Raw genomic sequence first — 57,671 nt, 5'->3', positions numbered from 1 at the left:
AATTGCAGCTGCTGAAAACATGCCTTCTGGCCATGCCACACGTCCAGGCGACATTGTGACTACAATGAGTGGCCAAACAGTTGAAATTTTAAATACCGATGCCGAAGGTCGCTTGGTACTGTGCGATACCCTCACTTACGTTAAACGTTTTAACCCTGCCCTTGTGATTGATATTGCAACATTGACTGGTGCATGTGTAGTTGCACTTGGTTCAGTACTTACAGGTATGTTCAGTTCAGATGATGAATTGGCTGCTGACTTAGTGGCTGCAGGTCAAACATCATTTGACCGTGTATGGCGTATGCCAGTCATTGAAGACTATCAAGAACAACTCGACTCACCTTTTGCTGATATTGCCAACATTGGTGGTCCAAAAGCAGGTGCAGTGACGGCAGCATGTTTCTTGCAACGTTTTACGCGTGAATACCGCTGGGCACATCTAGACATTGCTGGCAGTGCATGGAACTCAGGTGCAAATAAAGGTGCAACAGGTCGCCCTGTACCATTATTGGTTCAATTCCTTGCAAATCGCGTTGCAACGAATGGCTAAAATTAGCTTTTATTTGTTTGAAAAAAGTCCTGAACGGCAAGTCGAAAGTGCTTGCCGTTTAAGTCGTAAAATCCTTCGTCAATCTGCACGTATTTGGTTTTACTGCAATGACTTAGGATTCAGACAACAGTTGGATGAACGCTTGTGGACCTTTGACGAAGCCAGCTTCATCCCTCACGGTATAGACCAGATCGATGCACCTGTGTGCATTTCAGAGCATTTGCCAGAACAAGATGACTGGATTGTATTTAATTTTAACAATCAAGCGCTTGAACAATGCTCTCATTTTAGTCACATTATTGAAATTATAGAAAATAATGAAGACGCCAAAACGATTGGCCGTGAAAAGTTTAAGCAATACCGTCGTTTAGGCATAGCTCCACAAACCTATAAGCTTTAACGCGACTTATAATTAATTAAATAAGGAGATGCTGTAGTGGCATTAAATGTTGGTCCAGATTTTAAACAGCGCTGGTTAAACGTGCCTGATGCTGTACGTCAGACCTTTATTGATGACCTCAGCCGTATTTGCGATGTGCTGAAGCCAGAAAGTCAGATTCAAGAATGGCTGATCATAGATCAAAAGCAACAGCAAATGTCTTTTGAAATTATTGAAGAAGCTTATGCCAAACGCAAAGCCGAATTGATTGAAGAAGCCCGTTTACGTAAGCAGCTGGCCCTAGAAAAAAAGCTGGAAAAAAAGCGTGCTGAACAATTGGCTTATGTAGAACGGCTAAAACAAGATGAAATTCGCCAATATGTCGAACAGAGCCAAACGCTTGCGCTGATTCGCCAAAATATTGACCGTGAAATTCAAACTTATACTGCGCGCTATCATAAAAACCCTGAAGGCATTGCGTTCAATTTTACACAAAAGCTGTCTGTACCCGACCATGCAATGTTGTCGGAACTAGAAAGCGTTCGGGTGCGTTTAGAACTTGAAGCAGATAGCTTAATTGAAAAATCAGTAAATGCTTTTCGTGCGGAACTGAAAGCTGCAGCCCAAGAAGAAATTGAGTATATTTTAAAAAATTCAAATTTTTCAAATGATAAATTTGAATCTTAAAATAAACTTAAAAAATTCTTTGGAATGGATAAGCTGTCATCAAACTGACATATAATTGCAACAAGATGTTCATAGGCCAGCCATAAGCATGGCCTCATCCTTTCATCAGGAGTCTAATATGGACATCTTAAGTGACATTACTCAAAAAATATCGGCATTACCGACTGGGGAAACATGGGAAATTTCGGCACGCTCACTGTGGTTGAGCCATTCCGACTTTCATTCCATCCGCATTTTTTTAACCCGTGAAGCTGAAAAAGGATTTTTTTCAATTCTAAACACGGAACATTTGGCCTCAAATGCCACGGCTACGCTTCAGCTCATCAAGCACTAAGTACAGAAAAAAAGCCTGCAACCTTTGCAGGCTTTAAACTTTTTGGGGTCATATATCGCTGAATTAAGGAATTAACTCAGCAACTGCGGATACGGTATGCCCCAAACCATAACCAATCCCCAACAATAACCCAATCCAGATTAAACCACCCACCACATTATAAAAGCTAAACATTGCAAAGTTCATGTGAGCCGAGCCTGCCGCAAAAGGTGCAAAGGAACGTACAAAAGGAACAAAGCGCGCGACTAAAATCGTTTTGCCACCATGCTTTATAAAATAACGATTCGTTTTTGCTAAATATTCGGGCTTAAAGTAACGGTTATGCTGATTGAAATATTTCAATCCCAATACACTGCCCGTGTAGTAGTTGACGCTATATCCCAAAACCGATGCAGTAAATAGCAGAAGAATCATATAATGCAAATGCACCACTTCCGTGGTCGAACACAATGCCCCTACCGCCAGAAGCAAACTATCTCCAGGCAAAAAGAACATAAATACTGAACCCGTTTCTGCAAAAATCACCAAAAACAAAATGGCATAAATCCACAAACCGTATTGTTCTAACAGCATGGGTAACCATTGTTCTAAATTCAGTAAAAAATCAATCATCAACCCAATCCAATTTATGCAATCACGTTCATCACGAGCGCATTATGACCTAAAATAAAAAAAACAGTCCAATCTTTCAATCAAACTGTTCATTTTTACCACATTATTTCTTTTATTTTAGGAAACCATTTTCAGCCAGAAAATCTAAACTGATTTTCGACTCGGCCTTCGTTTCAGCCGCTTTATCACCTAACAATAAACGTTCTATATAACGTGCGAGTACATCGACTTCTAAATTCACACGCGTACCTGCTTTCCACGTGCCAATATTAGTACGCTCAGCAGTATGCGGAATTAAATTCAAACTTAAGACATTACCATTAAGATGATTGATGGTCAGGCTAATGCCATCCACTGTAATCGAACCTTTTTCGGCTAAATATTTTGCTACTTCCGCAGGTGCAGTCACTTCAAAATACAAAGAGCGTGCATCTGAGCGTAGCAGTGTAATCTCACCGACTACATCCACATGACCAGACACAATATGTCCACCAAAACGCGTCGTTGGAAGCATCGCCTTTTCGACGTTTACAGGCTGGCCCACTTGCCATGTACCCAAGGTCGTACGATTTAAACTTTCACGTGATACATCTGCTGCATACCAATTGGAACCCCAATCAATCACTGTCAAACAGATGCCATTGGTTGCAATTGAATCACCTAAATGCACATCCGACATATCTAAATCAGTTTGAATGCGTACACGCACATCGCCTCCAACATTTTGGATGCTTTCGACCTGACCTAAACTCTCAATAATGCCTGTAAACATACGCTTCTCTAAACTGTATTTGTTTTACCACAATGCCAATTGTGTGCTGACATCGGTTGTATCTACACCACCAAGCTCTGCAAAATGATGCAACTGCCCAAGTAACTGGCGTATTGGTGGGCCTGATTTAGCATGTGTATCGGTAATCACAATAAATTCCAGTACACGTGCCCGCTCAGACTGACGCTGCTTACTCACACGATAACGCGGTACATCTTGCGTTAACAAAGTCACACGTCCACGTTTTAAATTGGCCTGTAACAAGTCCGTGGCACTAATATTTCCATCTGTAGAGTAACTGGTCAAAATATAACGTGCATTAATGGTTTCGACTAATTTTTCATAGGCTTCTTTAGCATGCTTTGACGAGTTATACGGACTTGGACGCTCTTTACGCCATGCACGATCAATACCGCTCTTAAAGCCTTTGGTATCAGGTGTTGGTAAATCGACTTGATCCCACAAAGTTAGCGCATTGAGTACATGATAGTTTGAACTATAAGCATGTTGGTTATACGGCGGATCTAAATAAGCCACATCCACTTCAAAACCACTCATTTGGTTCGCCAAATGCTGTGAATCTACACACCACATTTCAGCGGCTGGCTTTTTCGGATCACCAATTTCACAGAAGCGACTTGGCGTCAGCCAAAGTAATGATTCAATACGCTCTAAGGCTGTCTGTGTTTTACCACCCCAACCATGATGGAAACTCTTGAATACCCCAGAGGTATTACTAACAAAGCTTGCCGAATACAGTAAAGGCGCAAGCAATGCCGACATTTCAACATCGTTAATCGCACCTTGAGTTTGCCAAGTTGCAATTTGCTGACGAATCGCATCAAGACGCATACCATTACGGCGTTTGAAGAACAAACGGTCACGGCTTGGATCATAAATTTCGTCATTGCGTGGACATAAATTATGCGTTACCCAACCCTTAACTTCAGGTAAGCGATTAAGATAATCAATGGCTTTTTGATAACCACCTAATTCTTTAAATGCAGGTGCATCTACACAAGACAGTACAGCACTATTTAATGCATGACTATACGGTTCCCAGTCATTGGCAATGACACGATAACCATTTTGGCGTGCTAAACGTGACACCACACCCGAGCCTGCAAAAAAATCGGCAAAAATTGGTGCACGGCCATCTTCACGATTCAATGTGCCTGTTTGCTCAAGGGCTTCTAAAATCAAATGCAGTAAACGACGCTTGTTGCCTAAGTACGGCACCAATTGATGAAAAAGATATTCATCTGTGGTACGTGCTGCATGGCGACGTTTATGATAAACCGTAGACGTAGACTCTGTACTCATACTGACTCTGGAATAAGGCTTAAGCGAACATCTTGACCCAATTGGGCAACATGCTTGAGCTTGAAGCGAAGTTGTTCTGCCATCACACTAAATTCAGCATTAAACATGGCACGTGCTGACGCCCCTAGAAAGGTGGGTGCAACATAATTAATTAATTCATCTACCAGTTTTTCTTGTAAAAAGGCAGTGGATAAGGTTGCACCTGCTTCAATTAGGACATCATAAATTTGATACTGCTGCGCCAAAAGCGAGATTAAATCAGTTAAAGATTGAACTTCGATCTGTTCTACACCTAAATCTGCCAGTTCCTGACGATATGGCCCCATCACCATTAAAGTTTCAGGCTGTTCACATAGTTTAGCTGTTAACGGCAAGCGACCTTGTCGATCTAAGACTAAACGCTTGGGTTGCACAACTGTGCTGAGGTCTATATCTGCTGATAATTGGCGTACATTCAGCTGGCAGTCATCAGCCAAAACCGTTTCAATACCCGTAATGACCACACCTGAAATAGCACGCCAATGTTGTACATCCAAGCGTGCTTCTGAGCCTGTAATCCACTTCGACTCACCCGATGCCATGGCAGTACGACCATCTAAACTAGACGCCACTTTTAAGCGCACATAGGGCTGACCCGTGGCCATCGCTTTTAGAAAACCTAAATTAAGCTGGTGGGCTTCTGCTTCACATATACCCACTTCAACTTCAATACCTGCATCTTTTAAAATTTGAACACCTTTGCCTGCAACCAAAGGATTCGGGTCTGGGCAAGCCACAACGACTTTGGCCACACCTGCTTCAACTAAGCCTTTTGCGCAAGGCGGTGTACGTCCGAAATGTGCGCAAGGTTCTAAAGTGACATAGGCTGTCGCCCCTTGAGCTAGATCACCTGCCTCACGCATGGCAAACACTTCTGCATGAGGTTGTCCTGCTTTAGGATGAAAACCTGCACCCACCTGCTTGCCATCCTTTACCAATACACAACCTACATTTGGATTAGGACGCGTCGAGTATTGTCCAAGCTGTGCCAGCGCAATCGCACGTTGCATCCATATTTGGTCTTGGCTCAGCTCTGACATGTTGTGTGTATTCCTATATCTTTCACTTATTGATCGCGGTGTTGCATTTGTTCGATTTGACGACGAAATGCTTCCACATCTTGGAAATCTTGATAGACCGATGCAAATCGTACATAAGCCACATGATCTAAGGCAAATAAAGACTGCATTACAATTTCACCAATGGTCCGTGATTTCACATCTCTTTCACCTAAACGGCGAATTTGCAGTTGAATATCACTCAAGACTGTTTCGATTTGTTCTTGGGTCACTGGTCGTTTTTGTAAAGCGTGTAGCAATGAACGTCTTAATTTTGCCTCGTCAAATGGCTCATTTTTACCATCCGACTTAATGACACGTGGCATAACCACTTCATAACTTTCAAAAGTTGTAAAACGCTCGCCACAGCAAATACATTCGCGGCGTCGGCGAATTTGACAGCCTTCGGCAGCCAAGCGCGAATCGATCACTTTACTGTCTGCAGCGTTGCAAAATGGACAATGCATAGCGGGTTAATTGAACAATTTTGTATGGCCTCAGAGTGTAGCAAAAATTGTGAGCTTTGTAGAGCATTACGCAACATATAGAAAAAAAACAGCCCTTTCGGGCTGTTTTACACAATATATTGATATTAGATGATCAGCATAATGTTGAATTTTTATTCTACGCGTTCGCCATGTTGGCTTAAATCTAGACCCATGCGTTCGTCATCAGCTTCTACGCGAATACCAATCACAAGATCAATCACTTTAAGAATAATAAATGTTAATACTGCTGAATAAGCCACGGTAGCAAGTACACCTTCTACTTGTACCCATAATTGATGCATCACATCTGTTGGGGCTTTATCACCCATAATGAATGAGCTTGCAAAGAAAGCAGTTAAAATCGCACCCACAATACCACCCACGCCGTGTAAACCAAATGCATCGAGTGAATCGTCGGCTTTTAATACGCGTTTTAGTGCTGTAATACCCCAGAAGCACACTACACCACCAATAAGACCCATCGCTAGCGCGCCACCAACAGTGACAAAACCTGCAGCTGGTGTAATTACCACCAAACCTGCAACTGCGCCTGAAGCACCACCAAGGACAGATGATTTACCACGAACCACTTTTTCAGTAATTAACCATGCGATTGCTGCTGCTGCCGCTGCAACTTGTGTTACCACGAGTGCATAACCCGCAGAACCATTTGCACCCAATGCAGAACCGCCGTTGAAACCGAACCAACCCACCCATACAAGGCTTGCACCTACAACAGTCAGTGTAAGGTTATGTGGTGCCATAGATTCACGACCTAGGCCCATACGTTTACCAAGCATATAAGCCGCTACTAAGCCTGCAACACCCGAGTTAATATGAACAACCGTACCACCTGCAAAGTCAAGCGCACCATCGTTACCTAACCAACCACCACCCCAAACCCAATGCGTAATTGGGGCATACACAATCACGCTCCAAAGCGTAATGAATGCAACAAATGCACCAAACTTCATACGTTCTGCAATCGAACCTGTAATAATGGCTACAGTGATGATGGCAAAAGTCATTTGGAAAATAACAAAGAGAATTTCAGGAATTGTGCCTGTGAGCACTTCTGTAGTAATACCTGAAAGCATGACTTTATCTAAACTACCAATAAAAGCATTGCCTTCGCTAAATGCCAGCGAATAACCAACAATTACCCATGTTAAGCTCACAATACCTGCAGCCACAAAGCTATGCGCCATGGTGCTTAAAACGTTCTTTTTACGGACCATACCGCCGTAGAATAATGCAAGACCAGGAATAGTCATTAATAAAACAAGTGCAGTAGACACTAAAATCCACGCCGTATCACCTGTGTCCAGTTTTACTTCTTCTTCTGCTGGTGCTGGTGCAACTTCCACTGGTGCAACGGTCTCAGCGACTGGCGCCGCTGAGGTAGCCTCAGTTTCTACAACTGAAATTTCTTCTGTAGGTGTCGGTGCTGTTGCAGCTTCTTCAGCCCATGCAACAGAACCGCCTAAGAGTGCGCCAGATAGACTGAGCGCAAGCAACATCTTTTTCATTCGTATCCCCCAACCTAGTTTTTGTGAGTTATTAGGTACTCAGCAAACTTCGTGCCAATTAATTAGACAGCGTCAGCACCTGTTTCGCCGGTACGAATACGGATAACTTGTTCTAAGTTAGTCACGAATATTTTACCGTCGCCAATTTTACCTGTGCTTGCAACACGGGTAATTGATTCAATGACTGAATCAACCATTTCATCACTAATCGCAATTTCAATTTTTACTTTTGGTAAAAAATCAACTACATACTCAGCACCACGATACAATTCAGTATGACCTTTTTGACGGCCAAAACCTTTTACTTCTGTGACCGTGATACCTTGAACACCAATTTCAGACAATGCTTCACGCACGTCATCTAATTTGAATGGTTTTACAATAGCAGTTACAAGTTTCATGTTTGTTTTCCTTCGGCTTATTTCACCTGTAAGGTTTTATGTTCAATTTTCATGCCAAAGTGACTAAGGTCGGGGGAAAATAGAAACTTTGAGCATGAAGCTTATGTATAACCTATTTTATACGTTTAATTTAGTCTTGAACGCGAAAATTAGACGTTTTTACCATAAGAATTACGATTTTAAGTATCGATTCATACGATATAATCGGCCAAAGGCTATAGCCGAACCTGTGTGAATGCTACACTCGCTATTTTATGATTGGATTAGACATAAAATGATTGAAACCTTATTACAAGCTATTCTTGAGCAAGTCGAACAACCCAAAAAAGACCTCGAACACAATATACGAGCGCTATTAAATGAAGCGGTCAGCAAAATGGATTTGGTCTCGCAAGCAGAGATTGAACGTCAACGAACAGCTTTAAATCATGCTAATTCACGCTTAGATGCACTCTTAGGACAAGTTGCACAACTCGAAAAAGAATTACAGAATAAAAAATAAGCACCAAATAAGTGCAAAAATAGACGCATAATGATTAAAAAAAACGCACTATAATGGAACAATAATATGTCTTTTGCCAAAATTTATACCCGAGGGCTCTTGGGCTTGCATGCACCTTTAATTGAAGTGGAAGTGCATTTGAGTCAAGGCTTGCCCTCTTTAACTATTGTGGGCCTACCTGAAGCTGCTGTTCGCGAGAGTAAAGACCGTGTTCGTTCGGCCATTATCAATAGTGGTTTTCAATTTCCAAATAAACGACTAACTATTAATTTAGCCCCAGCAGACCTACCTAAAGATGGTTCACGCTTAGATCTTCCCATTGCTTTGGGTATTTTGATTGCCTCTGGGCAATTGTCTGAGCATGCGGCTGAAGGTTTAGAATTTGTTGGGGAATTAGCACTTGATGGTCATTTGCGCCCAATTACAGGCATATTAAGTATAGCCATTGCTTGCCAACAACTGGGACACCCACTTATTGTGCCCCAGCAAAATGCCGCGGAAGCCGCCCAATTACCCAATTTTGAGGTCTTTGCAGCAGGGCATTTAAATGAAGTCTGCGCACATTTGGCTCAACAAACACCGATTACAGCCTACACTGCTCCCATAAGCTCTAGTATAGGCCAATACAATTTTGATTTAGCCGATGTCAAAGGCCAACTTCGCCCACGACGCGCCCTCGAAATTGCAGCGGCGGGTGGCCACTCTTTATTGTTCAAAGGCCCGCCCGGTACCGGTAAAACTTTATTGGCTTCGCGCTTGGCAAGCATATTGCCACCACTCAATATGCAGGAAAATATTGAAGTCGCCAGTATTTATTCTATTGCCAATAGCCAGCATCATTTTGGACAACGCCCCTTTCGAGCCCCACACCATACGGCATCTGCAATTGCTTTAGTCGGAGGGGGTTGTCACTTACAAAAATAAAAGCTAGTTTACAAAAATAGAAGCTAGTCAAATATATAAAAATAGACTATTAATAACTCATAATTTCTTTTTTATAATAACCTTTATTAGAGTATATTCTGATATGACCTCTATTGACTCATTTCCTGATGATGAAATCGAACGAGTTGTCTACCTATATAGTTGTTTAAAGTTAAATTCGAGTTCTGAATCTGACAATATATTAATTGAAGTTCTACTTGTTGAGCTTGATGCGGCAAACCCTAATCGTTTAAATGTATCTGAAAATTCTTACAACAAATATGATGTCACTTTTCGAGATTTGGATACAGTACAAATTGGCACAATATGGAAAGGCCAAACACGAATAGAGGGAAGAAAATTCTCTTTTAATAACTGTCTGAGAACAGTTAATTTTGAGTTTGATTTTTCCATTAACGAACCAAAGATCATTAGATTTGATGCTAAGATTCCTGATTCAGACGAATACTACTTATATAATGAAAAAATATTCATTCCTAAAAATGAATACAGTGCAAATGTGCCTTTTAGATATTACCCATTTTTAATGAGTAAATATTGTATTTTAAAATCAAATGATAATATCGAAGTACTTACAAGTTGTATTCATTCACTCCATGCTTTTTATATCCCTGCAAGAAAGGACATTAGAGGCCATATCATCAATGAAAATTACAGTATTTCACATATAGTTGATTTATTTTTAGAAAAATATGAAATTCAAAATGTTGAAAATGTTGAAAATGTTGAAAAAATATCTGTTGTACTGAAAAAAAATATGGTTAAAACCATAGGAAAAGAAGCGATCACATTTTTGGCAAATCTAGCACTAAACAAAAACACCCAAGAAAAAGTGCTAAATATACGAAATTCGTTAAATGACATAAAACTCGATAAAACTGGAAAGCCATATCCATCTAGATTTCCTAGTGTAATTCCTCCGCATTCAACAACAATGAGCTTAACTGCCGAAGGTATTTGGCTTGAAAATGGAAAACGATTTTTAATTACACACGTATCTAAAGTTTCTCCTATTGCTGATTTTCCTATAGTAGCTTATGCACCTGTAACAGAATCAGAGGAACAGATAGAAACCATTGATAAAGATAAAGTTCATAGACAAGGTCGAAACAAAAAAAACGCAATAACACTCGTATCAACACCCAAGAAGACCCATCTCACAACAGAGGTGAAAATAAAAAACAGACTGATATTTCAGTAGATTTTACTGACTTCGATATTGAGATTATTGAAGAAGTAATTGAAACTGAATCAAATATACAATATATTGAAAGTAAAGAAAAAAATGAAAATAAAGATGAAGAATCATCAGGCAACCGTTATGGCAATAGAAAGAATAAACCTACAAAATCTGAAAATTCAGAAAAAAAACCGAATAAACTAGATGTAGATGATCTTGCTCTTATATTTAGTAGTTTAAAAAACATTGAAGCTAAAAAAGATTCTACTAAATTAACTAAAGTATCTTGCATTGATCAAAGTGGAAATCTTTCAGACACCTTTTCACTTTTACAGATAAAGCCCATCGTTAAATTCCCTATTCATAATACTTGGATTAACGATGACGTTGGAAGATTACTTTTGTTTTTAAAGTTAGAGTTAGCCGAATTTCATGATCATCTTTACCTTATTGATATTAAGAAAAATAACAAAAATAATGAAGCATTTTGTTTTTTTCTATTTATTACCAAAGAGATGCTTAATGAAAAAAATATAACCATGATTTGTGAAGCAATTGAGGGGAAAAAAGGAACAAAAAAATGGTTCGATATTTGCAAGACTAACTTCAATCAAAAAAGAGCCATGAAGCACATGCATACTGACCAAGCTGATTGGGTTGCAAGTTTTAATAAAATTTTCAAAATATTAATAAAAAAGAAAAAATTATAAATAGAGAATTAAATTTACTAAAATATGCTTCGTATTTATTGAAGAATTACGAAGCAGCTTGTTTTAAAACTTCTACTTCAAAATGATCCATTAGCTTCTTTATTACTTCTTTTTAAATAGATAACTCATATAAAGAATAGTATGAAATATATCTAAAACTTCCAACAGGTTTCTCAATCAACCAATATTAATAAAGTTATTATAAAACAATAATTTAGCTTAACAAAATCAAGTGTTTATTATTAATAATAGTTTCAGCCAAATTAAAATTACTTCCCATTTAACAGTTTTCTCCACACAATCTCCACATAACATTAGCAATTCATAAACACTGCTATTTCAAAATAGTAGCATCTAAAACTCTCTCTGAAAAAACATGCAAACATGTCATCATTTAATAAGTTCAATACTTATTACAACTGTACTTTTGATCGGCTGTACACAATCCAAAGATGCTGAACAGTCCGCAGCAGAAATGCCGCCGGTGGTGGTCAGTACCATCACTGTATTACCGCAATCTATGAATGTAATTGAAAATCTTCCCGGCCGTGTTACAGCTTACCGGATTGCTGAAATTCGTCCGCAAGTAGGTGGAATTGTTGATAAAGTGCTTTTTAAACAAGGCTCTTATGTGCAAGCAGGTCAACCACTTTTTAAATTAAATTCTGAAATCTTTCAGGCAGATGTAAAAAGCAATCAAGCTACTTTAAACCGTGCACAAGCTGAGGTGACACGTTTGCAGGTGCTGTTAAAACGCTACACTGAATTGGTAAAAGTAAATGCGGTTAGTCAGCAGGAATACAACAATACGGAAGCAGATTATAAAAAAGCAAAAGCCGATGTGGCGCAAATGCAAGCTATGTTAAGTAGACAGCAGCTCAATCTTAAATATGCCACTGTCACAGCACCCATCTCAGGAACGATTGGTGAAATCTTAGTGACTGAAGGTGCATTGGTTGGTCAAGGCGATAGCAATGCGATGGCCGTAATACAACAGATTAATAAAGTCTACGTCGATGTAAAGCAATCAATTAGTGATTATGAAAAGCTACAGGAAGCTTTGCAGCAAGGTGACGTGTCAAACATCAAACATACGGTTGAAATCCTGAATAGTCAGGGTAAACCTTATAATGTCACAGGTGAAATCCTATTTTCAGATACTAAAGTTGATCCTGACACGGGTGATGTCACGATTCGTATTCTAGTCAATAATCAAAATCAAAAACTTTTGCCAGGCATGTATGTTCGAGTCAATATGAGCCGAGCTCAAGTTGAAAATGCGCTGTTAGTACCTGAACAAGCGATTCAACATGATATTAATGGTAAAGCCAATGTTACGATTGTTAATCAAAAAGGTTTAGCGCAAAGCAAGCCTATTCAGCTTGGTCAACGTTATCAAAATAGCTATGTAGTAACACAAGGATTACAAGCAGGCGAAAAAGTTATTGTTGAAGGCGCTGATCGTATACAGCCTGAGCAAAAACTAAAAATTAAGCAGTGGCAACCTACAAATACTCAGGAAAGTGGAGGCAAGAAATAATGTCTCAATTTTTCATTAAGCGTCCTGTTTTTGCATGGGTGATCGCTTTATTTATTATTTTGTTAGGTGTACTCAGTATTCCCAAGTTACCTATTGCAAGATTTCCGAGTGTTGCGCCACCACAGATCAGTATTACTGCAATCTATCCAGGTGCTACCCCAAAGACACTGAATGATAGTGTTGTGACATTGATTGAGCGGGAAATGTCAGGTGTCAAGAACTTACTGTATTACAGTTCAAGTTCGGATAGTTCTGGAACAGCAACAATCACCGCAACCTTTAAACCAGGCACAGATGTAGAACTGGCACAAGTTGATGTACAAAACAAAATTAAAGCCATTGAGTCGCGCCTACCCCAAACAGTTCGACAACAGGGGCTGATGGTTGATGCTGCATCATCTGGTTTTTTAATGATGGTGGGGTTGAGTTCACCAAATGGCAAATATAGTGAAATTGATGTCAGTGACTATATGACTCGCTATGTAATTGAAGAATTAAAACGGGTCGAAGGTGTTGGTAAAGTCCAAAACTTTGGTGCTGAGAAAGCCATGCGAATTTGGGTCGATCCAGACCGCTTGGTCTCTTATGGATTGAGTATTCAAGATGTGAATACAGCCATCCAAAACCAAAACTTGCCGATATCACCGGGTCGTATTGGTGATGTTCCTGCGTTGAAGGGGCAACAAATCACCATTCCTTTGACTGCTCAAGGTCAATTAGAAACTGTAGAGCAATTCAAGAACATTAGTTTACGTGCTCAACAAAATGGTGCCATTGTTCGATTATCGGATGTTGCTCGTGTCGAAATTGGTGCGCAAATGTATAACTTTGCGATTTTAGAAAATGGTAAAGCCTCTACAGCTGTGGCGATACAAATGAGTCCTGGTGCCAATGCTGTTAAGACTGCAGAGGGTGTAAAAGCAAAAATTGAACAATTAAGTCTAGCATTGCCTGATGGTATGAAATTCTCTATACCTTACGACACTGCACCTTTTGTAAAAGTTTCGATTGAAAAAGTAATCATGACATTGCTTGAAGCTATGGCTTTAGTTTTTATTGTCATGTTTATTTTCTTACATAATGTTCGATACACCTTAATTCCAGCGATCGTTGCACCGATTGCATTGCTTGGCACATTTTCAGTCATGCTACTTGCAGGTTTTTCGATTAATGTGCTGACCATGTTCGGCATGGTGCTTGCGATTGGGATTATTGTCGATGATGCGATTGTGGTCATTGAGAATGTTGAACGAATTATGGCGACAGAAAGTTTATCTCCAGTTGAAGCCACATCTAAAGCCATGAAGGAAATTACCAATCCGATTATTGGTATTACCTTAGTGTTAGCCGCTGTATTCTTGCCGATGGCATTGGCGTCAGGCTCGGTGGGGATTATCTATCGCCAATTCACCATTACCATGTCAGTTTCCATTTTATTCTCAGCTTTCCTTGCATTGACATTAACCCCTGCGTTATGTGCAACAATGTTAAAACCGATTGATCAAGACCATCAGAAAAAAGGTGTTTTTGCATGGTTTGATCGCAGTTTTGAGAAGCTGAACAATCGCTACGAACGTAGTTTATTTAAAGTAATTAAACATAAAACCCTCGCAATGTTATGTTTCTTAGGCATTGTCATTGTGCTGATTTTTAGTTTTAAACACGTTCCGACTGCGTTTATGCCAGAAGAAGATCAGGGGTGGTTTATGACTTCAATTCAGCTTCCTGCGGATGCAACTCAAGAACGTACCCGTAAAGTCGTTGCTGAGTTTCAAAATCATTTAGACCAAGAAACGGGTATTAAAGACAATATGGCAGTCTTAGGTTTTGGTTTTAGTGGTTCTGGTCAGAATACAGCGATGTATTTTACTAATCTATTGCCATTCGAAGAGCGTACTATTACGGCACAAGAAGTCGTGAATAATGCAAATATAGCGATGGCTGAAAGTTCAGAAGGTCAAACCATGTCTGTGTTACCACCAGCCATTGATGAATTAGGTAACTCATCTGGTTTTTCACTGAGATTATTAGATCGTGGCAATATTGGCATGCCTGCTTTAAGAGAAGCGCAAGATCAGCTTTTAGCATTAGCAGCACAAAGTAAAATCGTGGCGGAGGTCTATCCTGAAGGTTTGCCAGATGGCAGTTCTGTACAGCTTAAAATTGATAGAGATAAATTGCAGGCATTAGGTGTTAATTTCAGTGATGTGACCGATATTATTTCAACCTCAATGGGTTCGATGTACATCAATGACTTTCCAAATCAAGACCGCATGCAGCAAGTCATAGTGCAGCTTGATTCCAAATCACGCATGAGTATTGAAGATATTCTTCAGATTAAAGTGAACAGTCAAAGCGGTAAATTGGTTTCAATGTCTGAAATAATTACACCCATTTGGCAACATTCACCACAACAATACAATCGTTACAACGGTCGTCCATCATTGAGTATTTCTGGCAGTCCAGCAGCAGGTGTATCTTCAGGACAAGCCATGACTGAGATGGAAAATTTGATTAAACAGCTTCCGAAAGGTGTGGGTTATGAGTGGACTGGGATTTCTCTAGAAGAAAAACAGTCGGAATCACAAACCTTGTTTTTATTACTGTTGTCGATGTTAGTCGTTTTCCTTGTCTTGGCAGCACTTTATGAAAGCTGGTCAATTCCATTCTCTGTGATGCTAGTTGTCCCTCTAGGGTTGATTGGCGCCTTTTTAGCAGTAATGTTACGTGGTATGCCAAATGATATTTTCTTTAAGGTCGGCATGATCACGATTATTGGTCTATCTGCAAAGAATGCCATTTTGATTGTTGAGTTTGCAAAAGCATTAAGAGAAGAAGGAATGGGTTTAGTGGAGGCAACCGTTGCAGCCGCTAAATTGCGCTTACGTCCAATCCTAATGACATCTTTGGCATTTACCTGTGGCGTTATTCCTTTAGTCATTGCCAGTGGCGCTAGTTCTGAAACTCAAAAAGCGATTGGTACAGGCGTCTTTGGCGGCATGATCAGCGCAACAATTCTAGCTGTTATTTTTGTACCGATTTTCTTTATTGTCGTCATGAGCATGGTTGAGAAATTCTCGAAACGTAAAGCGGCACATTAAGCATCAAAACTGAGAATAAAAGCTAAATATAAAAGCTGTGGGTTAACGAGTTTAGCCCACAACAAATCTTTCATTTACATCTTTATTTCAGAATTGATTTAATAAACCATCAATATAGGTTTGATCATGAAAGCTACGAATCTTGATCCGAAACGCTGGTGGATATTGCTCGCTGTCGTGCTTGCATTTCTGCCGATTGTGATTGATATGACTGTACTGCATGTTGCGGTTCCATCATTAACCCAATCATTGAGTGCCTCAAGCAACCAAGTCTTATGGATTATTGATATTTATCCATTACTTATGGCTGGACTTTTAGTTCCGATGGGAACTTTGGCTGATCGTGTCGGCAATCGTAAGATTCTGCTGATTGGCTTGGTTATATTTGGAATTGCCTCAGTCCTTGCGGCATTTTCCCAAACGGCTTCTATGCTGATTGCCGCACGTGCTTTATTAGCATTAGGCGGTGCCATGATTATGCCCTGTGTATTGGGTATTATTCGCAGAACCTTCGAAGACAGTCGCGAACGTGCCATTGCGCTGGGTATTTGGGGCACAATCGGATCAGCCGGTGCCGCCATTGGACCGCTCATTGGTGGTGGATTGTTAGAATATTTCTGGTGGGGTTCAGTTTTCCTCATTAATGTCCCAATCATGTTAGTTGTCGCCCCAATGTGCTATTTCTTATTATCCAAAAATGAAGCTGTAACCTCTGGACATTGGGCATTTGGTCAGGCGCTATTGCTAATTTTCGGTTTGGTTTCATTTGTATATGCGCTCAAAGCAGGCTTAGGCGGTAAACAGTCGTTGTTAATTGTCCTTCCTTTAGTCATTTTTTCTATTGGATTATTAACCATATTTGTACGCAAACAGCTGAATTCTCCTCAACCGATGCTAGATCTTTCACTATTTTCACGCCCTGCTATTTTAGCAGGCATTATTATGGCAATGGTTGCTGCAGGCGCTTTGGCAGGTGTGGAATTAACCTTAGCGATGGAGCTGCAATATGTCATTCGTTTAACACCACTACAAGCTGGTCTTTTTATGGTTCCGATTATGGTTGCTGCTGCTATTGGTGGGCCTATTGCTGGATTTTTATCTAATAAATTCGGACTGCGTCTAGTTGCAACATTTTCATTAATATTGGCAGCAATTGCGTTGATCAGTTTGAGTTATTCAGATTTTCATCATCCGGGAATTATTGTTCCCTTTATTTTAGCTTCAATTGGACTCACTCTAAGTATCGGTTTAACAGCTTCATCCATTGCGATCATGGGCTCAGTACCTGCAGAAAAGGGCGGTGCGGCAGGTTCACTTGAAAGTACAGGTTATGAACTGGGTACAGGACTAGGTATTACTTTATTTGGTGTTTTCATGGCCTATATATTTGGCAGTCATCTTCAAGTGCCGTCAGATTTAACTGCTGTTTTAGCAGAAAAAGCCAGACTATCGATTGGTGATACCTATTTAGTGGCGAGCCAGTTACCCGTTGAACAAGGTACAGCATTGATTAACGCAGGTAAAATTGCCTTCAGTTCAGCTCATGTTAATTTATTATTAACAGCAGGGATTATCATCGGCATACTCTCCATTGTGGTATTTTTTATGCTAGCGAAATATCGAGATGAGAATTCATTGTAATGAAATTTATTTGAGGATCATCAAACAGAATGGTTAAGTTCAGACATCAATTTATCTTAAATTTATGGTTTAAATGAAGCCGTATTGATCTGAACTTAACACATTATAAATGAGTTGATGTCTTACGATTTATACGATTTAGTTGAATAGTAAAACAGCTGCCACCTAAGTTTTTGGATTTAGAATAATAAATATGACCTTGGTGTGCTTCAATAATTGCATCAATCACTGCCAAGCCTAATCCAGTACCGCCATCTAGACGTGATCTAGAGTCTTCCAGACGATAGAATGGCTTGAACAGATGTGCAAGATGCGATTCATCAATACCAGGACCTTCATCTTCAAACATTAATAGCCAATGTTCTGCTGTGGCCATCGTTGTAATATTGATTTGTCCAGCATTCGAATATCTTAGAAAATTAGAAAATAATGCAATAAAGACTTGTTCCATCCTTCTTATATCAACGCAAACCAATTTATCCGTCAAATTTAAAATAATAGTTAAACCTTTAACCTGAAACCGTTCATTAAACATCTGCAGACATTTTTCAATACTATCTTTTAAATTGGTCTTTTCTAGTTCTAAACGTAATTGTTTATTTTCAATAAGTGTCAGTGTCCGTAAATCTTCCACAAGGTAAGATAAGCCTTCGACTTGGTTCAATAAGCTTAGGTGTAAAGCTTGATCGGCAATAAATATACCATCGACAATACCTTGCAAGCGACCTTGTAATATTGTCACAGGTGTTCGTAATTCATGTGCAATTGCAGCATTCCAAACAGTTGAATTCTTAACTGATACTTCAAGTTGGTTTGACATTTCATTGAAGTTCTCAATAAGGGACTTGATTTCATGTGGAATATCATGATGTGGCTGTTTAATTCTGAGTGCTAAATTACCTTGTTGAATTTGTTGAATAACATCTGCTAAATCACTAATTGGCTGTGTATAGCGTTTTCCATATTTAAAGGCGAGGATAGTAGAAAGAAAAAAGCCTGTTAATAGCACTAAAAACAGCCAGATAAAGTCAACAGAGGTAACTGAAAATTCATTTGAATTAATAACTTGCGTATTTAGAAAACCTATTTTTATCGCCCAGCTATAAACAAAATAGCCAATCATGAAAGATAACAGCGTAATGCCTAAATTGAGTAGGCTCATCATGATAATAAACTGGAAGTTAATTCCAACTGAATTTTTAAAAAAGTTAAATTTCATGATTTTGATCTAAGCGATACCCCACGCCACGGACATTGATTAATAAACCATTTACATAATTTTCTTCAAGTTTTTTGCGTAATTTGCTGATATGGCTATCTACAGTGCGATCTAAAGCATCACTTTCAGGCATACAGTTTTGGATCAATTCATTGCGTGTAAAGACTTTATTTGGTGTTTTTGCCATCAAAACCAGTATCTTATACTCAGTTAACGTAAGGTTGAGCAGCTGATTTCTTTGACCATTTGAAATGTAAACTTGATGATGATCTGGATTAATTTCAATATTTTTATAACGAATAATATTAGTTATTTCCGTATTTTGGCTTGTACTTCGTCTAAGTACGGCTTGTATTCGCGCAATCACTTCATTTGGGTTAAATGGTTTAATAATAAAATCATCAGCACCCATTTTTAGCCCCATGATCTTATTCACTTGATCATCTAAGGCAGTCAGCATAATGACAGGTAAATGACTTGTTTGACGGATGATTTGTAGAATTTCCCAGCCATTTAGTTTGGGTAATTTAATATCAAGGAGAATCAGGTCTATAGAGTTGGCTTTTAAGCACTCTAAAGCTTGTTGTCCATCCAATGCACGGATGACCTTCATGTTTTCATTTTTTATGTATTTTTCAAGAATGTCACCAATATCATAATCATCTTCTACAACGAGAATTACGCTATTTTCAAAGCTATGTTGTAAGTTCTGATACATACAAGTTATTCGGATAAAATCTTGGTAAGTAAATAGTTTAACAGTTTGAATTGTAAATTTCAGAATAACTGAATTCTACTTCTGCTTACCCAATACATTGAGAAAAATGTACCTGAGCTTCAATTACTCACTAGGTTTCTCATCTTTTTTCTTCTGAATCAAATCCCATATAGAGAAATCAGGCTTAGCTTTATCAGAATGTTCCGCAGGGTTAACTTTAAATGCTTCAAGATTGATTTCTAAAAGTTTTAATTTAAGCTCCTCTGAACCAGTAACTCCTAACTTTTCAAGCTCTTGAATTTCTGTTTTGTACCGTTCATAAGATTTAGCCAATGCTTCTTTATGAGAATATTCTTGCTCTAATTTAGAAAAACGATTTAAATTTATATTCGCAATTGTTGCAATCCAAATCAAAGGTGCGTTGATCAATAATTTGAATAAGAATGTATCCCACTTCATATTCAAAAAATCTGATTTATCAAACAAATAAAAATTAAATCCAAAAATTGCTAATACAACTAATACAAATACAATAATACTGATGAATTGTCCTTTTTTGGCTTCTTGTCCTTTTACAACAAAACCACCTGCAAGCCCTGCTTCACTTGATAATCCAATAACTGATTTTGCTCGCTCCTCAACATTTTTTAAATTTTCTAACCTTTTATCCAAATCTTCACTTAATGCAGTAATGTTTTTTTCTTCATTACCATAAATTTTGTCATAAAAATTTTGGACTCTCGATAACTGAAAATTTATCTGCTCATTTTTACTTTTATTATCAGGATCATCAGAAATAAATAAATCGTCATAGTATGCAACTAACTCATTAATTTTTCTTTCGTATTCTTTAACTTTCGTTTCACCATTATCATTTAGTTCATCAAACAATTTGTCATATTGATCTAAAATTTTATCAATTACATAATTTACTCGATCAACTTTAGAAGTATCCTCACCATTTCGATCAAATAATTGACTATAAGCTGTGTGAATTTTTTCGGACTCAACTTCCAAAATATCTAGATTATCTTCATTGGTTACTTCTAATATACGAGAATAAATAGAACTACCATTTTCATCATTAGCTAAAACAGATTGAATTTTTTCAATAGCAATTAGAGACTCATCTAATTTGGCTTTTAGTTGAGATAACTCATTCGTTTTATTAATTAAACTTTGTTGGTGAGCTTTAATCTTATCTAATTCACCTTGTAAAAGTGAACTAACAGTATGCCGATTATCTGTTAAATCTCTTAAGTCAGACCTCAAAGAATACATGGATGATAAATGATCATTTAAAGCCCTAAGTTGTGCTAATCCTTCACGTAGTTTTTTTTCATCACTTTCTTTCAGACCAAGCAAATCCTTTAAGCCCATTTTTTTCTCTTAATTAATGAATTATCAAAATATTAAACTAAATTATATATCGAAGTATTGAAACTTTAGACTTACTTTTTAAAAGATGGATCAATGTTCTTAGGCAACCAATAATTTTGGTTATTGTACAAAACATTATAGCCATCTTTTATTTCAACGATCATTTCCAACTTGATCTTCAATGAATCCTGATAACTCATCTCATGGAATAGTTGTAAGCCATTTTTCACCCATACCATGACATTGAAATCAGTATTTGGGCTGAGCATCGAGATCAATTCTTTTTCCAATTTCCGCTTACTTGCTTCTTTTATGAAGTTAGAATGCTTTAAGGAAATATAATCAATATCCGTATCATATTGATCGTTTAAGAAATTAATAAACCCTGTTAATGCAGCAGCCTGACCTGAATACTCATTTAAATAAGCTTTTACTTTTGCCAAATCTGGCAGTAATTGCTTATCCTGAATAGATAACATCAATGCAACAGCAGGCTTCATTGCAAGCCTTACAGATCGAGCAGATGTTTTTCCTTGATGCATTTTTTCATCGAGCTTTTGCTTATAAGCAAATACAACATCAAAAGCCAATGAGGGCTGCGGTAACTGATCAATCAACTTATTGGCTTGATCTATCTCAGAACATTCATTTTTATTTATAGTTGAGATTTTTACCCCATGCATTTGATCGAGCCACTGTGTTACTAATTCAAACTTTCTAAGTCCACTCGTCCGTAAAGTCAACAATAATTGGTCTGCATCAGGAATATTACTCTCCCATAACATTTCTGTTTTAATAAAAAAATGAGTATGTTTATTCAAATACAAAGCTGCTTGATGTGCTCCAACTAAATCGACCAACCAAAGCACGTAGTTTTCATATTGTTTTTTTAAAAAAGATGACTCGAACAAATAAATATTTTGATGGAACTTTGACCATAGATTTTTAATCCAGTAGCAATCATCACATAGATCACCGCATCCTGCTGAGATCATCGTTTTACATTCAATACAAGGTTTATTCGGTTGAGTTATACATTTTTTACAAACTTTATTTCCTTTTTCATCTAACTCTAACAAGCGATATTTATGACATGAAGGACATGTTTCATAATCCCTTGTTGAACATTTCGGACAAACTCTGAGGTCATCATTAAAGCGTGATATTTTCGTTAATTTTTGCGATTGAACATTGCATCGCTCACATCGTTCAACCTCTCTAAAATAAACAGAACAACTATTACAAACGACCCCATACTCTGTAAGCGTTCCTATCGGTCTGTTAACTTGATTGCATCTTATACAAGGTTGTTTTTTAATACATTCATTACAGATCGCTTGATCATCATTTTTAGGTAATCGAGCAGATAACCCACATTTTGGGCAAAGACATTTTTTAAAAATTCGAGCATAACAAGTTGAGCAATATTTTTTCCCTTTATATCTTTTTTTTAGTTGGGTAACTGATTTTTCACACCCATTACATAACTGCTCAATATTAATCTCCGCCAAGCTTATGACTCCGTTTCTTTCTTGATTTTCTTAACAAATTAAGCCACTTACGTTGCACGGTTTTTTTTGCTTTTGGTTTTCCATTATGAGAACTCACACGTTGTAAAGCATATACTCTTATAGGCTTGATCATTGCTGATTTCATTTGTTGAAGTTGAATCGGTAGTTTTTTACGCTTATCCCAAAAATTTGCACTACTAATCCCGTACTCATAAGAGCGGTCAATAATCAACTCACATGGGATTTTCATAATTTCATTCAAGATGGAAAGCAAAATTATACGTTCGTTTGTATTTAAATATTCGAAAGCAATTGGTGTGAAAGGAGTTATGGTATTTAAATTTATACCAAAGCTCTTAAACATTTCAATAAGTTGAATATTATCTGTATCTACAAGTAATCTGATTTCACTTATCCATGCACGAGCAATCGCAAACCATTCGGTAGCTGAAATATTTTGATTATTATATAAACCTGAGCCTTGTTTTAAAACGTTATCTGCATTTTTTTGAAAATCTAAAATTTGAATATTGCTAGGTTGTGGCTGATATAAAGTCAAATTAAAATGGCATGAGAAACATACTGCTAATGATCCATGCTCTAAATCTATTTTAAATGGCTGAATGACTACACCGCAATTCGGACAATGATCAATTAAATTTATTTGATGTTTTTCACAACAACAATGCCACCCCATTCGCCACATTAACCGTAAATAAGCTGATCTACCATCACTTTCAAAACATTGAGTACACACCTGCCGACCTGAAAAATTTGATCTACTACGCTGACCTAAACTTAAAACCCATCCACTATTTGAACTCTTAACTAGATAGGGAGCCACATTAGTTAGCATTGTTTTCAAAATTTTTTGTTTATCATCAAAAGAATGTACAAATAATAATTCAAGCCGATCTTCCGTCATACCTCGATCAAGATCAATCGTTAATGCTCTCCATCTACCCCACAATGCTTCTATAAGTGTTAAAGGGGAACATCCCATGTCTAAGGCTGAACGAATGAGCCATGATGATAATACTTCACCTTGTTCAATGGGGGTATGTATAAACCAATTTTGAGCATAATTAGGCATATTACACCCTCAATAATACTAAATAGAATTAAGCTGAATAGTGCGAATATTACGAGCACCCTCTGTTGGTTTAAGCCACTTGAATTTTTTAACAATTTCGAGGGTAATTTCTTCTTTACCAGTCAATATTGCTTCTTTTGCACATTCCACCAATAAACGATTTAAATCACCAAAATTACCACCTGAAATTTCATAGAGTAAGGTCGCAATTTCTTGTGATGCCAAGTTTGATAATTTTTTTAGGGGAAGTAAGCGAACATAACTTAAAAGAAGTCTTAAAAAATCCGCATCCAATTTCCATAAAGGCAAATCTATAATTTCAAAGCGACTGGCATACTGAGTATCCGTATGAAGAATAAGAGATGCATCACGAGTACCAACACCAATGATATTCATACTAAGTTCATTGCTTAGCGTTTTAAGTGTATTCATCACTTCTTGCCGTTGCCTAGCACTCCCACTTAAACAATTATGCAACTCATCAATAATTAACATTTTGGTTTCATATTTACGCAGTAGATGGGTTGCTTGATACCTTAATTTGCTTTCAGGATCAGTGACACGAAAAGGGACAAAAAAATGATCTAAGATATTAATATATAAATCTTTTACATTTGCCCTAGCAGGGGCTTGAATAGGAATGACTGGTTTAGTCAATGACATAAGCTGCATGTCCATATCATCAACTCTCTTAGTATAGTATTCTTTTGCAAACTCATGAATAATCTTAGTTTTTCCCATATTTGAATCACCAACAATTAAAAGACATTCTGGTCTTAATTTTCTAGGTCGTTTCAAAATATCAGTCAGTGTATTCAAAACTGCAATTGCTTTCTGATAACCAATCCACCGATCCTCATAAAGAATATTAATTCTTTCAGCATCACTAAGAATCATAGTGTCAAGGACATGCTCAGCAAGGTAATCATATTGTTTCATGGTCTTACCTCAAATCGTCAAAAGCAGTTAAATTTTGATCCCATAAACTATTTTGTGACTTTGGAGCATCTACATTTGTATGGATAACTGAATTATTTTTATTTTCATGGTGTAGTGCAGCAACTATCTTACCATTCTCTTTTTTTCTTTGATTCATTCGGCGTTGCTTTTTAGTTAAAGTCACGGCTTGATCTACTTTTTCACGGAGATAAATAATTGCTCTGTAAATAGCATCTTGATCAACTGTATCTAATCGCTCACTCTTAAGATATGCTTGGACTTGTCTATATTCATGCAATCCGATTGATGGAATTTCACGTTTGGCTGTAGGTACTTTAAAATATGTATTTGTATTCGGTTCATAAAACCAAATCATTGAAATATCACGAGGATCTCTTTTAAAAATAAACTTTCTTTTACGCTTTTTCTCATCGTCAGTTGGATCAATCGCATTGATCCAAGGTCTTAAACAATCAGCAAAATAAAAAAGTTTATCTTTTTTTACGCCCGTTCTTTGAATGGTTGATTCAAATTCAGGGGCGAAATCCAAAAATAGTGTTGCTTCATCCGCAACCCTTTCTTTTAAACCAGTACCAACTTTAAATTTTGTTCCCCAAATACCCTCTTCCCACATTTGTTGTGGCGGAATTTCAAGTATTGAATGCTTGCTTTTATGATAAACATTTACAATCCAATAGACGATGTAATGTTCTAATTCACGAAGTGTTAAACAAGCATTCTTAGCGGAATCATAAGTTCCTTTTTCAAAAATATTAGATTTAGTCGTTCCATCTAAAACATGCATTTCAAGATTTACGATTCCAAGTAAACGCTCAATATGCCCACCATATTTTGCACCACCAATAGGTCGATACTCCCAATTAATATCGTACTTTAGACATGCTTTATGCAGATGGTTTGTTCTAAAATCAGAACCATTATCAGAATGGACTGAATCCATAATACCTTCGATATCCCACTCACCATCCACATCTAACTCAAGCAGTTTTCTTTTCTTTGAAATAATGGCTGATGAAATACACATTGCTACCGATGTTGCACTTGGAGCTTCTAAAGAAAGGTAATAACCAACAATCATTCTACTAAAAACATCAATTGCTAATGTCAAATATGCCTTGCCTATTGTTTCACGGTATTGTTCATCAACGATTTCTATATCTAAAGGAGTGTGATCAATCTGCACATACGCCAAAGGATAGTCTGCATTCGGAAAAGTCCCTGCTGATGCTTCATACTTATCTTTAGCAGCCTTTTTTCCGTATCTTGCCTTAGTCACTTCATAGCCATTAAGGGCTTCAATTCTATAGCGAATCGTATTGTCATGAGGTGGTTCAATTTTTCTTTTGAAGCACTCAAGCTTCACTTCCAAAATTGTTTTGGCAACACTTGGCTTTAAACTTGTTAAATACTTAGTATGGATCGCTTGTTGAATAATATGATTTAATTCAGGCGACAACCTTGTTTTTTCTGTTGTCCAACCACGTTTTTTTGGGACTAAAGCTAAGATAGACTTGTTTTCTCGGTAAGCTTTAAGCCATTTCCAAATAGTATTTACATGAAGATTATGTTCACTTGCAGTCTTCTTAACCGCCTCAACTGTGGAATAGTCAATGAGTTCCCTAATAATTTCATAATGATCTAAAGCGATTTGCCATGACTCAGCAGAAATATCCTCACCTTGGTTAAGCTTAGAATTATCTTCACTTAAAACAGATAATTCCCTTATGTTCACTTGTAAACTTCGAGCAGATTCCAAATTTGCAATCACGACATCTTTTGCATTTAAAATATTGATAATTTTATATTTATTACCTTTATAACCAACAATTGCATTTGGTTTAATAACTAGGCGTTTTCTATCAATCTTTACTGAATCATCCTGTATCATTTAAATAACTCCTTGTGCTTTAGAGCCATCATTTACCCAAATAACAGTTTCAGTAGTAAAAGGGTTATATAGATCGCAAGCAAGTATATTTTTTGAAATTAAAACCCATATTTGGCGAATAGCCTTTAATACATTTTTTTCATCTTTAAAAATATAAGCAGGCAATTGATTAACTGTTGAAAAGCCTAGTTTTAATAAAGTTTCAATTAATACTCTCTGATCTACCTCATCAACATGAGAACGTCTGAATCTTTTTAAAAAATTGATATTTTCCCAATATTGATCATACAAACGAGACTCATCAATAATTTTGAATTTCCATGCCTTTTCAGAAGCTAAAGCATAAGCTGCCCTAAATTTTGGTCTAAGGGTATTCCAATCTTCCTTTAATTTTTTTCTAGGCTTAATTTCAATCAATAATGGTGCAGGAAAGAAATCAATATCATTATAAATTGCACTTGAAAATTGCACCAAATAATCAGGGGTATATACCGATTCATTTCCTAATTCAGTTATATAAGGAATAGAAATAGGCTGTTCAACCACATCAATAACATTACTGTTATATTCTTGCTTAAAAAGAAAATCACGCTCCAAAGTGGATTCAAACCAAATCGTTTTTTCTCCCCTAAAAGAGTAATTCCCCGAAATACTTCCGTAAACGGTTTGGGCTTTTCTAACGGGACTATATTCATCACTTATTCTTTTCATATCAGACCTCAAGAGTAATCTACTAGCCCCTATTATTGTAGTTTTGTAATCTACTAGCCCTTATTATTGTAAAAACTAGCTTTTATTTCTGTACAAAACGACATGCAACTAGCTGAATTTATATAATGCCACTAGCTTCTATTATTGTAAATGACAGGGGTTCAAACCCTAAACCTGGGGAAATTACCTTGGCACATTTAGGCGTGCTTTTTCTAGATGAGTTACCTGAGTTTGATCGCAAGGTTTTGGAAGTTTTAAGACAACCACTGGAATCTAAAGAAATTGTAATTTCTCGTGCCTCGCGTCAAATTACCTTCCCAGCCAACTTTCAATTGGTTGCTGCCATGAACCCCTGCCCATGTGGCTACGCATTTAACCAAGATGCACGTTGTCAGTGTTCACCTGATGCCATTAAACGCTATCAAAATCGTATTTCAGGGCCTTTACTCGACCGTATTGATCTGCATATCGATGTGCCACCCCTACATGCAAATGAACTACAAAATACACAAACTGTAGAAAACTCGACTACGGTCCGAGCGCGTGTATTACAAGCCTATGAATGTCAAATACAGCGCCAAAACACAGTGAATATGGCGCTCAGTCCAAAGCAATTAGAACAATTTGCCATGCTAGACACAGCGGCACAAAATATCATGACCATGGCACAGCAACGACTCGATTTATCAGCACGTGCTTATCATCGGGTACTGCGGGTTGCACGTACCATTGCAGACCTTGCACAAGCGGAGCAGATTCAAACAGCACATTTAACAGAAGCTTTGTCCTATCGTAGTCCGTCTTAATTGCTATTCTATTGGTTTACAAATATTTCAGACAAAGAGAAGCCCTTAATAGACAGCATATTAAGGGCTTTTTAGATTTATATGCTTCGTTTAGAAAGTCTTAGTAAGTGTAAATACTGCACCTGTTTCTACGCCACGCTCTTCAGCATGCGACATTTTTTTGGTATCAATATTTGTACCTACCGCTGCTAGTTCCGCAGTTGCACCTTCAATTGATTTAAAGCCGTAAGTCACTCCTACTTTCCAGTCAATGTAGTTATCGTCGCCACCAAATGCATATTTATTCTTATCATCAACCACTGTATAACCTAGGCCAGCCACACCACCAAAGCCCGTATCACTAAATGGAATTGAATAGCCGGCAGTAAAGTTCCAGCTACTGGTGTCTGCAGCTGCATAGTCATTGGTATAGTTAATATTTGTGAGTAAGCTATCGCCCGATCCAAATACATCAGCAAAAGTTAACTTGCCATAAAACTCTGTCCAATTTAAGTCACTTGAGCTTGGGTAGTTATAATAAACCACACCTACATCCAATACAGGCTTACTGCTAAAGCTTTCTAATGTTGTTGCATAACCAATAGAAGGATCTAATTCTAAGCTTGGTGAAACTGTACCAAAGTTAACATTTGAACCCCACAGGCCAACATAAATACCTGACTCATGTGCCAAAGTAAAACCGGCTTGTAATGCTGGATCTGACTGATTTTGTGTTACCCCACGGAAACGGTAATCTGTGGTGATGGCAGCATTACCACTAAAAGACAAACCATAAGGCATTGTTGCTTTATCTTCTGCCAATACCGCACCAGATGTTGTTGCCAATACAGATACAGCCAATAGTTTTTTTAACATTTTAAATCCCCACCCGATTTTATCTTGAATACTCAACAAGGATTAGCAAGTGCTGTGCCAACTTTGAGTTCATAAATCTCAGCTCAGCATTCAAGTTGTTCTTTGAAATAAATAAAATATTGTTTTTTATTATTATTTATATAAAAAAATAAATCTTAATATCTAAAATCATATTTTTTCGATGCATCCATTTGAATAAGTCGACCAAAGTTTCAATGCGATGACAACATGTAACTATTTATATATTAAAGCGCCTTTAATGCACACTTTTTCATCAAAGTGTCGTAAAAATGCATAAAAAAAGTGCATAAATTCACATTTATGCACTCTACGCTCAAAAGCAATATGTTTTAGTCACATCATCGTTATGAACTAAAAATTATAGTTCAGGCCAACCAAGGTTGGATTATCAAATTTCTCACCCATACGATCTTTGCCTCCCCACACTTGTTCAACAAAAACGTCTGCACCTGTACTGCCTAAAGCTTTGCTTAAGCCTAAGCGAGCTTCATTAAAGCGGAAGCTTTTGCGTGTTTCTACAAAATCATCATCGCCATGATCATTATAAATGTAGGCAGCCACTAATGCTTTTGCAGTAACATCATAAGGAAGCGCATATTGATAACCCGCACTGACATATACATCGCCAGCATTGCCGTAATTCACATCAGATAGCAACACGCCTAAACCTAAGCTGAGGTCTTGGTAATTCAGTGTATTATTCAACTCTATGCCTGTAGTACGGCGCTTCGATGAACGATCATCGTTATAAACTGAACCACCGCCTTGGTAAATATAAGCAGTTACTTGGCTACTATAGCTCCATTGATCATTTAATTGACCGCCATAGCCAATATAAACATCGTGTTCAAAGCCACTGTTTTGTGTTTCATCCGTAGGGTCATAGCCCAACATTGATCCCCAATATCCCGCAAACACACCACTTTGATGATCATATTGCACACCACCTTGTAGTGTCACATCATCATTTTCTTCACCACCACGGTAAATATATTTATTTACCACAGATACACTGCCTGAAATCGCATGAGGCTCTGCATCCGTCGTTTCTGCGGCCAAACTTGGAAGTGCGTAAAATGAAAGTGCGACACATAACGCACGGCGAAGTGAAATGAACAGCATAATAAAGTCCCCAAAATTTGAAAATGTGCTGTGGTATTTTTTCGTATCAATTTTCGTGCGAATTCTATTCTCACTTTACCATTGAGTAAAGTTCAGCAATTAAAAACAGCCTTGATATTTATAACAAAGCTTTAGATTTTTAATGCTGATGCGAATATGGGTACAGATTTTAATGATTTATTTTATGTTATTTATCTCTATTTATTGAATACACCCCATGATTTAAATCATGGGGTTAAATTTTATTAAAGATTCAATTCTTATTTTAAAAAAATAGGATTAAGCAAAAAATTCAATACCTTATCAGTCACCCTATAACTTAGTCGTCCCAGCAATGATAAGACTTACAAACCAGCGACTATTAAGCTCAATTATCTTTATGTTTTTACTCATTATTAAAAATAGATTTCCAAGCTTTCTAATAGCTTAGAAATATCATCAATACTTCTTATCTAAAAAATGCATGACTTTAGTTGTATAAATTCAATAAAAGTAATGTATTTTTATAGAATACTTATACAATCGACATACCTTTTCACAACACTTTTTTGCATGAGGCTCTCTCCCAATGCTCAAATCAAAACAATTGACACTGGCTTTACTTGTAAATGCCTTTTTAATCTCCTCTGTATACGCGAGCGAACAAAGCGAAGCTAAAGGCTTTGTAGAAGATGCTGAAGGTACTGTGCTGTTCCGTACTGGTTTTATTGATCGTGATAAAAAAGGTGCTCCAGACAATCGCTCAACTGCGCAATCTGCAATTTTTAAATTAGAATCTGGTTTCACTCAAGGTGTCGTGGGTTTTGGTGTCAATGTGACTGGTGATGCATCATTCAAATTGGGTGATAATAAACATGCAGGTAACGGCATGATTCCACGTGAAACAGGCCTAAACAGCAATGGTCAGTTAACTAAAGGGGCTGGCGATCCTTACGACCACTGGGCTCGTGGTGGTGCCAGCGTAAAAGCACGTGTTTCAAACACAACAGTTGAATATGGTACTCAAGTTTTAGACCTACCTGTACTAGCAAGTAATACTGCGCGTATGGTGCCTGAATACTTTGAAGGTACTTTAATTAAAAGCCGTGAAATTAAGGACTTAGAAATTATTGCGGGTAAATTTACCAAGAACCAATACTCAGACCAAATTAACAGCGATGGCCGTCATTTAGACAACGCAATCGTTTGGGGTGCTAAGTACAAGTTTGATGATCAACTGAATGCATCTTACTACGGCTTAGACAGCGAAGATAAATTAGAACGCCACTACATCAATGCCAACTACACATTACCTTTGGCTGAAAAACGTTCTTTAACTTTAGACTTTAATGGCTATCACACCAAGTGGGATAAACAAGCAAGCACATATTCATCAACTAAAGGTGATATCAATGTTGATGGCCGTAGCAACAGCATTTGGTCATTGTCTGGTACTGTCAACCAAGGTGCTCACTCTGTGATGTTGGCTTACCAACAAAACACGGGTAACACAGGTTATGACTACGGCGAAAACGCTGATGGTGCGCAATCAATTTACGTTGCTAACTCATACTTATCAGACTTTATTGGTAACCACGAAAAATCAGCACAAATTCAATATAATTTAAACTTTGCTGACTACGGTATTCCAGGCTTGAACTGGACGTCTGCTTATGTTTATGGCTGGGATATCAAAACCCCAACTGATAACAGCGCAAATGAAAGCGAATTCTTTAACCAAGTGAAATATACAGTTCAATCTGGTTTTGCTAAAGATGCAAGCTTACGCCTACGTAACTCGATTTACCGTGCAGACCAAGCGTATAACAATGTATATATGCCTGACACCAATGAATGGCGTATCTTCTTAGACATCCCTGTAAAACTTTTCTAAGTTTGCAGCCTGTTTAAGACAGACATAAAAAAACCTGCATCATGATGCAGGTTTTTTTGGCCTAATCAAAATTAAACTGATCCAGCCTCATTCCAAATGGAATTATTTATTTGCTTCTTGGTATGCAGCAATTGAGCTTAACACTTCTTGTTTTGCAACATCAGCGCCTTCCCAACCACTTAACTTAACCCATTTCCCTGGCTCTAAGTCTTTGTAGTGTTGGAAGAAATGTTCAATTTGGCTGATCAATAACGGAGGAAGATCAGTATATTCTTGAATATCTTTGTAAATTGGAGTCAATTTGTCGTGTGGAACTGCAACAAGTTTCGCATCTACACCACCATCATCTTCCATGTTCAATTTGCCCACTGGACGGCAACGAATTACTGAACCTGGCTCAACTGGGTGTGGAGTTACAACCAATACATCTAGTGGGTCACCATCAAGTGACAAAGTGTTTGGTACATAACCGTAGTTTGCTGGGTAGAACATTGCTGTACCCATGAAACGGTCTACAAACAAAGCGTCAGAATCTTTGTCGATTTCGTATTTGATTGGTGCTGCATTTGCAGGAATTTCAATAATTACATAGATGTCGTTTGGTGCATCTTTACCTGCAGGGATATTGCTGTAGCTCATAGCATCACTCTTTAAACTAGTTAAATCTTTTAAACCGGCATAATTATAACGGTTTTTGTTTCATTTTTTGTGATTTTGCATCTTCGTCTTAAAATTTCATCTAAAAAAACTTAAGACGTCAATTTGATAATCAATAACAACAAGGTCACAGGACACAGCATCGACAGTAACCACACGATTGTGCGTAAAGCTGCCCAATTTTTTAAATAGCAAATTCCGTAGATTACCCGACATACCAAGTATGCAATACCAAAGGTCATAATCAAGCGTTGTGGCATGACCATATATTCAGCCATCAGTACGGCTGCAATAAATAAAGGTAAACTTTCAAAGCTATTTTGCTGTACGGCATGGGCACGACTGGCTAAACCTTCTGATTTTGCTAATGCCTCTCGTGGGTTTTGGTTATCTTTGGCTGTAAAACCCGCCGCTTTTTTGGCAATCATCGTAAAAACATAAGGGAGTAGACAAGCCCCCAAAATGAGATAAATGATCCCACTTATGCTTTGCATTTGTTTTTTCTCATAATGAAAAGTATTTAAAAGCATCATAGCATGGCATTTAGTGAATAAATTTTGTTAAATAGAGTGTTTTATTAAATTGTGTATATAGGTTCTGCCATGGTCAGTCCAGAACAACAGCAAATTTATGATGCACTAGCGCAGCAACGCGGTCATCAGAAGCAAGTTGATCGTGTATTAAAAGTCGTTCTTCCCATTGCGGCCTTCTTATTGTGTGTGATTTGTGCCAATCTAAATGTATGGTCCACCCTACTCACCTTTGTGATGATGTGGATTTCTTTTTATGCCACAGCCATTAAACGCTGGCCTCTTTGGCATTGGGCACTGGCCATTTTAGTATTTTGCCTGATCGATAATATTTTAAGTTATGGCACCTTTAACCGCTCAGGATTCAGTCGCCAATTTGGCACCATGTTTATTTTCTTGGGTGTTTTTGGTGTAGGCCGACGCTATTTCGATCGCTGGCTAATGAAAAAAACTATTTAACATCGTGAACAAAAAAAAAGCGCCCTAAGGCGCTTTTTTATGGATCAAACAATTAAGCAGTTTTACGCAAATCTTTACGTAAAATTTTACCGACGTTCGATTTTGGCAATTCATCCATAAATTCAACATAACGTGGACGTTTGTAGCCTGTTAAGTTTTCTTTAGCAAAGGCAAGAATCTCTTCAGTGGTTAAAGACGGATCTTTTTTCACCACAAACAGTTTTGGCACTTCACCTGATTTTTCATCAGGTACGCCAATGGCTGCAACTTCAAGCACTTTTGGATGCTTCGCAATCACTTCTTCAATTTCAGCTGGATAAACGTTAAAGCCTGAAACCAAGATCATGTCTTTTTTACGATCTACAATCTTCACATAACCACGTGGGTCCATCACACCGATGTCACCTGTACGGAAGTAACCATTAAACATCACTTTGGCAGTTTCATCTGGACGATTCCAATAGCCCTTCATCACTTGTGGGCCACGAATCGAGATTTCGCCTTGCTCGCCCAAAGCAACTTCATTGCCATCATCATCTAAAATTGCAACTTCAGTCAGTGGCAATGGAATACCAATTGTACCGCTGAATTCCATTGATGCAGGCGGATTTGCCGTTGCAACAGGTGAAGTTTCAGAAAGACCGTAACCTTCAATAATGTTAGTGCCAGTGACTTTTTTCCACGCTTCAGCTGTAGATGGCAACACAGCCATACCACCGCCCATCGCCATCTTCATTTTGCTGTGATCAAGCTGTTTAAACTCTTCATTGTTAACCAATGCATTAAACAATGTGTTTACAGCTGGGAAGAATGTCGGCTGGTATTTACGTAATTCTTTAATGACTGCTGGAAGATCACGTGGGTTCGGAATTAGTACGTTGGCTTGGCCTTTGTACATCCCGTAAAGCGCGCACACCATAAATGCAAAGATGTGATACAACGGCAATGCACAGAAGATACGGTCATCTGGCTGACCATCTTGTTGGCCAAATTTGCTTTGGAAAATACCATCACATTGCAACATGTTTGCCACAAGGTTACGGTGAGTCAACTCTGCACCTTTAGAAACGCCTGTTGTACCACCTGTATATTGCAATACAGCTGTATCGCTCAAAGTTAGGCTCGGGCGTTTATAATTATTGGCACTGACTTTTGCCATCGCTGCATTAAAGCGAATATGGCCTGGAATGTTCCAAGCTGGAATTTGCTTACGTACAGAACGTAATACGAAATTCACTAATGTGCCTTTTAATGCACCTAACATGTCACCTACAGAAGCAATCACTACATGCTTCACTGGTGTTTTACCAATAATTGCTTGATAAACAGAAGCAAAGTTTTCAACAATCACGAGCGCTTCAGCGCCTGAGTCATTTAATTGATGCTCTAATTCACGTGCTGTATAGAGTGGGTTTACGTTAACAAGAACAAGGCCCGCACGGAATACACCTAAAGCAACCACTGGATATTGCAGTACGTTTGGCATCATAACTGCAACACGTGAGCCTTTTGCCAAACCTAAGCTTTGTAAATAGGTCGCAAATTTACGGCTTGCTTCTTCTAACTGGTCAAAAGTAATGGTTTTATCCATGAAGATAAAGGCATCACGTGAACCAAATCTTTGGAAGTTACGTTCAAAGATATCTACCAATGAGGTATTTTCTGGCGGTAACTCTACAGTCTCTGGAATTCCTGTTTTTTGGTATTCTGCCAACCAAATCTTTTCCATAATGCCCAATTCTCCTGTATAAATCCTTAATAATTCAACTGTTTTTCTCAATATTAAGCATTCTTTATTTAACTTGTTGCTGCTTAATATCGCATCCATTTCTCGAATATATGCATATATAACGTATTTCGATCAATGGATGCTAGTGTTATCTTTGAATCAACAGTTTATTCGCTTTTTGATATCCTCTCGGTAAGAGTACGCCTTTAGAGGCACGCTTCCCGATGTACTTCTGCAAGTCATCGCCTTTTAGCTTTAATTGTTGGTTCCCTGCAAGCACTTGAATTATTTCATCTAAGTTAAGTGTTGTCATGGATACAATTTGATCTTTTCCTTCAAGTTGTATCAATTTATTACCCTTACCTTTATTCAAGCTCGGTAAATCTTGTAGGTCAATTAACAATAAACGGCCTGCTGAACTGAGCAGTGCAAGATGCGTATGTTGCTCAATTGCATGTAAAGGCAACGGATTTGCATCATCAGATAAAGTCAGGAAAGCCTTACCTGCTTTGGCATTGGTGTCTAAATTCTTCGCTTGGGTTTTGAAACCATAACCTTTATCGCTCAGTGCCAATAGCTCGGCATCATCATCTGCAATAAACACTTGTTTAAAGCCAACTCCACTTGCAGGAGACAGTTTTGAACTTAAAGGTTCACCTAAGCCACGTGCCGAAGGCAAAGTATTAATCGCCAAGGCATAACTGCGCCCTGATTCATCCAACACATATACACGTTGATTTGATTTACCTTGTGCATGACTTAAATACTGATCGCCAGCACGGAAATTCAGATTTTCAGCATCCACTTCGTGGCCTTTGGCTGAACGAATCCAACCTGCTTCAGACAACACCACCGTTACAGGATCCGCAGGCATCATGTCCTGTTCATTAATGGCATGAGACTCTGCACGTTGCACGATTGGCGAGCGTCGGTCATCGCCAAACTTTTTCGCATCGTCTTTGAGTTCATTAATGATTAATGATTTTAGTGACTCAGGGTTGGCCAATTGTTCACGAATTACGGCTGCTCGCGCTTCCAATTCTTCTTGCTCACGGCGCATTTCCATTTCTTCAAGTTTAGCCAAATGACGTAGCTTGAGCTCTAAAATGGCTTCTGCCTGAATTTCATCAATGCCAAACCGTTCCATTAATACCGGTTTAGGCTGATCTTCTTCGCGAATAATTCGAATCACTTCATCAATATTGAGGTAGGCCACAATTAAGCCACCTAAAATATGCAAACGCTTTTCGATTTTATTTAAATGATATTGCAAACGACGTGTAACTGTTGTCTTACGAATCTCAATCCATTCCAGCAAAATACGACGAATCGATTTCACTTGCGGACGGCCATCTGCACCAATCATATTCATATTGACGCGGTAGCTAGATTCAAGGTCTGTCGTTGCAAATAAGTGGCTCATCACCGCTTCAGCATCAATACGATTTGAACGTAATACAATCACTAAACGTGTAGGATTGGCGTGATCCGATTCATCACGTAAATCACTGACCAATGGCAATTTTTTTGCCTGCATTTGATCTGCAATTTGCGAAATCACTTTGGAACCAGAAACTTGGTACGGTAGCTCAGTAATCACGATTTCGTTTTTATCAATCGTATAAACTGCGCGTGTACGGTAGCTACCACGACCTGTAATTTGAATCTTCAGCAGTTCATCGGGTGAAGTAATAATTTCAGCTTTGGTTGGTAAGTCAGGCGCAGGAATATATTCTGCAACTTTCTCATCCGTTAGGTTTGGATTACGAATCAGCGCAATCGTACCTTTAACGACTTCACGTAAGTTATGCGGTGGAATATCGGTAGCCATCCCGACTGCAATACCCGTTGTTCCGTTTAACAAAATATTAGGAACACGCGCAGGCAAATTCACAGGTTCTTTCATTGAACCATCAAAGTTGTCCTGCCAATCACAAGTGCCTTGACCCAATTCAGAGAGCAATAAATCACTATATGCCGATAACTTGGCCTCGGTATAACGCATGGCTGCGAAAGACTTCGGATCATCGGGTGAACCCCAGTTGCCTTGCCCTTCAATAAATGGATAACGATAGCTAAATGGCTGCGCCATCAGCACCATGGCTTCATAACACGCCAAGTCACCATGTGGGTGATATTTACCCAAGACGTCACCCACAGTACGTGCAGATTTTTTTGGCTTACCTGTAGGCTTGAGGCCTAACTCACTCATGGCATAGACAATACGGCGTTGTACAGGTTTAAGACCATCACTAATATGGGGCAAAGCGCGGTCCATAATCACGTACATGGCGTAATTAAGATAAGCTTGTTCGGTAAATTCTGCTACGGAACGGTTTTCTGTCGCATGATGCGCAAGGCTTGTCATAACAACCTTTAATCCTAATAAATTCGTTTTTGTATATGGGTTCTTATGCTATGTCTCTACCGTGCTGGACACAAGTGGCGAAACTTACACACAGCGACAATTATTGTCTTCAGACAGTTCTATTGCCGTAAAATTATCCACTTTATGATAAATGTTCAACTTCTAATTTAATTTTTACAGCACAAAAAAACAGCAGGCCATAGCATTTCATCTATAACACCTGCTGTTCGTTGCTTTAGGTCAGCATTGCGTTTTTTTCACGCGAACCATCAATGACCGTCAAACGGGTCTTAACAAATAAAACCCATCATTCTTATAAACCTAAAGATTCAAGCGTTTTACCTTTGGTTTCTTCACCCAACACCAAAATCACAAAGGCAACTGCAAACAATACAGCGGTAAACATGGTAAAGACCATACTAAAGCCATTGTTCATGACCATCATGTGCGTTACCGCCAAAGGTGCAACAATACCGCCCATACGACCAATGGCTGCCGCCCAACCTGAACCAAAAGCGCGAATGTTGGCTGGATATTGTTCTGGCGTATAAGTATACAGTACGCCCCATGCACCGAGATTGAAGAAAGACATTAAACAGCCCCAGACCACAATCATAGTCACCGTTTCAGCTTGCCCAAAGAAATAAGCCGATACTGCGCACATGCCAATAAAGCCTGCCAAAGTGGCTTTACGTCCTAATTTTTCGACCAACCAAGCAGCCACAATATAACCAGGCAACTGCGCTAAAATCATCACCAGTACATATTCGAACGATTGCACAATGGTATAGCCTTGTTTGACCAGCAAACTTGGCAACCAAGTAAAAATGCCATAATACGAATACACAATACCAAACCAAATAAGCCATAGCATCAGGGTACGGCGTGCGAATACACCCGACCAGAGTTGTTTAAATGACACATTTTGTTGCTGTGCTACGGGCTTCACTTCAAATATTTCAATCACCTCTACACCGCACTTGGCTTCAATTTTTTTCACCAAGGCATGTGCTTCAGCATGACGACCACGGTTAATTAAATACGGAATAGACTCAGGCACAAATTTCCAAATGACGATGGCATATAGTGCAGGTAGGCCACCGATTAAAAAGGCGGCATGCCAATTAAAATTTGGAATCACAAAATAAGAAACCAAAGCTGCCACCAACCAGCCCAAGCCCCAAAAACTTTCTAGTAATACAATAAAGCGCCCACGCACATGAGCAGGAATATATTCACTGACCAAAGTCACGGCAACAGGAAGCTGACCACCTAAACCTAGACCCACCACAAAACGAAACAGCAACAGCCAAGTTAAATTGGGAGCAAAGGCACAGGCCGCTGTCGCAAGGCTATAAATAACTAAAGTAACAGCAAAAACAGTTTTACGTCCTATACGGTCGGCTAAAGCGCCTGAGCACACGGCACCAATCGCCATACCCACAAAACCAATAGATACCACCCAGCCTTTTTCAGCAGGCGTCATGGCCCAGTCTTCAGCCATTTTGGCCAAGATAAAGGAAATTAACCCCGTATCCATGGCATCAAACATCCAACCTAGCCCGATGACCAACAATAAAGTGTAGTGAAAGCGTCCGATTGGCAGACGCTGTATGCGTGAGACTAAATCCATAACAAGATCTCTGATGGGGTGAAAGAATGTATGCTGCTTTCACAACAGGAATTATGATTTTGCTATTTTAAGTATTGTGCGAGATGCAGAATGACCGTGATCACTCACAGCCATTCTACTATGAAACTAAGATAGGTCTTTAGAAGATGCTGACTGTTCGTCATCGTCTTTATAAATAAATTTCGGCATTTCTAAGCCAAAATAGATAGCAATAACACGTAAGCTAAAACCAAAGACTAAGGTGGCAATGACGGTTAACTCTAGAGACAAACCAAGTTCTAGACAGATCCAATAGCAAATGACTGCAACAAAGGAAATAGACGCATACAGCTCACGGCGGAAGACTAAAGGAACATCGTTACATAAAATGTCACGTAAAATCCCTCCAGATACGCCTGTTAAAACACCCGCAACTGCACACACCACAAAACCATGTCCCATTTCCAATGCAATTTGGCAACCAATAATGGTAAAGCCAATCAGGCCTAAGGCATCCAGTAATAAGAAGATATTGCGTAAGTGACGCATCCATTTCGCAATTAAAATGGTCACAAAAGCTGCACAGCAAGTCAGAATCAGGTATTCGGGATGTTTCACCCAAGTCAGCGGATAATGTCCCAGCAATACGTCACGCACTGAGCCACCACCTAAGGCAGTCACACAAGCAATCAGAACTACCCCAAACCAGTCCATACTACGCCGTCCCGCAGACAACGCTCCTGTCATGGCCTCTGCCGTAATTGCAATGATATAAATAATGGTGAGTAACATTGCCCTTCATCCGCTGATGGGTAAAAGATGCGCGCTATTCTAAGTCAAATTTTAGAAAAAGTTATAGAAATTGCGCACAGCATTGCTTAAATTTTTTCGTTGAACCACAAATACACGCTTGTTTCATGGTGATTTTCATCTCTACGGTTGGATCGAGAAAATACCAAGCAGTATTGTGTTTCACAAAATGTGAAATTTCATGGTGTACCTGTGCCTGTTGGCCATCATGATAATGTGCTTTAAATTCAACTTGAGCATGGTTTTTATCTAGCTTTTCTTGCGCTTGTAGCACCTCTAATTTCAGCCATTGATTATCCTGACTCCATGCAGTAATTGCAGGAATATCTAAAAAAGCTTGCTGACCTTGTGCGGTTGTTTGAACAATATAATCAATCTGCTGTAAGGCAAAGGCACTGTAACGTGAACGCATTAATTGGGCCGCGGTTTGTGCTCGCTCTTGGCCTGTATGTAATGGCTGACAGCACTCGGCATACATTCCTACGCCACATGGGCACTGCATTTCTGACATGTTTTTTACTCTGCAAATTTTGAATTAAAAATAGCCCAACTGAGTGGGCTATTTTAGCAAAATCATAAATCACTTTAGGCTTGAAATTTAGTGTTCTTCGCTTGGGTTCTGCACACTCATCACATGAACCTTGTCAATTTTATGACCGTCCATTGTCACGACTTCAAAAATATGACCATCTGCTGTTAATTTTTCACCATTTTCAGGCAAACGCCCTAAGTGAAATAAAATATAGCCTGAAAGTGTCGAGTATTGCTCCGACTCATCTACCAAATCACAGCCCAATAATAATGATACATGACGAATATCAGTTGAACCTTCTAACATCAGCGTACCATCTTCTAAGCTTTCCGCAATGGTATCCAACTCATCTTCATCAGGGAATTCACCCGCAATGGCTTCCAGCACATCAATAGGTGTTGCAATCCCTTCAATTGAACCATATTCATTTAACACAATAGCCATTTGCAATGGTGCTTGACGCATTTGCTCCATCACCATGAGCACTTGAGCATTTTCATGCACAATCACAGGTTCACGCAGGTGTTTCTCAAAATTGACTTCACCAGTTTCAATATATTCATTCATCACTTTGTGGGTTAACACTACACCAGCAATATTATCTAATTCACCATGCGCAACAATTAAACGTGAATGTGTCGTACTTAATAACTGCTCACGAATTGATTCAGCATCTTCATCTAAATCAATCCACTCTAATTCAGGGCGAGGTGTCATCACAGATTTTACAGGACGTTCGGACAACCCCAAAACACCTTGTACCATTACACTATGGTAGACCCCATTGTCTTCGTCAAAGACTTCATCAGCAAATGCACGAGTCGCCAAAACATCTTCATGGTTGTCGTTTTGAGTTTCTGAGGCGCTTTTACCGCCCAGCATACGCATTACAGCGGAAGCAGTACGGTAACGTAAATCCGTTGTCGTCACCATTTTTTCTTGATTATGGCGCATGGTCTGATTTAAGAATTCAATCAGTACAGAGAAACCGATTGCGGCATATAAGTAACCTTTTGGAATATGGAAACCGAAGCCTTCAACCAACAACGAAAAACCGATCATCATTAGGAAACATAGGCATAAAATGACCACTGTCGGATGACGGTTGACGAAATTCATCAGTGGTTTAGATACCAAGAGCATAATGCCTACAGCGATCACCACTGCAATCATCATGACGGGTAATTGCTTCACCATACCCACTGCTGTAATCACGCTATCTAACGAGAATACTGCATCCAACACCACAATCTGAATGATCACCATCCAAAACGTTGCGTGTACGGGATTTTCTTCTTTGAGCATTGGCTTATTTTCAAGGCGCTCGCGCAATTCCATGGTGCCTTTAAACAGCAAAAATACTCCACCAAATAACAGAATCAGATCACGTCCCGAGAAAGGATGCTCAAAGACGTGGAACAGTGGTGTAATCAGCGTCATGACCCAAGCAATTGATGCCAGCAAGACTAAGCGAATACATAGCGCCAGTAATAAGCCGACTTTACGTGCTTTATCACGCTGTTCTGGGGGCAATTTTTCCGCCAGAATCGCAATAAAGACAAGGTTATCAATGCCGAGAACAATTTCTAAAACCACCAGCGTGAGTAAGCCTACCCAAGCAGACGGGTCTGACATCCATTCGAAGATCATGAGTTATGCTCCTGAATTTCAGCCTGAGTGGCGTAACTACTTATATGCTGTGTGAGGAATAAAAGACGCGCGAAGGCGATTGGAATATTTATTTCTAAAAATTTTATACGTGCCGAGTGACAACTATCACTGCCCATGTTCGTTCATATCTGGTGAAACAAGTTTTTAGTATATCAAGATGAGACAAAATTTCATCTTTTTTATGCAATGACTATTTGCGTTTTTTTGCTCAGAATTACGCATTTCGACATAAATACGTCATCGTTAAAAGTTAGGCTAGAGCCGTTAAAAATAACGTGCTAAGGTAATAAAAACAATGATGAACAGCGTATTCAATATGTCGAATCAATTACAAGAAGTCTCCCCAAAAACAACCACTCCCCTTGTTGCACTGTATTGTGGCTCACGCTCAGGTAACAATCCTATTTATTTAGAAAAAGCAGTGGCTTTGGCCAAAAATATGGCAGATCACGGTTTTGGCTTGGTCTATGGTGGTGCAAGTATCGGACTCATGGGCCAAGTTGCTGATGCCGTCATTCAACAAGGTGGTGAAGCTGTAGGCGTAATTCCAGAATTTATGCTGGATTATGAAATTGCGCACAACACGCTAACCGAGTTACACGTTGTACGAACCATGCATGAACGTAAAGCCATGATGGCCGAACGTGCCAGTGCATTTATTGCTTTGCCTGGTGGTTTAGGCACTTTTGAAGAAATTTTAGAAATTGCCACATGGGGCCAACTCAATCAGCATCAAAAACCCATGATGCTGTATAACGTAAACGGGTTTTATGATTCACTTATTGCGCAATTAGACCATGCCGTGCAAGAAGGCTTCTTGCCTCCTCAACATCGTGCCAAACTCATTGTGTGTAATTCATCTAAGCAAATTTTAAACGCTCTGAAAAATCTGAGTTGTCCAAAACAATTTGTGGTGTAATACGCCTAAAATGAAACATCAAAAAAGCGGACTTAATGTCCGCTTTTTTTCACTCGATTCAAGCTGAGATAACCCGATAGAACCAAGGCAACGTCGTAGCCAATACAATACTCATAATCAGGCCAATCATCAGTTTCATGGCATCTTTACTCACATTACGCGAAGTACGGTACTTGTTGACTTCATGCAAATGCATAGACATAGCAAACTCACGGCCTGCAAGTAAACCTAAGAATACCCATGTGGTACTCATTGGAATATTGCTCCACTCTTTAAACACTAACAAAATCGTGGCATAAATAAAATCGATAATCGTGGCTGAACGAATATCTGCAACCCCAGTTTTGGTGTCGATAATCTTTTGAATTGCCCCACCGCGCTGGTATAAAATCACGCCCAAAAGCACAACAAAGAGGCTTACGGCAAAAATCATAAAACTCAGTGGCACTTGTCTTGGCAAATAAACAAAGATATTGGCTAAGTCTTGAATTAACCATTGGCTCCATAAAAACGCCGTTGAAATCCACTGCAAACCAATCCAAATATGTGATGGTTCTTGGTCACGGGTTTTACTGAAATACACCGAAATCTGTTTAATGACAAAGCGGTAAACAATAATGCCTACCACAAAAGCAACCGCATAGCCCATCATGGATTTGGTGAGCATTGACCCCAAACTACTTGGCGAAAAGATCGTAAGTACCAAAAAGGTTGTACTCACGGGAATCCCGTATTTGGTCAATAAAATAAGTAACACTGGTGGCACGATATATAGCCACGTTATGCCTTCTTTTGGAAATGGAATCGTTTCCAAACGTCCGTATGACGCATCGCCTGTACCTGATGCATACCAACCATACATTAACACCACGACTAAAATCGTACTGATATACAACCACAATACCCACCATGGACGGTGTGCATTGGATGAAATAAATGTACCTAAAGTCTGAGGTACGTCATTACCGACAATTGAATAGGCCGCCAGACAGAAGCCTATGACCATCAAAATTTCGATTGTCATAAAAACAATACACCTTTTCCATAATGAAAAAAGTCCTCCAGTAACTGAAGGACTCGTTCGCATTATGACAGTTTATCTTGTGTTCATACAATTTAGTGCGGTGCTTTTCTCATGACTAAAATAAAAAACATAAATAAAACAATGCATTTAAATCTTTATTTATTTTAGTTTAATCTGATAAACCGCGGTTGAGCCACTCACTTCATTACCCACAACCAATAAAGGTTGGCCATTTGGTGAATCTTTGGCTGCAATAAAAATCAGACCTTCAGGGCCTAAATCACCTTGTTGGGTAATATCACTTTGGTTGATATTACGGTCATTAAAGTACTGGATAAACTGTGCTTGCTGAGGATTGCTAATGTCATACACCATAATACCGCTAGCACGTTCCAGACCAATAAAAGCAAAGGTTTTTTGACCAATTTGACCTAATGTAATGCCTTCAGGTTCTGGGCCTTTATTGTCGCTTCGATCATCAAATTTAAAGGCTTCATGGTTGCTATTAAATTGCTTTGGAAATAACTCCGCAATTTTACGTTCAAATTCACTCCCAGAATCCCAAATAATTTGACGCGTGGTCGGGTCAACGATACTGAATGAGCGACCGCCATAGGCATACAATTTGTCATACACCAATTTGCCATTTTCAAGTAAAGGCTGACCTAAAGCATCACGTTTAAAGCCTTGTGTCCAGCTTATGGTTAAACGACCAATTTGTGTATCTTTAATCAAATTCTCTGCACACACTTCGTTCGCATCTGTTGTAACACAAGGTTTAAATACGCTTGAATCTAATTTTGCACCCGTCACACCCGGCACGATATGACGTAAATGCGCTGCATAATCCCCTTTAAGATCAAACCCTGCTTTTTTAAAGAGATGCTTCACCCGAATCTCTTCAGCATAACCTTGAGTCAGGTCATCTCCTTTAAAGTAGGCATCTTCATCTTTAAGCCATTCACGTGCATCGCCTTCATTCGCAGTAACCAAATAAGGCTTACCGTTCACTTGATATTGAGCAATTGCATCTGGCATATACATGCCATACAGCCCAGGCCAAGACTTAATATTGATCATCCCTGCATCTTTATCGCAACTGGCAATGCTTTGACCATTGCTATCTATCGCCCCAACTAAGCAATCGCGGTCACTCGCATCTAGAGCATTTTCAGGCAAGCCATGATCTTTGTAGCCCATCGGGAAAATATCGATGAATTCATCTTTGACTAAATCCAAAACGGCAATGGCATTATTTTCCTGCAAACTCACCCAAGCTGTTTTAGCATCTGCACTAATTGCGATATATTCAGGCTCTAAATCTTGTGCCACAGTGGTGGTTTGTAATCCCTTTGTCGCCAGATCTGCATAACTCTTGGTATCAGGGCCAAAAATACGTACCCCTGCATCAATTAAGCTTTGTTTTTTACTATTCCATGCTTGGAAGTTCGCTGTCTTCACGGTTGGCTTATTAATATCTTGAATATTAATAATACTTACAGAACCTTCAGGATCGATGGCATAACCTTCATTGGGTTCGCCTTCATTCGCAACTAAAACCTTTTTGCCATCGGGACTAAAGGTCAGCATATCAGGCAATGCACCAACGCTGACTTGGCTAATAAAGCTTAAATCCTGCGCTTTGAAAAAGGCCACGATCCCCGCTTGCGTTTTATCCTCTGCCTGTACAGCCAAAGCCACAATACCATTATGTACGGCAACACTATTTACTTCCGAGTTGGCTAAATATTTTTTCGCATCCAATGACTGTACATATTGAGGTGTCGAAGGCTGTTTAAAGTCCAACACATCTACCATACCTTTTTGAGCATTTACCACAAATAGACGCTGACTACTTGCATCATAAGCAGGAATTTCTGCGGCACTTGCTCCAAATACACCAGACTCATAACGCCCGATTTTGATTAATTCAATGCTGTTTGGGGTCATTTCTTCCACTACTGGTGGAACTTCAACGCTGTTATTATCATTGCTATCATTACAGGCAACCAATCCCAACGAAAGCATAGCAAGCATTAATGCTGAAAATTGTATTTTCATGTTTTAGTTCATCTTTTATAAAAAATATGAACAATTTATAAACACAAGATTGCATCATCATGAAGCTTTCATTACAGTTTTCTTGCAAAAGATCACTGCAATGATGAAAAGCTTTTACTACAAGCCTCGCCAAATATTGCTATAAAATGTTTCAAAACCTTCAGTTTATACATATATGAATGCCACGCCCACCCATCAAGCCCTACAGCCCGAATTTAGACTTTTGGTTTTGCTGGTGTCTATTGGCTTTTTTATGCAAGGGCTCGACACCACCATTGTCAACACCGCTATTCCAGCAATGGCGCGTAGCTTAGGCGAAGATCCACTGCAATTACACAGTGTGGTGGTGGCTTATGTGCTTTCTGTGGCGGCCTGTATTCCACTCAGTGGTTGGCTGGCCGATCGTTTTGGGGTTCGAAATACATATTTTAGTGCGATCATTATTTTTACTTTGGCTTCGTTGGGCTGTGGCCTGTCTAGCTCCTTAAACGAATTGTTGTGTTTTCGCGTACTTCAAGGCATTGGCGGTGCATTGCTTTTACCCGTAGGCCGTTTAGCGATGCTTAAGGTTATTCCGCGCACGCAATTTTTATCGGCCATGAGTTTAATGAGTCTTGCTGGACTCATTGGCCCACTCATGGGCCCAACACTCGGTGGTTGGTTGGTTGAGCATACCAGTTGGCATTGGATTTTTTTAATTAACTTACCTATGGGTCTTTTAGGCTGTTGCATTACATTCAAGGCCATGCCGAATGTCACAGAGCCAACCGTACAGCGTTTTGACTTGAGTGGCTTCGTTCTTTTAGTGATTGCCATGGCTGGCCTGACTTTAGGTATTGAGCAATTTGCCAGCGTGGAAAATTCCCTACGGTGGAGCCTCGGCTTAATGTTGGTGGGTTTAATTGCAGCTCTGCTGTATGCCGTGCATGCGCATACCCATCAAAATGCCTTATTCCGTAGCAAGATGTTTAAACATCGTATTTATGCTATCGGCATTATTGGTAATTTCTTCGCCCGCTTGGGTGGCAATGCCATGCCGTTCTTGTTGCCACTTATGCTCCAAGTTGCCTTTGGTCTAGAACCTTTAATGACAGGTTTACTGATGATCCCAACAGTTTTAGGTTCATTGGTTTCTAAGCCCATCATTCGCCCAATCATCCAGCGCTTTGGCTACCGCAATGTATTATTAGTCAATACTTTGCTTGTTGGTGGCTGTATTGCGAGTTTTGCACTGAGTACACCGTCCACCCCAACTTGGATTTTAATTGGTCATTTCTTCATTTTTGGTCTGCTGAACTCATTGCAGTTTGTGTCAATGAACACACTGACTTTAAAAGATTTACCACAACAAGATGCCAGTAGTGGCAACAGCTTTTTATCCATGATCATGATGGTATCCATGAGTATTGGCGTGGCTTTGGCAGGCACATTGGTGAATATGTTTATGGCTTATTATGGTCCTGCTCATCTTCTGAGTGCATTCCACATTACCCTAATATGCTTGGGTGCAATTAACCTGATTACTGCACTTATTTTTTGGCAAATACCTAAACATACGGCGGTTTAATGCCATCCATAAATCAAGATGCATAAGGATGCAGAAAGTACATAGTGTGCTCAGAAACTTCGCGCTATCATAGTCATCTCTTTAAAAGATTTTGATCTGTTATGAAAAAATCATCTGCACTGAGTACCTATTCCCCCGTCATTGGGCTAACAGGTCTAGCGATGATTGCACTACTGGTTTATATGCTATTGGCGCCTCATCAACCTGCAAGTGCAGAAGAATATCCAGTCAAAGGCTTTGATGTTTCACATCATCAAAAAGAGATCCAATGGAATAAAATCTCCCCTGAAAAATTTCAATTCGTATATTTAAAAGCTACTGAAGGTGGCGACTTTAAAGATACTAAATTCCAAGATAACTGGTTACAAGCCCGTGAGCGTGGTTTCTTAGTCGGTGCTTATCATTTTTATCGACTGTGCCGTGATGGTAAAATTCAGGCCGAAAATTTTATTGCCACAGTACCTAATAAAAATGATGCTTTGCCCCCTGTGATAGACCTTGAATATGACAGCCAATGTATTAATACCTATAGCAAACAACAAATGCTACAAGAAATTCAATATATGCATGATCGTTTGGCACAGCACTACGGCAAGCAACCTATTTTTTATGTCTCTAAGTCTTTTTATAATATTGTATTAGCAGGTGAGTTTAAGCACACACCTTTATGGGTACGTGAGTACAAAGGCAAGCCTGATTTAAAAGATCAACCTGAGTGGTTATTTTGGCAACATACCAATCAAGGTCAAATTAAAGGTATACCCACAACGGTCGATCTCAACGTATTTCAAGGAAGTCAAAAACAATGGTATGCCTTTTTACAGAAAAATGGCTTATCTCCACTTCAACAGGCTGGCAAAACAGTTCCTAAATAAGTCCCGCTCAAGCAGTTAAAATCCGTCTATGCGCAAAATAATTCACATTGATATGGATGCCTTTTATGCCTCTGTGGAATTAAGAGAGCGTCCCGAGCTTAGCCACTTACCTGTTGTGGTGTCTTCGCACCATCCACGGGCCGTAATTTGTGCAGCCTCGTATCCTGCGCGTGAGTTTGGCCTCCGCTCAGCCATGTCGATGAGCCAAGCACGTAAACTCTGCCCACACGTGACAGTGATTGAGCCTAATTTTGAAAAATATCGTGCAGTATCAGCGCAAATCCATCAAATTTTTCAGCACTACACCACACACATTGAACCTCTATCTTTAGATGAAGCTTACCTAGATGTAACTGAAAACTTGCAACAGCTCCCCAGTGCAACTGCCGTAGCTGAACACATTCGCGCCGATATTTTAAAGACCACAGGCCTTACTGCCTCTGCTGGGGTAGCACCCAATAAGTTTTTGGCCAAAATTGCATCGGATTGGAATAAACCCAATGGCATTTGTGTGATTAAGCCACATCAAGTACAACAATTTATACAGCACTTGGCACTCAAGAAAATTCCAGGAGTGGGCAAAGTCACTCAAGAAAAGCTCAAAAGCTTAAATTTAGAAACATTGGGCGATTTACAGCATATTGATGAAAATATGCTCATTCAGCACTTTGGAAAATATGGCAGACAACTCTTTTTATATGCACAAGGTATCGATGAGCGACCTGTGCAAACAGAACGCCAACGTCAGCAAATTTCCAAAGAAACCACCTTTGATACGGACTTGAATTTACAACAATGCTGGCCCTATTGGCCAAAATTGATTGATCAAGTTTGGCATGCTCTGGAAAAGAAACAACTTCATGCCCGTGGCGTATCTGCAAAACTCAAACTTAAAAACTTTCATGTAATACAACATAGTAAAAGCTTTAAGCATGTTTTAAACAGTAAAGATGATCTATATCAAGCCTTAGTACAGCTCCTCGAAGAAATGCATATTACACCAGACTTACAATTTCGTTTAATTGGTATTGGCGTCTATCAATTAAGTGAAGCGCAGCTCGATGCTCAACTTTGTTTACTTTAAATAGTTCACAACGCTCAACTTTTACACAAAAGAATAAAATTAAAGCAATTTATACTTCACATTACTGCAATATAGAGTAATCTATCAGCGCGATGCATTTATCCATGTATACGCTGAGATGCTGAAAATCACCTTTACTTTCAGCATAATGTCCTGTGATTGGCGTGACGATCAATCCGAATATTGCAGGACATCTCTGCTGTCATTCATGGAATACCTTTCTCGCATGTCCCCCGCTTCTTCTTCAGTCACACCATCTTCGCTTTCTTCCGAACAACGTGCGCGTAAAGCAGCCTTAAGTAGCTTTGTTGGTGCTGTTGTCGATTGGTACGATTTTTTGCTCTACGGCATTGTCGCCGCCCTCGTATTTAAAGATCAATTTTTTCCAAGTATTGGCTCTAATATGGGCACCTTGGCGGCCCTTGCAACATTTGGCGTAGGCTTCTTATTTCGCCCTTTGGGTGGTGTGGTTTTCGGTCATTTTGGCGACAAGCTCGGCCGTAAAAAAATGTTAGTCATTACCGTGATACTCATGGGTCTTTCGACTGTTGGTATAGGCTTACTGCCAAACTATGAAAGCATTGGCTGGTGGGCACCTGTGTTATTGGTCTTATTCCGTGCCATACAGGGCTTTGCAGTCGGTGGTGAATGGGGTGGTGCTGCATTAATGGCCGTTGAAAATGCGCCCAAAGGCAAAAAAGCTTTTTATAGTAGTGGCGTACAAGTCGGCTATGGTGTGGGCCTTGTCCTTGCTACAGGTGCTGTTTCACTGATTTTAGCCACTTTAGGTGAACAAGCCTTTGCAGAATGGGCTTGGCGTCTACCATTTATTGCTAGTATTGTCTTAATTGCGATTGCTATGTGGATTCGACATGGTCAAGAAGAATCACAAGAGTTCATTAATAAGGTACAACAACCCAAACAAACTCAGGCAAAATTGCCGATTTTGCAAGCCATCAGTAAACATCCAAAAGCCTTTCTATATATTATTGCTTTACGTTTGACTGAACTATTAACCATGTATTTGGTGACCAATTTTGCTTTAAATTATTCGACCCAAAACCTCGGTATGGATAAGCAATTTTTTCTGAATATCACTCTCATGGTCGGAGCGATCAGTTGCCTGAGTATTCCCTGTTTTGCTTGGATTGCCGACCGCTTTGATCATCGTAAAATGTGTATATTGGGTGGCTTAATTGGTGCGTTGTCAGCATTTCCCTTTTTTATGGCTTTAGATGCACAAAATACATGGCTAATTATCGTCTTTGCTATTTTGCTTGCCAACATTGCACATGACATGGTGGTGAGTGTGCATCAACCCATCTTCACTGAACTTTTTGGTACTGAATATCGTTATAGTGGTGCTGGGGTCGGCTATCAAGTTGCCAGTATTATTGGCGGTGGCTTTACGCCGTTTATTGCTGCAGCACTGGTACTTTGGGGCAATGGTTCATGGCATTATGTTGCCATCTATTTAGCTATTGGCTGTCTATTGACCGCACTTGTGGCTGCATGTATGCCAAAAACACAGGACTAAATTCATGACTGTACAACGACTCCACGTTTCTTCGCGTTTTTCTGAAATTGCTATTGCGGGAAATCTAGTGCATTTGGCAGGTCAGCTCGCCACAGATACCCAATTAGATATTCGAGGCCAAACCCAACAAACGCTTGATATCATCGACCAGTTTTTGGCAGATGCAGGTACAGACAAAAGTCAGATCATGTCTGTGACCATTTATTTAAAAGATATTGAGCAAGACTATGCTGCCTTTAATGAAGTTTGGGATGCATGGGTTGCAGACATTCAGGCTTTGCCCCGCACTTGTATAGAAGCAAAAATGTATTTGCCTGAAGTATTGGTTGAAATGACCGTTGTAGCGGTTAAACCCATCGCAACAGCTTAAATAATTCGTCTAAACATAAAAAAGCATGCCTCAGCATGCTTTTTTTAAATAACGAATAAATTGAATTGAACAGTTAGCTCAATAATTTCACTTTCTTACGTTCAAGGTCGGAATAAAGATGATATTTCTTTAAGCCATTCACGCTAACAGTATTTGACATTGACACATTGGGATTTAAAAAATCTTCACGAAGTTGAAAATACTCAGGTACATCGTCATATCGCACCACACGATATCCCGCCATTTCCAGCAAAGCATCTTGATACTGTGCAAGTTGTGGGCGCTTTAGCACCATTGGATCATCTAGCGCAATAATTGAAGTAACCTGTTGATTTTGATCTAAAATCACAAAATCAGCCACCATATTACGGTACTTATTACGAGTCCGATAATATTTAGTTGTTAATAAGGCATCAAAAGAAACGTGCGCCAGTACGATATGACTGGGTAAAATTTCCTTCAAACGCGTATAGGTCAATTGCTCATTGATATTAAAGATCGCACGTTGTTTAAGCGCGCTATCCTGTTGCTTGTCTCCAGTTTCTAAACTTTTCCAAGCAATCATCAGCATACAGAAGAGTAAAATACTCCCTATTACAATATAAATTGCCATGTTAAATAATCCTTTACATTTCTTATAATCATTCGGACTGTATTCGTAGCGTTCACCCACCCTAGAAAAGCGAGGATATGCTATGGAGTGTACAGTCTGTTTTATTTTAAATTGTCCAAATCATCAATTTGCTTCCAATCCTCACGAAACGTATATTCAAGTTTACAAGATAGTGTAACTTTCAAATATTCAATCCATTGGACCAGAACAGCAAAGGCAAATCATTTGCCTTATTTCATACTGTAGATCATTCCCAGAAAAGCTGGCAAGCACAGATTTAAAAACCCATCTACAATTCCGACAAACTGCATATTAGGTACTGGTCTCTTGGCGTTTCAGCGCCAAAGGAGATTCAAAACCAGACCAATATAGAGTTCATGTAGCCCCAAAAATCATGCACATAAAAAAGGATGCCGAAGCATCCTTTTTAAAATTTTAATCTAAAAATTAAGCACGTGATTTTGGCTTAGATTTTCCTTTAGGCTTAGTACCAGCGAAAGGTTTTTTATCACCAGTTTCGCGTGGTGGTAAACCCGTATGTTGCGTCAATATTTGTCCACGTTCAGGTCGTTTTTTGGTATTTGAAGGACGCCCTGCATTCGTCTTATCCGAACTACGTTTTTGTGAATCCCCTGCCACACTCGAGTTTTTCTTACGTGCCGATTTGTACTCACCTTCTACACTTGCAGGCTGATAGGTCGGAATCAAATGTTGCTTTGAATTACCAATTAAATCTTGGCGACCCATTTCCTTTAAAGCATCACGTAATAGTGGCCAGTTATTTGGATCATGATAGCGTAAGAATGCCTTATGTAAACGACGACGCTTCTCACCTTTCACAATGTCTACATCTTCGGTATAACGCGCGACTTTCGCCAACGGGTTTTTACCGGTGTAATACATCGTCGTTGCCGTTGCCATTGGTGAAGGATAGAAGGTTTGTACCTGATCGGCACGGAAACCATTCTTTTTCAGCCAAACCGCAAGGTTCATCATGTCGTAATCCGTGGTACCCGGATGCGCGGCAATAAAGTAAGGAATTAGGTACTGCTCTTTGCCTGCTTCTTTACTAAAACGATCAAACATTTGTTTGAAACGATCATAAGTACCAATACCTGGTTTCATCATCTTCGATAATGGACCTTTTTCGGTATGTTCAGGTGCAATTTTTAAATAACCACCCACATGATGCGTTACAAGCTCTTTCACATACTCAGGGTTTAATACCGCAAGGTCATAGCGTAAACCTGAACCGATCAAAATCTTTTTAATACCTTTTAACGCACGTGCCTTACGATATAACTGTGTTAAAGGTGCATGATCCGTATGTAAGTTTTGACATACGCCAGGGAATACACACGATGGTTTACGACAGTTCTTTTCAATTTCAGGATCTTTACATGCCAAACGGTACATGTTGGCAGTTGGCCCACCTAAGTCTGAAATAATCCCTGTAAAGCCCGGTGCTGTATCACGAATTTTTTCCACTTCACGAAGAATCGATTCTTCTGAACGGTTTTGAATGATACGACCTTCATGTTCCGTAATTGAGCAGAAGGTACAACCACCAAAGCAACCTCGCATGATATTCACAGAGAACTTAATCATGTCAAAGGCTGGGAAACGCGCTTCACCATAAGCTGGATGTGGCAGACGTGCATAAGGCAGGTCGAATACATAATCCATTTCTTCCGTGGTTAACGGAATAGGCGGTGGATTTAACCATACATCACGTTCGCCATGCTTTTGCACCAATGCACGCGCATTCCCTGGATTAGTTTCCAAATGCAAAATACGATTGGCATGTGCATAAAGTACTGGATCATTGACCACCTCTTCAAAAGCAGGCAAACGAATCACAGCCAACTCACGCGGTGGCAATTTGTGTTTAATTGCTTTCGATGATGGCTGAAGCTGTACAATTTGAGTGTCGCTATCGAGCTGATCACCTTCATGTACAATCGGGTTTGCAACCAATTCTTTTTTGAAATTTTGATAATTGGCTAAGCTGTTACCTTTGTCCTGTTCAATCTCACAACCATCCAAATCTTCTGTCATCACATAAGGATTGATGATTGGATCTACACGTCCAATGGTATCCACGTCATTTGATGCGATTTCTACAAACTTCGCTTTAGACGCACGATTATGCTTATTAATAATAAATGCAGTACCACGAACATCGGTAATATCTGTAATTTTTTCGCCTTTGGCTAAACGATGCATGACCTCAATGATTGAACGCTCACCATTACCATACATGAGTAAATCGGCTTTTGAATCCATCAAAATTGAGCGACGAACTTTATCTGACCAATAGTCATAATGCGCAATACGACGTAAAGAACCTTCAATTCCCCCTAACAGCACAGGGACATCTGGATACGCTTCACGTACACGCTGGCAATATACTGTTGCAGCACGGTCTGGGCGTTTATTAGGTAGATTATCTGGAGAATAGGCATCATCTGAACGGATTTTGCGGTCAGCCGTATAACGGTTGATCATTGAATCCATGTTCCCTGCCGATACACCCCATGCAATATTCGGCTTACCCAGTGCTTTAAAGGCTTCCGCAGACGTCCAATCAGGTTGAGAAATAATACCTACGCGAAAACCTTGTGCTTCCAAAGTACGACCAATAATACCTGTCACAAATGATGGATGATCGATATAAGCATCACCACAAACAAAAATGAAGTCACAACTATCCCAACCGAGTTGGTCCATTTCCTCACGTGACATCGGCAAAAAGGGCGCTGGTTCAAAGCATGACGCCCAATATTTGTCGTAATCAAACAACGCTTTAGGCGCTGTCTGCATGGTATAAGCAGTAGACATGGCTAGCAATTCTCGGCTGGCAGATGGAAGATCAAAAGTAGATCAAAGATGAAAGTTGATCATTTTACCATGAATTCTATTCAGCTTGCTTGATTATAATTTATACAAACTTTATTAACTAATAATTATAATTTCATCGAGCCTTCGCCCATAAAAAAAGAGCGCCTGAAGGCACCCTAAACTTGGAACACATTACATATTAGTTTCTTACATTAGTTTTTAACAATCGCTTGTGTTGTATAACGATCAGCTTGACCTTTTAATGCTAGAGCTTGTTCATATTTCACTTGCATTGATGGCAAATGTTTTTCAATATTTTCCATACGTTTTGTAAATAAGTCATCACTCATCAAAGGCTTAACATTATATGCTTTGCGACGAATACTCTCAGCTTGGAACTTATTCCAAAATTTTACAGCCGCATCTGGGTTATATCCTGCACGAGACATAATATCTAAACCAATCAGATCAGCTTCAACTTCAAGATTCCAGCCTTTCGGAATCATTGCAGTTTGGCTAGCAGCGCTTGCTGCTGCTGAAGCAATCCCACCAACACCTGCCGTAGCTGTTAATAGCGCAACATTACTTGCCAACATAATTGATGCCTTTTCGCGGTTATGATCGCGTAGTGAATGTGCCATTTCATGTGCAATTACAAATGCAAGCTCATCTTCACTGAGTTTTAAGCCCCAATATAAACCCGTATTTACAATAATTTTGCCACCTGGTAGTGAATGCGCATTCAGTTCACCATTCAAATTCCCTTTGATATCCCAGTTCCAAGCCTTCGCCCCAGTACGAAAAACCTCAGCTTCTGATCTTAGGTTTTCTAATACATGATCCAACTTACGATCAATCACCAATACTTGCTTATCTTTTGCTTGATTCACAAAGCGCTTATAAGATTTATCTGATTGAGCATTCCATGCTTTTTCAGGAATCATCATAAACTGTTTGCGCTCAGCTCCAGCTGTACCCATTTTTGTAGTGCTCATGCAACCGGTAAACAGCAAACAGCCTAGTGTCATCGCTAAAAAATTTAACTTTCTCATAAATCACCTTTGGCTATTAAATACTGAGGGAATATGCATATTAAAGTTAATTAAAACTAAAAAATCAAAGCCATTCATCGGAAGATGAATGGGTAATTAAAAATATTTTTTATTGTTTTATTTCAATATCTTATAATTAAATACAAAACATTAACACCTTCATAAATATCGCTAAATTTGAATTATTATTCAAATTTAATATAAATAACATGATGCAGTTCATACTATTTTAAATAATAGTAATTATGTATTAATAAGCTCTATTTATAGGTTATATTTCACATTTTTTAAAAAAATTGATAGTTTTTCACATAACAAATGAGATACGAATCTCACTTATTTAAAGAGCCAAATCTAGGATTTTTTTAAAACTTAATCACTTTAGTCTTATTGAAATGAGTAATTTTGGTCAATAAAAACGAAATTAAATTGAAAATTTTCTATTTTTTAGCCAAAAAATCACCTCAAAAAAGCATGTTTCGCCATAAAATTAGAATGTCTCCACTCTAAATAAACTTAGATGTGACTTGTAAAGTAAAGAATTTTCCCTCTACACCCGAAATTTAGATTTTTTAAATTAGCATTTAAAGTGCAACACCATGTTATGCTGATAGTGCCTAATTCGGACTTTTAAAGCCGATTCTTTTTCTTAGCCAATGAATTAAACGTTGAATAGTTTCTGAAATATAAACATCTTTATACATCTTCAAATCACTGCTTTTCTTAATATATTGCCTGATTAAGCCATTGGTATTTTCACTGATGCTTCTTTGCCAAGCACTATATGAATGAACGAAATATCAGCCTATTTCTAGTACTTGAGCAACGGACTCATACAGACTGAACTCTTTATTATTATCTACGGTAATTATTTTTAGTTGATCTTTAATCGGCTTGAGTAGAATGAGGGCTATTTGGCTGAATTCCTTTACCTTAGGTGTTAGCATTTCTTCAGCTACAAGTAACTAGTTTTACGATCAACGATGGAACCTAATGATTGCTGATGTTCCTTAGCTACAATGGTATCTATCTCTAGGTCACAAAAGCGATTACGTTGCTCAATCTCAATTGATTTATCATGAATGCTTCTACGATTACAACGATAAATTAAATGTAAACTGACTAGAATATAGAAAGCGATTTGTTCAGGGATCTATTGATGATGAAGATAAGCAATAGTTTTACCCATCTTTGATAAAGAATTCTTTTAGGATTTGGGCTCATTTGTTTACATGCTTAGCGAAATAACCATTTCTAGCTCATCCATCAAAGCATTATGATTAACTCGGATTCTATTGAGCTTTAGATAACCTTCTGGGTTACTGTTTTATTTATAGCTATAGTACGATGTATTAAATAGGTTGGTGAAGAATGTCTTGCTTATCACTCACACATCTTATTATTTATGAGTA

Annotated in this window: 49 protein-coding genes and 1 pseudogene (1 of these 50 running past the window's edge); 20 read left to right on the top strand and 30 right to left on the bottom strand. The window is 38.9% G+C overall.

Going from position 1 to position 57,671, the window contains the following annotated elements; translation table 11 throughout:
- The 4 genes from D9K81_RS13115 to D9K81_RS13100 all read left to right on the top strand — a co-directional run.
- Positions 1-550, top strand: the 3' end of a protein-coding gene (locus tag D9K81_RS13115) for a leucyl aminopeptidase (RefSeq protein WP_120373725.1). The gene continues 899 nt to the left of window position 1, outside the view; the window shows 550 of its 1,449 coding nt (coding positions 900-1,449); its start codon lies beyond the left edge, outside the window; the stop codon is at positions 548-550.
- Positions 543-950, top strand: a complete 408-nt coding sequence (locus tag D9K81_RS13110) for a DNA polymerase III subunit chi (protein WP_120373726.1) — start codon at positions 543-545, stop codon at positions 948-950. The genes D9K81_RS13115 and D9K81_RS13110 overlap by 8 nt, the downstream gene beginning before the upstream one ends.
- Positions 951-986: 36 nt before the next feature.
- Positions 987-1,616, top strand: a complete 630-nt coding sequence (gene blhA / locus D9K81_RS13105) for a cell division protein BlhA (RefSeq protein ID WP_120373727.1) — start codon at positions 987-989, stop codon at positions 1,614-1,616.
- Between the two features lie 118 nt (positions 1,617-1,734).
- Entirely contained in the window at positions 1,735-1,950 is a 216-nt protein-coding gene (locus D9K81_RS13100) for a hypothetical protein (RefSeq protein WP_120373728.1), read from the top strand.
- Positions 1,951-2,013: 63 nt separating this feature from the next.
- Here the strand turns inward: D9K81_RS13100 and D9K81_RS13095 are convergent, their stop codons facing one another.
- The 7 genes from D9K81_RS13095 to glnK form a co-directional block, all read right to left on the bottom strand.
- A complete protein-coding gene (locus tag D9K81_RS13095) occupies positions 2,014-2,562 on the bottom strand; it encodes a VTT domain-containing protein (RefSeq protein WP_120373729.1) in 549 nt (182 codons plus the stop codon).
- A 112-nt stretch (positions 2,563-2,674) separates the two neighbouring features.
- The gene (locus D9K81_RS13090) at positions 2,675-3,334 is read right to left on the bottom strand and encodes a riboflavin synthase (protein WP_120373730.1); all 660 of its coding nucleotides are present in this window, start codon (positions 3,332-3,334) and stop codon (positions 2,675-2,677) included.
- A gap of 24 nt (positions 3,335-3,358) precedes the next feature.
- Positions 3,359-4,657 carry a DNA adenine methylase gene (locus D9K81_RS13085; protein WP_120373731.1) on the bottom strand — a complete coding sequence of 433 codons (1,299 nt, stop codon included), beginning with the start codon at positions 4,655-4,657 and terminating at the stop codon, positions 3,359-3,361.
- The gene (gene ribD, locus D9K81_RS13080; protein ID WP_120373732.1) at positions 4,654-5,736 is read right to left on the bottom strand and encodes a bifunctional diaminohydroxyphosphoribosylaminopyrimidine deaminase/5-amino-6-(5-phosphoribosylamino)uracil reductase RibD; all 1,083 of its coding nucleotides are present in this window, start codon (positions 5,734-5,736) and stop codon (positions 4,654-4,656) included. The genes D9K81_RS13085 and ribD overlap by 4 nt, the downstream gene beginning before the upstream one ends.
- A 26-nt stretch (positions 5,737-5,762) precedes the next feature.
- Positions 5,763-6,221 (bottom strand): transcriptional regulator NrdR, encoded by a 459-nt coding sequence (nrdR, locus tag D9K81_RS13075; RefSeq protein ID WP_106983852.1) that lies wholly within the window; start codon positions 6,219-6,221, stop codon positions 5,763-5,765.
- 152 nt (positions 6,222-6,373) lie between these two features.
- Positions 6,374-7,771, bottom strand: a complete 1,398-nt coding sequence (locus D9K81_RS13070; RefSeq protein ID WP_120373733.1) for an ammonium transporter — start codon at positions 7,769-7,771, stop codon at positions 6,374-6,376.
- A gap of 62 nt (positions 7,772-7,833) precedes the next feature.
- Complete coding sequence (gene glnK / locus D9K81_RS13065) at positions 7,834-8,172, bottom strand: P-II family nitrogen regulator (protein WP_004650081.1); 339 nt, start codon at positions 8,170-8,172, stop codon at positions 7,834-7,836.
- Positions 8,173-8,446: 274 nt separating this feature from the next.
- Between glnK and D9K81_RS13060 the strand changes: the two genes are divergently transcribed.
- The 7 genes from D9K81_RS13060 (at position 8,447) to aadT (ending at position 17,791) form a co-directional block, all read left to right on the top strand.
- Positions 8,447-8,674, top strand: a complete 228-nt coding sequence (locus D9K81_RS13060) for an accessory factor UbiK family protein (RefSeq protein ID WP_120373734.1) — start codon at positions 8,447-8,449, stop codon at positions 8,672-8,674.
- Positions 8,675-8,740: 66 nt separating this feature from the next.
- Positions 8,741-9,598, top strand: a complete 858-nt coding sequence (locus tag D9K81_RS13055; RefSeq protein WP_120373735.1) for a YifB family Mg chelatase-like AAA ATPase — start codon at positions 8,741-8,743, stop codon at positions 9,596-9,598.
- 103 nt (positions 9,599-9,701) lie between these two features.
- Positions 9,702-10,820, top strand: coding sequence for a hypothetical protein (locus tag D9K81_RS13050; protein ID WP_121523436.1), 1,119 nt, complete (start codon positions 9,702-9,704; stop codon positions 10,818-10,820).
- 380 nt (positions 10,821-11,200) lie between these two features.
- A complete protein-coding gene (locus D9K81_RS13045) occupies positions 11,201-11,509 on the top strand; it encodes a hypothetical protein (protein ID WP_120373737.1) in 309 nt (102 codons plus the stop codon).
- 376 nt (positions 11,510-11,885) lie between these two features.
- Positions 11,886-13,049: an efflux RND transporter periplasmic adaptor subunit gene (locus D9K81_RS13040; protein ID WP_077109212.1), complete on the top strand. Its 1,164-nt coding sequence runs from the start codon at positions 11,886-11,888 to the stop codon at positions 13,047-13,049.
- On the top strand, positions 13,046-16,150 hold the full coding sequence (locus tag D9K81_RS13035; protein WP_269465455.1) for a multidrug efflux RND transporter permease subunit: 3,105 nt from the start codon (positions 13,046-13,048) through the stop codon (positions 16,148-16,150). Before D9K81_RS13040 ends, D9K81_RS13035 begins: the two co-directional genes overlap by 4 nt.
- Positions 16,151-16,276: 126 nt before the next feature.
- The gene (gene aadT, locus D9K81_RS13030) at positions 16,277-17,791 is read left to right on the top strand and encodes a multidrug efflux MFS transporter AadT (protein WP_020752726.1); all 1,515 of its coding nucleotides are present in this window, start codon (positions 16,277-16,279) and stop codon (positions 17,789-17,791) included.
- Between the two features lie 103 nt (positions 17,792-17,894).
- On the opposite strand, the gene adeS is transcribed toward aadT, so the two are convergent.
- The 8 genes from adeS to D9K81_RS12990 all read right to left on the bottom strand — a co-directional run bounded on the left by adeS (position 17,895) and on the right by D9K81_RS12990 (position 27,271).
- Positions 17,895-19,010, bottom strand: a complete 1,116-nt coding sequence (adeS, locus tag D9K81_RS13025; protein ID WP_099143579.1) for a two-component sensor histidine kinase AdeS — start codon at positions 19,008-19,010, stop codon at positions 17,895-17,897.
- Positions 19,000-19,728, bottom strand: coding sequence for an efflux system response regulator transcription factor AdeR (adeR, locus tag D9K81_RS13020; RefSeq protein ID WP_020752724.1), 729 nt, complete (start codon positions 19,726-19,728; stop codon positions 19,000-19,002). Before adeR ends, adeS begins: the two co-directional genes overlap by 11 nt.
- Before the next feature lie 123 nt (positions 19,729-19,851).
- Entirely contained in the window at positions 19,852-21,108 is a 1,257-nt protein-coding gene (locus tag D9K81_RS13015; RefSeq protein WP_020752723.1) for a coiled-coil domain-containing protein, read from the bottom strand.
- A gap of 71 nt (positions 21,109-21,179) precedes the next feature.
- Complete coding sequence (locus tag D9K81_RS13010) at positions 21,180-22,619, bottom strand: hypothetical protein (RefSeq protein WP_020752722.1); 1,440 nt, start codon at positions 22,617-22,619, stop codon at positions 21,180-21,182.
- Positions 22,606-23,712 carry a TniQ family protein gene (locus D9K81_RS13005; RefSeq protein WP_020752721.1) on the bottom strand — a complete coding sequence of 369 codons (1,107 nt, stop codon included), beginning with the start codon at positions 23,710-23,712 and terminating at the stop codon, positions 22,606-22,608. The genes D9K81_RS13010 and D9K81_RS13005 overlap by 14 nt, the downstream gene beginning before the upstream one ends.
- A gap of 18 nt (positions 23,713-23,730) precedes the next feature.
- Positions 23,731-24,651 (bottom strand): TniB family NTP-binding protein, encoded by a 921-nt coding sequence (locus tag D9K81_RS13000; RefSeq protein WP_020752720.1) that lies wholly within the window; start codon positions 24,649-24,651, stop codon positions 23,731-23,733.
- Positions 24,652-24,655: 4 nt separating this feature from the next.
- A complete protein-coding gene (locus D9K81_RS12995; RefSeq protein ID WP_107008552.1) occupies positions 24,656-26,560 on the bottom strand; it encodes a Mu transposase C-terminal domain-containing protein in 1,905 nt (634 codons plus the stop codon).
- The gene (locus tag D9K81_RS12990; protein ID WP_038346575.1) at positions 26,561-27,271 is read right to left on the bottom strand and encodes a TnsA endonuclease N-terminal domain-containing protein; all 711 of its coding nucleotides are present in this window, start codon (positions 27,269-27,271) and stop codon (positions 26,561-26,563) included.
- A gap of 158 nt (positions 27,272-27,429) precedes the next feature.
- On the opposite strand from D9K81_RS12990, the pseudogene D9K81_RS12985 reads away from it, so the two are divergent.
- Positions 27,430-28,077: pseudogene (locus D9K81_RS12985) on the top strand (ATP-binding protein); the annotation flags it as partial.
- Between the two features lie 90 nt (positions 28,078-28,167).
- On the opposite strand, the gene D9K81_RS12980 reads toward D9K81_RS12985, so the two are convergent.
- Together D9K81_RS12980 and D9K81_RS12975 are read right to left on the bottom strand one after the other, a co-directional pair.
- The gene (locus tag D9K81_RS12980; protein WP_120373739.1) at positions 28,168-28,932 is read right to left on the bottom strand and encodes a TorF family putative porin; all 765 of its coding nucleotides are present in this window, start codon (positions 28,930-28,932) and stop codon (positions 28,168-28,170) included.
- Between the two features lie 372 nt (positions 28,933-29,304).
- Positions 29,305-30,075 carry a TorF family putative porin gene (locus D9K81_RS12975; protein ID WP_120373740.1) on the bottom strand — a complete coding sequence of 257 codons (771 nt, stop codon included), beginning with the start codon at positions 30,073-30,075 and terminating at the stop codon, positions 29,305-29,307.
- A 568-nt stretch (positions 30,076-30,643) separates the two neighbouring features.
- Between D9K81_RS12975 and D9K81_RS12970 the strand changes: the two genes are divergently transcribed.
- Positions 30,644-31,948: an OprD family outer membrane porin gene (locus D9K81_RS12970; RefSeq protein WP_120373741.1), complete on the top strand. Its 1,305-nt coding sequence runs from the start codon at positions 30,644-30,646 to the stop codon at positions 31,946-31,948.
- Positions 31,949-32,050: 102 nt separating this feature from the next.
- On the opposite strand, the gene ppa is transcribed toward D9K81_RS12970, so the two are convergent.
- A complete protein-coding gene (gene ppa, locus D9K81_RS12965) occupies positions 32,051-32,587 on the bottom strand; it encodes an inorganic diphosphatase (protein WP_106983845.1) in 537 nt (178 codons plus the stop codon).
- A 110-nt stretch (positions 32,588-32,697) separates the two neighbouring features.
- Positions 32,698-33,099, bottom strand: coding sequence for an MAPEG family protein (locus tag D9K81_RS12960; RefSeq protein WP_120363929.1), 402 nt, complete (start codon positions 33,097-33,099; stop codon positions 32,698-32,700).
- A gap of 108 nt (positions 33,100-33,207) precedes the next feature.
- Here D9K81_RS12960 and D9K81_RS12955 point away from each other — a divergent pair, with 108 nt between their 5' ends.
- Positions 33,208-33,594 (top strand): hypothetical protein, encoded by a 387-nt coding sequence (locus tag D9K81_RS12955; RefSeq protein WP_120373742.1) that lies wholly within the window; start codon positions 33,208-33,210, stop codon positions 33,592-33,594.
- A gap of 52 nt (positions 33,595-33,646) precedes the next feature.
- Here the strand turns inward: D9K81_RS12955 and D9K81_RS12950 are convergent, their stop codons facing one another.
- The 6 genes from D9K81_RS12950 to D9K81_RS12925 all read right to left on the bottom strand — a co-directional run bounded on the left by D9K81_RS12950 (position 33,647) and on the right by D9K81_RS12925 (position 42,295).
- On the bottom strand, positions 33,647-35,323 hold the full coding sequence (locus D9K81_RS12950) for a long-chain-fatty-acid--CoA ligase (RefSeq protein ID WP_120373743.1): 1,677 nt from the start codon (positions 35,321-35,323) through the stop codon (positions 33,647-33,649).
- 148 nt (positions 35,324-35,471) lie between these two features.
- Positions 35,472-37,691 (bottom strand): DNA topoisomerase IV subunit A, encoded by a 2,220-nt coding sequence (parC, locus tag D9K81_RS12945; protein ID WP_120373744.1) that lies wholly within the window; start codon positions 37,689-37,691, stop codon positions 35,472-35,474.
- A gap of 313 nt (positions 37,692-38,004) precedes the next feature.
- The gene (niaP, locus tag D9K81_RS12940) at positions 38,005-39,324 is read right to left on the bottom strand and encodes a niacin transporter NiaP (protein ID WP_106983841.1); all 1,320 of its coding nucleotides are present in this window, start codon (positions 39,322-39,324) and stop codon (positions 38,005-38,007) included.
- 126 nt (positions 39,325-39,450) lie between these two features.
- Complete coding sequence (locus D9K81_RS12935) at positions 39,451-40,095, bottom strand: trimeric intracellular cation channel family protein (protein ID WP_106983840.1); 645 nt, start codon at positions 40,093-40,095, stop codon at positions 39,451-39,453.
- Between the two features lie 61 nt (positions 40,096-40,156).
- Positions 40,157-40,624 carry a YchJ family protein gene (locus D9K81_RS12930; protein WP_120373745.1) on the bottom strand — a complete coding sequence of 156 codons (468 nt, stop codon included), beginning with the start codon at positions 40,622-40,624 and terminating at the stop codon, positions 40,157-40,159.
- A gap of 87 nt (positions 40,625-40,711) precedes the next feature.
- A complete protein-coding gene (locus tag D9K81_RS12925; protein WP_120373746.1) occupies positions 40,712-42,295 on the bottom strand; it encodes a TerC family protein in 1,584 nt (527 codons plus the stop codon).
- A 319-nt stretch (positions 42,296-42,614) separates the two neighbouring features.
- On the opposite strand from D9K81_RS12925, the gene D9K81_RS12920 reads away from it, so the two are divergent.
- The gene (locus D9K81_RS12920) at positions 42,615-43,235 is read left to right on the top strand and encodes an LOG family protein (protein ID WP_120373772.1); all 621 of its coding nucleotides are present in this window, start codon (positions 42,615-42,617) and stop codon (positions 43,233-43,235) included.
- Between the two features lie 58 nt (positions 43,236-43,293).
- Here D9K81_RS12920 and D9K81_RS12915 read toward each other — a convergent pair whose 3' ends face one another.
- Both D9K81_RS12915 and D9K81_RS12910 read right to left on the bottom strand, forming a co-directional pair.
- Entirely contained in the window at positions 43,294-44,259 is a 966-nt protein-coding gene (locus D9K81_RS12915) for a hypothetical protein (protein WP_120373747.1), read from the bottom strand.
- Between the two features lie 159 nt (positions 44,260-44,418).
- Complete coding sequence (locus D9K81_RS12910; protein ID WP_120373748.1) at positions 44,419-46,320, bottom strand: choice-of-anchor I family protein; 1,902 nt, start codon at positions 46,318-46,320, stop codon at positions 44,419-44,421.
- A 175-nt stretch (positions 46,321-46,495) separates the two neighbouring features.
- Between D9K81_RS12910 and mdtD the strand changes: the two genes are divergently transcribed.
- The 5 genes from mdtD (at position 46,496) to D9K81_RS12885 (ending at position 51,753) form a co-directional block, all read left to right on the top strand.
- Complete coding sequence (mdtD, locus tag D9K81_RS12905; protein ID WP_120373749.1) at positions 46,496-47,887, top strand: multidrug transporter subunit MdtD; 1,392 nt, start codon at positions 46,496-46,498, stop codon at positions 47,885-47,887.
- Between the two features lie 101 nt (positions 47,888-47,988).
- Positions 47,989-48,762, top strand: a complete 774-nt coding sequence (locus D9K81_RS12900) for a glycoside hydrolase family 25 protein (RefSeq protein WP_120373750.1) — start codon at positions 47,989-47,991, stop codon at positions 48,760-48,762.
- Positions 48,763-48,790: 28 nt separating this feature from the next.
- On the top strand, positions 48,791-49,846 hold the full coding sequence (gene dinB, locus D9K81_RS12895) for a DNA polymerase IV (protein WP_120373751.1): 1,056 nt from the start codon (positions 48,791-48,793) through the stop codon (positions 49,844-49,846).
- A 226-nt stretch (positions 49,847-50,072) separates the two neighbouring features.
- Positions 50,073-51,383 (top strand): shikimate transporter, encoded by a 1,311-nt coding sequence (gene shiA / locus D9K81_RS12890; protein WP_120373752.1) that lies wholly within the window; start codon positions 50,073-50,075, stop codon positions 51,381-51,383.
- A 4-nt stretch (positions 51,384-51,387) separates the two neighbouring features.
- Positions 51,388-51,753, top strand: coding sequence for a RidA family protein (locus tag D9K81_RS12885; protein WP_120373753.1), 366 nt, complete (start codon positions 51,388-51,390; stop codon positions 51,751-51,753).
- 73 nt (positions 51,754-51,826) lie between these two features.
- On the opposite strand, the gene D9K81_RS12880 is transcribed toward D9K81_RS12885, so the two are convergent.
- From D9K81_RS12880 to D9K81_RS12870, 3 genes are all read right to left on the bottom strand, one after another.
- Positions 51,827-52,366 carry a DUF2726 domain-containing protein gene (locus D9K81_RS12880; RefSeq protein WP_120373754.1) on the bottom strand — a complete coding sequence of 180 codons (540 nt, stop codon included), beginning with the start codon at positions 52,364-52,366 and terminating at the stop codon, positions 51,827-51,829.
- 447 nt (positions 52,367-52,813) lie between these two features.
- Positions 52,814-55,207, bottom strand: a complete 2,394-nt coding sequence (locus tag D9K81_RS12875) for a YgiQ family radical SAM protein (RefSeq protein WP_120373755.1) — start codon at positions 55,205-55,207, stop codon at positions 52,814-52,816.
- Positions 55,208-55,419: 212 nt separating this feature from the next.
- Entirely contained in the window at positions 55,420-56,259 is an 840-nt protein-coding gene (locus tag D9K81_RS12870) for a M48 family metallopeptidase (RefSeq protein WP_227602012.1), read from the bottom strand.
- Between the last annotated feature and the right edge of the window lie 1,412 nt (positions 56,260-57,671).

The organism is Acinetobacter chengduensis (assembly GCF_003664645.1).
Lineage (GTDB): Bacteria > Pseudomonadota > Gammaproteobacteria > Pseudomonadales > Moraxellaceae > Acinetobacter > Acinetobacter chengduensis.
This window is presented reverse-complemented; position numbering and strand designations above follow the sequence as displayed.

Coding starts and splice junctions, on each gene's coding strand:
- D9K81_RS12875 (WP_120373755.1), bottom strand. CDS start 55,207: ATGTCTACTGCTTATACCATGCAGACAGCGCCTAAAGCGTTGTTTGAT.
- D9K81_RS12870 (WP_227602012.1), bottom strand. CDS start 56,259: ATGAGAAAGTTAAATTTTTTAGCGATGACACTAGGCTGTTTGCTGTTT.
- D9K81_RS12935 (WP_106983840.1), bottom strand. CDS start 40,095: ATGTTACTCACCATTATTTATATCATTGCAATTACGGCAGAGGCCATG.
- D9K81_RS12995 (WP_107008552.1), bottom strand. CDS start 26,560: ATGATACAGGATGATTCAGTAAAGATTGATAGAAAACGCCTAGTTATT.
- D9K81_RS12955 (WP_120373742.1), top strand. CDS start 33,208: ATGGTCAGTCCAGAACAACAGCAAATTTATGATGCACTAGCGCAGCAA.
- D9K81_RS13095 (WP_120373729.1), bottom strand. CDS start 2,562: ATGATTGATTTTTTACTGAATTTAGAACAATGGTTACCCATGCTGTTA.
- D9K81_RS12930 (WP_120373745.1), bottom strand. CDS start 40,624: ATGTCAGAAATGCAGTGCCCATGTGGCGTAGGAATGTATGCCGAGTGC.
- aadT (WP_020752726.1), top strand. CDS start 16,277: ATGAAAGCTACGAATCTTGATCCGAAACGCTGGTGGATATTGCTCGCT.
- glnK (WP_004650081.1), bottom strand. CDS start 8,172: ATGAAACTTGTAACTGCTATTGTAAAACCATTCAAATTAGATGACGTG.
- D9K81_RS12915 (WP_120373747.1), bottom strand. CDS start 44,259: ATGACAATCGAAATTTTGATGGTCATAGGCTTCTGTCTGGCGGCCTAT.
- adeS (WP_099143579.1), bottom strand. CDS start 19,010: ATGAAATTTAACTTTTTTAAAAATTCAGTTGGAATTAACTTCCAGTTT.
- ribD (WP_120373732.1), bottom strand. CDS start 5,736: ATGTCAGAGCTGAGCCAAGACCAAATATGGATGCAACGTGCGATTGCG.
- D9K81_RS13005 (WP_020752721.1), bottom strand. CDS start 23,712: ATGCCTAATTATGCTCAAAATTGGTTTATACATACCCCCATTGAACAA.
- D9K81_RS13050 (WP_121523436.1), top strand. CDS start 9,702: ATGACCTCTATTGACTCATTTCCTGATGATGAAATCGAACGAGTTGTC.
- D9K81_RS13055 (WP_120373735.1), top strand. CDS start 8,741: ATGTCTTTTGCCAAAATTTATACCCGAGGGCTCTTGGGCTTGCATGCA.
- D9K81_RS12990 (WP_038346575.1), bottom strand. CDS start 27,271: ATGAAAAGAATAAGTGATGAATATAGTCCCGTTAGAAAAGCCCAAACC.
- D9K81_RS12900 (WP_120373750.1), top strand. CDS start 47,989: ATGAAAAAATCATCTGCACTGAGTACCTATTCCCCCGTCATTGGGCTA.
- D9K81_RS12880 (WP_120373754.1), bottom strand. CDS start 52,366: ATGGCAATTTATATTGTAATAGGGAGTATTTTACTCTTCTGTATGCTG.
- niaP (WP_106983841.1), bottom strand. CDS start 39,324: ATGGATTTAGTCTCACGCATACAGCGTCTGCCAATCGGACGCTTTCAC.
- D9K81_RS12950 (WP_120373743.1), bottom strand. CDS start 35,323: ATGGAAAAGATTTGGTTGGCAGAATACCAAAAAACAGGAATTCCAGAG.
- D9K81_RS13090 (WP_120373730.1), bottom strand. CDS start 3,334: ATGTTTACAGGCATTATTGAGAGTTTAGGTCAGGTCGAAAGCATCCAA.
- dinB (WP_120373751.1), top strand. CDS start 48,791: ATGCGCAAAATAATTCACATTGATATGGATGCCTTTTATGCCTCTGTG.
- D9K81_RS13110 (WP_120373726.1), top strand. CDS start 543: ATGGCTAAAATTAGCTTTTATTTGTTTGAAAAAAGTCCTGAACGGCAA.
- D9K81_RS12970 (WP_120373741.1), top strand. CDS start 30,644: ATGCTCAAATCAAAACAATTGACACTGGCTTTACTTGTAAATGCCTTT.
- shiA (WP_120373752.1), top strand. CDS start 50,073: ATGTCCCCCGCTTCTTCTTCAGTCACACCATCTTCGCTTTCTTCCGAA.
- nrdR (WP_106983852.1), bottom strand. CDS start 6,221: ATGCATTGTCCATTTTGCAACGCTGCAGACAGTAAAGTGATCGATTCG.
- parC (WP_120373744.1), bottom strand. CDS start 37,691: ATGACAAGCCTTGCGCATCATGCGACAGAAAACCGTTCCGTAGCAGAA.
- D9K81_RS13015 (WP_020752723.1), bottom strand. CDS start 21,108: ATGGGCTTAAAGGATTTGCTTGGTCTGAAAGAAAGTGATGAAAAAAAA.
- D9K81_RS13060 (WP_120373734.1), top strand. CDS start 8,447: ATGATTGAAACCTTATTACAAGCTATTCTTGAGCAAGTCGAACAACCC.
- D9K81_RS12980 (WP_120373739.1), bottom strand. CDS start 28,932: ATGTTAAAAAAACTATTGGCTGTATCTGTATTGGCAACAACATCTGGT.
- D9K81_RS13000 (WP_020752720.1), bottom strand. CDS start 24,651: ATGAAACAATATGATTACCTTGCTGAGCATGTCCTTGACACTATGATT.
- D9K81_RS13070 (WP_120373733.1), bottom strand. CDS start 7,771: ATGAAAAAGATGTTGCTTGCGCTCAGTCTATCTGGCGCACTCTTAGGC.
- D9K81_RS12920 (WP_120373772.1), top strand. CDS start 42,615: ATGAACAGCGTATTCAATATGTCGAATCAATTACAAGAAGTCTCCCCA.
- D9K81_RS13085 (WP_120373731.1), bottom strand. CDS start 4,657: ATGAGTACAGAGTCTACGTCTACGGTTTATCATAAACGTCGCCATGCA.
- D9K81_RS12960 (WP_120363929.1), bottom strand. CDS start 33,099: ATGCAAAGCATAAGTGGGATCATTTATCTCATTTTGGGGGCTTGTCTA.
- D9K81_RS13100 (WP_120373728.1), top strand. CDS start 1,735: ATGGACATCTTAAGTGACATTACTCAAAAAATATCGGCATTACCGACT.
- D9K81_RS12885 (WP_120373753.1), top strand. CDS start 51,388: ATGACTGTACAACGACTCCACGTTTCTTCGCGTTTTTCTGAAATTGCT.
- D9K81_RS13040 (WP_077109212.1), top strand. CDS start 11,886: ATGCAAACATGTCATCATTTAATAAGTTCAATACTTATTACAACTGTA.
- adeR (WP_020752724.1), bottom strand. CDS start 19,728: ATGTATCAGAACTTACAACATAGCTTTGAAAATAGCGTAATTCTCGTT.
- D9K81_RS12975 (WP_120373740.1), bottom strand. CDS start 30,075: ATGCTGTTCATTTCACTTCGCCGTGCGTTATGTGTCGCACTTTCATTT.
- mdtD (WP_120373749.1), top strand. CDS start 46,496: ATGAATGCCACGCCCACCCATCAAGCCCTACAGCCCGAATTTAGACTT.
- ppa (WP_106983845.1), bottom strand. CDS start 32,587: ATGAGCTACAGCAATATCCCTGCAGGTAAAGATGCACCAAACGACATC.
- D9K81_RS12925 (WP_120373746.1), bottom strand. CDS start 42,295: ATGATCTTCGAATGGATGTCAGACCCGTCTGCTTGGGTAGGCTTACTC.
- D9K81_RS12910 (WP_120373748.1), bottom strand. CDS start 46,320: ATGAAAATACAATTTTCAGCATTAATGCTTGCTATGCTTTCGTTGGGA.